At 67.4% G+C, this 55,327-nt stretch carries 68 protein-coding genes and 2 pseudogenes (1 of these 70 running past the window's edge); 64 read left to right on the top strand and 6 right to left on the bottom strand.

Translation table 11 applies throughout. The features are described from left to right. The 63 genes from ACIBH3_RS08885 to ACIBH3_RS08575 form a co-directional block, all read left to right on the top strand. Positions 1-554 carry the 3' end of a terminase gene (locus tag ACIBH3_RS08885; RefSeq protein WP_396311226.1) on the top strand. It extends 1,090 nt beyond the left edge of the window, so the window shows 554 of its 1,644 coding nt (coding positions 1,091-1,644); the start codon falls outside the window, past its left edge; the stop codon is at positions 552-554. A gap of 11 nt (positions 555-565) precedes the next feature. Continuing rightward, complete coding sequence (locus ACIBH3_RS08880; RefSeq protein WP_396311225.1) at positions 566-2,002, top strand: phage portal protein; 1,437 nt, start codon at positions 566-568, stop codon at positions 2,000-2,002. Between the two features lie 25 nt (positions 2,003-2,027). Further along, entirely contained in the window at positions 2,028-2,804 is a 777-nt protein-coding gene (locus ACIBH3_RS08875) for a hypothetical protein (RefSeq protein ID WP_396311224.1), read from the top strand. A gap of 46 nt (positions 2,805-2,850) precedes the next feature. Further along, a complete protein-coding gene (locus ACIBH3_RS08870; protein WP_396311223.1) occupies positions 2,851-3,483 on the top strand; it encodes a hypothetical protein in 633 nt (210 codons plus the stop codon). 9 nt (positions 3,484-3,492) lie between these two features. Further along, a complete protein-coding gene (locus tag ACIBH3_RS08865; protein WP_396311222.1) occupies positions 3,493-3,882 on the top strand; it encodes a head decoration protein in 390 nt (129 codons plus the stop codon). A 16-nt stretch (positions 3,883-3,898) separates the two neighbouring features. Next, on the top strand, positions 3,899-4,939 hold the full coding sequence (locus ACIBH3_RS08860; protein WP_396311221.1) for a major capsid protein: 1,041 nt from the start codon (positions 3,899-3,901) through the stop codon (positions 4,937-4,939). 210 nt (positions 4,940-5,149) lie between these two features. After that, entirely contained in the window at positions 5,150-5,530 is a 381-nt protein-coding gene (locus ACIBH3_RS08855) for a hypothetical protein (protein ID WP_396311220.1), read from the top strand. Then, entirely contained in the window at positions 5,527-5,868 is a 342-nt protein-coding gene (locus tag ACIBH3_RS08850; RefSeq protein ID WP_396311219.1) for a hypothetical protein, read from the top strand. The genes ACIBH3_RS08855 and ACIBH3_RS08850 overlap by 4 nt, the downstream gene beginning before the upstream one ends. Continuing rightward, on the top strand, positions 5,868-6,215 hold the full coding sequence (locus ACIBH3_RS08845; RefSeq protein ID WP_396311218.1) for a hypothetical protein: 348 nt from the start codon (positions 5,868-5,870) through the stop codon (positions 6,213-6,215). Before ACIBH3_RS08850 ends, ACIBH3_RS08845 begins: the two co-directional genes overlap by 1 nt. A gap of 158 nt (positions 6,216-6,373) precedes the next feature. Then, positions 6,374-6,595, top strand: a complete 222-nt coding sequence (locus ACIBH3_RS08840) for a hypothetical protein (protein ID WP_396311217.1) — start codon at positions 6,374-6,376, stop codon at positions 6,593-6,595. 70 nt (positions 6,596-6,665) lie between these two features. After that, positions 6,666-7,244, top strand: coding sequence for a phage tail protein (locus ACIBH3_RS08835; RefSeq protein ID WP_396311216.1), 579 nt, complete (start codon positions 6,666-6,668; stop codon positions 7,242-7,244). 102 nt (positions 7,245-7,346) lie between these two features. Beyond that, positions 7,347-7,667, top strand: a complete 321-nt coding sequence (locus tag ACIBH3_RS08830) for a hypothetical protein (RefSeq protein WP_396311215.1) — start codon at positions 7,347-7,349, stop codon at positions 7,665-7,667. Between the two features lie 400 nt (positions 7,668-8,067). Next, complete coding sequence (locus tag ACIBH3_RS08825; protein ID WP_396311214.1) at positions 8,068-12,369, top strand: hypothetical protein; 4,302 nt, start codon at positions 8,068-8,070, stop codon at positions 12,367-12,369. After that, positions 12,369-14,582, top strand: coding sequence for a hypothetical protein (locus ACIBH3_RS08820; RefSeq protein ID WP_396311213.1), 2,214 nt, complete (start codon positions 12,369-12,371; stop codon positions 14,580-14,582). The genes ACIBH3_RS08825 and ACIBH3_RS08820 overlap by 1 nt, the downstream gene beginning before the upstream one ends. A gap of 62 nt (positions 14,583-14,644) precedes the next feature. After that, positions 14,645-15,694 carry a DUF5047 domain-containing protein gene (locus ACIBH3_RS08815; RefSeq protein ID WP_396311212.1) on the top strand — a complete coding sequence of 350 codons (1,050 nt, stop codon included), beginning with the start codon at positions 14,645-14,647 and terminating at the stop codon, positions 15,692-15,694. After that, positions 15,691-15,933: a hypothetical protein gene (locus ACIBH3_RS08810; RefSeq protein ID WP_396311211.1), complete on the top strand. Its 243-nt coding sequence runs from the start codon at positions 15,691-15,693 to the stop codon at positions 15,931-15,933. Before ACIBH3_RS08815 ends, ACIBH3_RS08810 begins: the two co-directional genes overlap by 4 nt. Positions 15,934-15,979: 46 nt before the next feature. Continuing rightward, positions 15,980-16,648, top strand: coding sequence for a hypothetical protein (locus ACIBH3_RS08805; protein WP_396311210.1), 669 nt, complete (start codon positions 15,980-15,982; stop codon positions 16,646-16,648). Positions 16,649-16,727: 79 nt separating this feature from the next. Continuing rightward, on the top strand, positions 16,728-18,089 hold the full coding sequence (locus ACIBH3_RS08800) for a peptidoglycan-binding protein (protein ID WP_396311209.1): 1,362 nt from the start codon (positions 16,728-16,730) through the stop codon (positions 18,087-18,089). Continuing rightward, the gene (locus tag ACIBH3_RS08795; protein ID WP_396311208.1) at positions 18,086-18,370 is read left to right on the top strand and encodes a hypothetical protein; all 285 of its coding nucleotides are present in this window, start codon (positions 18,086-18,088) and stop codon (positions 18,368-18,370) included. The genes ACIBH3_RS08800 and ACIBH3_RS08795 overlap by 4 nt, the downstream gene beginning before the upstream one ends. Positions 18,371-18,431: 61 nt before the next feature. Then, positions 18,432-19,025, top strand: a complete 594-nt coding sequence (locus ACIBH3_RS08790) for a hypothetical protein (protein ID WP_396311207.1) — start codon at positions 18,432-18,434, stop codon at positions 19,023-19,025. A gap of 10 nt (positions 19,026-19,035) precedes the next feature. Further along, the gene (locus tag ACIBH3_RS08785; RefSeq protein ID WP_396311206.1) at positions 19,036-19,296 is read left to right on the top strand and encodes a hypothetical protein; all 261 of its coding nucleotides are present in this window, start codon (positions 19,036-19,038) and stop codon (positions 19,294-19,296) included. Between the two features lie 826 nt (positions 19,297-20,122). After that, the gene (locus tag ACIBH3_RS08780) at positions 20,123-20,845 is read left to right on the top strand and encodes a hypothetical protein (RefSeq protein ID WP_396311205.1); all 723 of its coding nucleotides are present in this window, start codon (positions 20,123-20,125) and stop codon (positions 20,843-20,845) included. Positions 20,846-21,104: 259 nt separating this feature from the next. Continuing rightward, positions 21,105-21,902 (top strand): PD-(D/E)XK nuclease family protein, encoded by a 798-nt coding sequence (locus ACIBH3_RS08775; RefSeq protein WP_396311204.1) that lies wholly within the window; start codon positions 21,105-21,107, stop codon positions 21,900-21,902. Continuing rightward, entirely contained in the window at positions 21,899-22,363 is a 465-nt protein-coding gene (locus ACIBH3_RS08770) for a hypothetical protein (protein WP_396311203.1), read from the top strand. The genes ACIBH3_RS08775 and ACIBH3_RS08770 overlap by 4 nt, the downstream gene beginning before the upstream one ends. Continuing rightward, entirely contained in the window at positions 22,360-22,614 is a 255-nt protein-coding gene (locus ACIBH3_RS08765; RefSeq protein WP_396311202.1) for a hypothetical protein, read from the top strand. Before ACIBH3_RS08770 ends, ACIBH3_RS08765 begins: the two co-directional genes overlap by 4 nt. Positions 22,615-22,896: 282 nt before the next feature. Then, positions 22,897-23,859: a phosphoadenosine phosphosulfate reductase family protein gene (locus ACIBH3_RS08760; protein WP_396311201.1), complete on the top strand. Its 963-nt coding sequence runs from the start codon at positions 22,897-22,899 to the stop codon at positions 23,857-23,859. A gap of 114 nt (positions 23,860-23,973) precedes the next feature. Beyond that, positions 23,974-24,156 carry a hypothetical protein gene (locus ACIBH3_RS08755; protein ID WP_396311200.1) on the top strand — a complete coding sequence of 61 codons (183 nt, stop codon included), beginning with the start codon at positions 23,974-23,976 and terminating at the stop codon, positions 24,154-24,156. Then, positions 24,153-24,332: a hypothetical protein gene (locus tag ACIBH3_RS08750; protein ID WP_396311199.1), complete on the top strand. Its 180-nt coding sequence runs from the start codon at positions 24,153-24,155 to the stop codon at positions 24,330-24,332. Before ACIBH3_RS08755 ends, ACIBH3_RS08750 begins: the two co-directional genes overlap by 4 nt. Continuing rightward, the gene (locus tag ACIBH3_RS08745) at positions 24,329-24,562 is read left to right on the top strand and encodes a hypothetical protein (RefSeq protein WP_396311198.1); all 234 of its coding nucleotides are present in this window, start codon (positions 24,329-24,331) and stop codon (positions 24,560-24,562) included. Before ACIBH3_RS08750 ends, ACIBH3_RS08745 begins: the two co-directional genes overlap by 4 nt. 47 nt (positions 24,563-24,609) lie before the next feature. Next, entirely contained in the window at positions 24,610-24,978 is a 369-nt protein-coding gene (locus ACIBH3_RS08740) for a hypothetical protein (RefSeq protein ID WP_396311197.1), read from the top strand. A gap of 1 nt (position 24,979) precedes the next feature. Beyond that, a complete protein-coding gene (locus tag ACIBH3_RS08735; protein ID WP_396311196.1) occupies positions 24,980-25,135 on the top strand; it encodes a hypothetical protein in 156 nt (51 codons plus the stop codon). Further along, positions 25,132-25,710: a hypothetical protein gene (locus ACIBH3_RS08730; RefSeq protein ID WP_396311195.1), complete on the top strand. Its 579-nt coding sequence runs from the start codon at positions 25,132-25,134 to the stop codon at positions 25,708-25,710. Before ACIBH3_RS08735 ends, ACIBH3_RS08730 begins: the two co-directional genes overlap by 4 nt. A 903-nt stretch (positions 25,711-26,613) precedes the next feature. Further along, positions 26,614-27,360 (top strand): hypothetical protein, encoded by a 747-nt coding sequence (locus tag ACIBH3_RS08725; RefSeq protein WP_396311194.1) that lies wholly within the window; start codon positions 26,614-26,616, stop codon positions 27,358-27,360. A gap of 91 nt (positions 27,361-27,451) precedes the next feature. Then, the gene (locus ACIBH3_RS08720) at positions 27,452-27,733 is read left to right on the top strand and encodes a hypothetical protein (RefSeq protein WP_396311193.1); all 282 of its coding nucleotides are present in this window, start codon (positions 27,452-27,454) and stop codon (positions 27,731-27,733) included. A gap of 72 nt (positions 27,734-27,805) precedes the next feature. Beyond that, entirely contained in the window at positions 27,806-28,537 is a 732-nt protein-coding gene (locus ACIBH3_RS08715) for a phiSA1p31-related protein (RefSeq protein ID WP_396311192.1), read from the top strand. Positions 28,538-28,711: 174 nt separating this feature from the next. Further along, positions 28,712-28,843, top strand: coding sequence for a hypothetical protein (locus tag ACIBH3_RS08710; RefSeq protein WP_396311191.1), 132 nt, complete (start codon positions 28,712-28,714; stop codon positions 28,841-28,843). Next, complete coding sequence (locus tag ACIBH3_RS08705) at positions 28,837-29,055, top strand: hypothetical protein (protein ID WP_396311190.1); 219 nt, start codon at positions 28,837-28,839, stop codon at positions 29,053-29,055. Before ACIBH3_RS08710 ends, ACIBH3_RS08705 begins: the two co-directional genes overlap by 7 nt. Next, positions 29,055-29,309 (top strand): hypothetical protein, encoded by a 255-nt coding sequence (locus ACIBH3_RS08700; protein ID WP_396311189.1) that lies wholly within the window; start codon positions 29,055-29,057, stop codon positions 29,307-29,309. Before ACIBH3_RS08705 ends, ACIBH3_RS08700 begins: the two co-directional genes overlap by 1 nt. Before the next feature lie 35 nt (positions 29,310-29,344). Beyond that, a complete protein-coding gene (locus ACIBH3_RS08695) occupies positions 29,345-29,533 on the top strand; it encodes a hypothetical protein (RefSeq protein WP_396311188.1) in 189 nt (62 codons plus the stop codon). After that, positions 29,530-29,847: a hypothetical protein gene (locus ACIBH3_RS08690; RefSeq protein ID WP_396311187.1), complete on the top strand. Its 318-nt coding sequence runs from the start codon at positions 29,530-29,532 to the stop codon at positions 29,845-29,847. Before ACIBH3_RS08695 ends, ACIBH3_RS08690 begins: the two co-directional genes overlap by 4 nt. After that, complete coding sequence (locus tag ACIBH3_RS08685) at positions 29,840-30,247, top strand: hypothetical protein (protein ID WP_396311186.1); 408 nt, start codon at positions 29,840-29,842, stop codon at positions 30,245-30,247. The genes ACIBH3_RS08690 and ACIBH3_RS08685 overlap by 8 nt, the downstream gene beginning before the upstream one ends. Before the next feature lie 3 nt (positions 30,248-30,250). Beyond that, positions 30,251-30,457 carry a hypothetical protein gene (locus ACIBH3_RS08680; protein WP_396311185.1) on the top strand — a complete coding sequence of 69 codons (207 nt, stop codon included), beginning with the start codon at positions 30,251-30,253 and terminating at the stop codon, positions 30,455-30,457. A gap of 81 nt (positions 30,458-30,538) precedes the next feature. Beyond that, complete coding sequence (locus ACIBH3_RS08675) at positions 30,539-33,022, top strand: phage/plasmid primase, P4 family (protein ID WP_396311184.1); 2,484 nt, start codon at positions 30,539-30,541, stop codon at positions 33,020-33,022. Then, positions 33,019-34,944 carry a DNA polymerase gene (locus tag ACIBH3_RS08670; RefSeq protein ID WP_396311183.1) on the top strand — a complete coding sequence of 642 codons (1,926 nt, stop codon included), beginning with the start codon at positions 33,019-33,021 and terminating at the stop codon, positions 34,942-34,944. Before ACIBH3_RS08675 ends, ACIBH3_RS08670 begins: the two co-directional genes overlap by 4 nt. Next, positions 34,941-35,360 carry an HNH endonuclease gene (locus ACIBH3_RS08665; RefSeq protein ID WP_396311182.1) on the top strand — a complete coding sequence of 140 codons (420 nt, stop codon included), beginning with the start codon at positions 34,941-34,943 and terminating at the stop codon, positions 35,358-35,360. The genes ACIBH3_RS08670 and ACIBH3_RS08665 overlap by 4 nt, the downstream gene beginning before the upstream one ends. A gap of 582 nt (positions 35,361-35,942) precedes the next feature. Continuing rightward, a complete protein-coding gene (locus tag ACIBH3_RS08660; RefSeq protein ID WP_396311181.1) occupies positions 35,943-36,242 on the top strand; it encodes a hypothetical protein in 300 nt (99 codons plus the stop codon). 206 nt (positions 36,243-36,448) lie between these two features. Further along, positions 36,449-37,204 carry a hypothetical protein gene (locus ACIBH3_RS08655; protein ID WP_396311180.1) on the top strand — a complete coding sequence of 252 codons (756 nt, stop codon included), beginning with the start codon at positions 36,449-36,451 and terminating at the stop codon, positions 37,202-37,204. 47 nt (positions 37,205-37,251) lie between these two features. After that, positions 37,252-37,398: a hypothetical protein gene (locus ACIBH3_RS08650; protein WP_396311179.1), complete on the top strand. Its 147-nt coding sequence runs from the start codon at positions 37,252-37,254 to the stop codon at positions 37,396-37,398. A 65-nt stretch (positions 37,399-37,463) separates the two neighbouring features. Continuing rightward, complete coding sequence (locus ACIBH3_RS08645) at positions 37,464-38,045, top strand: hypothetical protein (protein ID WP_396311178.1); 582 nt, start codon at positions 37,464-37,466, stop codon at positions 38,043-38,045. A 68-nt stretch (positions 38,046-38,113) separates the two neighbouring features. After that, positions 38,114-38,293 (top strand): hypothetical protein, encoded by a 180-nt coding sequence (locus ACIBH3_RS08640; protein WP_396311177.1) that lies wholly within the window; start codon positions 38,114-38,116, stop codon positions 38,291-38,293. Between the two features lie 80 nt (positions 38,294-38,373). Beyond that, positions 38,374-39,060: a hypothetical protein gene (locus tag ACIBH3_RS08635; protein WP_396311176.1), complete on the top strand. Its 687-nt coding sequence runs from the start codon at positions 38,374-38,376 to the stop codon at positions 39,058-39,060. Positions 39,061-39,122: 62 nt separating this feature from the next. After that, positions 39,123-39,257, top strand: coding sequence for a hypothetical protein (locus ACIBH3_RS08630; RefSeq protein WP_396311175.1), 135 nt, complete (start codon positions 39,123-39,125; stop codon positions 39,255-39,257). Positions 39,258-39,298: 41 nt separating this feature from the next. Further along, a complete protein-coding gene (locus tag ACIBH3_RS08625; RefSeq protein ID WP_396311174.1) occupies positions 39,299-40,828 on the top strand; it encodes a hypothetical protein in 1,530 nt (509 codons plus the stop codon). Between the two features lie 148 nt (positions 40,829-40,976). Beyond that, positions 40,977-41,738 (top strand): hypothetical protein, encoded by a 762-nt coding sequence (locus ACIBH3_RS08620; protein WP_396311173.1) that lies wholly within the window; start codon positions 40,977-40,979, stop codon positions 41,736-41,738. A 70-nt stretch (positions 41,739-41,808) separates the two neighbouring features. Next, positions 41,809-42,249: a hypothetical protein gene (locus ACIBH3_RS08615; protein ID WP_396311172.1), complete on the top strand. Its 441-nt coding sequence runs from the start codon at positions 41,809-41,811 to the stop codon at positions 42,247-42,249. After that, positions 42,246-42,509: a hypothetical protein gene (locus tag ACIBH3_RS08610; protein WP_396311171.1), complete on the top strand. Its 264-nt coding sequence runs from the start codon at positions 42,246-42,248 to the stop codon at positions 42,507-42,509. Before ACIBH3_RS08615 ends, ACIBH3_RS08610 begins: the two co-directional genes overlap by 4 nt. After that, positions 42,506-42,730 carry a hypothetical protein gene (locus ACIBH3_RS08605; RefSeq protein ID WP_396311170.1) on the top strand — a complete coding sequence of 75 codons (225 nt, stop codon included), beginning with the start codon at positions 42,506-42,508 and terminating at the stop codon, positions 42,728-42,730. Before ACIBH3_RS08610 ends, ACIBH3_RS08605 begins: the two co-directional genes overlap by 4 nt. Beyond that, complete coding sequence (locus tag ACIBH3_RS08600) at positions 42,730-43,464, top strand: hypothetical protein (protein ID WP_396311169.1); 735 nt, start codon at positions 42,730-42,732, stop codon at positions 43,462-43,464. The genes ACIBH3_RS08605 and ACIBH3_RS08600 overlap by 1 nt, the downstream gene beginning before the upstream one ends. A 438-nt stretch (positions 43,465-43,902) precedes the next feature. Then, positions 43,903-44,976, top strand: a complete 1,074-nt coding sequence (locus ACIBH3_RS08595) for a hypothetical protein (protein WP_396311168.1) — start codon at positions 43,903-43,905, stop codon at positions 44,974-44,976. Between the two features lie 21 nt (positions 44,977-44,997). Continuing rightward, complete coding sequence (locus tag ACIBH3_RS08590; protein ID WP_396311167.1) at positions 44,998-46,212, top strand: helix-turn-helix domain-containing protein; 1,215 nt, start codon at positions 44,998-45,000, stop codon at positions 46,210-46,212. Positions 46,213-46,296: 84 nt separating this feature from the next. Beyond that, positions 46,297-46,620 (top strand): hypothetical protein, encoded by a 324-nt coding sequence (locus ACIBH3_RS08585; RefSeq protein WP_396311166.1) that lies wholly within the window; start codon positions 46,297-46,299, stop codon positions 46,618-46,620. Positions 46,621-46,810: 190 nt separating this feature from the next. Continuing rightward, entirely contained in the window at positions 46,811-47,005 is a 195-nt protein-coding gene (locus ACIBH3_RS08580) for a hypothetical protein (protein WP_396311165.1), read from the top strand. 437 nt (positions 47,006-47,442) lie between these two features. Continuing rightward, positions 47,443-47,646, top strand: a complete 204-nt coding sequence (locus tag ACIBH3_RS08575; protein WP_396311164.1) for a DUF397 domain-containing protein — start codon at positions 47,443-47,445, stop codon at positions 47,644-47,646. Positions 47,647-47,948: 302 nt separating this feature from the next. Here ACIBH3_RS08575 and ACIBH3_RS08570 read toward each other — a convergent pair whose 3' ends face one another. Further along, positions 47,949-49,001: a hypothetical protein gene (locus ACIBH3_RS08570; RefSeq protein ID WP_396311163.1), complete on the bottom strand. Its 1,053-nt coding sequence runs from the start codon at positions 48,999-49,001 to the stop codon at positions 47,949-47,951. 236 nt (positions 49,002-49,237) lie between these two features. Here ACIBH3_RS08570 and ACIBH3_RS08565 point away from each other — a divergent pair, with 236 nt between their 5' ends. Further along, positions 49,238-49,516 carry a hypothetical protein gene (locus ACIBH3_RS08565; RefSeq protein ID WP_396311162.1) on the top strand — a complete coding sequence of 93 codons (279 nt, stop codon included), beginning with the start codon at positions 49,238-49,240 and terminating at the stop codon, positions 49,514-49,516. 69 nt (positions 49,517-49,585) lie between these two features. On the opposite strand, the pseudogene ACIBH3_RS08560 reads toward ACIBH3_RS08565, so the two are convergent. From ACIBH3_RS08560 to ACIBH3_RS08540, 5 genes and pseudogenes are all read right to left on the bottom strand, one after another. Further along, positions 49,586-50,083: pseudogene (locus tag ACIBH3_RS08560) on the bottom strand (endonuclease/exonuclease/phosphatase family protein); the annotation flags it as partial. 233 nt (positions 50,084-50,316) lie between these two features. Further along, on the bottom strand, positions 50,317-52,422 hold the full coding sequence (locus ACIBH3_RS08555; RefSeq protein ID WP_396311161.1) for an MMPL family transporter: 2,106 nt from the start codon (positions 52,420-52,422) through the stop codon (positions 50,317-50,319). A gap of 157 nt (positions 52,423-52,579) precedes the next feature. Further along, the gene (locus ACIBH3_RS08550; protein ID WP_396311160.1) at positions 52,580-53,503 is read right to left on the bottom strand and encodes a deoxyribonuclease IV; all 924 of its coding nucleotides are present in this window, start codon (positions 53,501-53,503) and stop codon (positions 52,580-52,582) included. Positions 53,504-53,648: 145 nt separating this feature from the next. Beyond that, positions 53,649-54,731: a glycosyltransferase gene (locus ACIBH3_RS08545; protein WP_396311159.1), complete on the bottom strand. Its 1,083-nt coding sequence runs from the start codon at positions 54,729-54,731 to the stop codon at positions 53,649-53,651. A 181-nt stretch (positions 54,732-54,912) separates the two neighbouring features. After that, positions 54,913-55,327: pseudogene (locus ACIBH3_RS08540) on the bottom strand (hypothetical protein); the annotation flags it as partial.

Raw genomic sequence — 55,327 nt, 5'->3', positions numbered from 1 at the left:
TGCTCGGCGTCTGGGAGAAGCCCGAAGGGCCAGAGGGCGAGGGCTGGCAGGTTGACCGCGAAGCCGTCGACGGTGCCGTGGCACAGGCATTCGCCCGCTATGAGGTCTGTGGGTTCTACTGCGACCCGCCGCACTGGCAGGACTACGTGGACCGGTGGACGGCTGACTTCGGCACCGATCTCCGCGTACGCGCCACGCAGGCCCGCCCGCTGGAGTGGTGGACGAACCGCCCGACGGCGATGGAACAGGCGTTGAACCGCTTCCGTGAGGCCGTGGAGGACAAGGGGCTCACCCACGCATCGGCGCTGAATACCGACGACACGGTTGCCTCTCCTGCATTCCGTCTCGGAGCCACCCTGACGCGGCACGTGTTGAATGCGCGACGCCGCCTGATGGGCCGTAACGCAATGGGCATCGGTAAGGAACACGCGAAATCGCCGAAGAAGATCGACGCCGCAATGGCGGCTGTCCTCGCCTACGAAGCCCGCGCTGACGCTGTCGCGCTCGGCGTGACGAAGCGAAAGAAGAGATCCGGCCGGCTTGTCGCATTCTGAAAGGGGGCCGCATGGCCGTTGATACAAGCGTGCCGCTTTCCCCCGGATGGTGGTTGGCGAGGCTTGGAAACAAGATTCTCAGCGAGCGGGACGAGCTGGACCGCCTCTGGAAGTACGCGATCGGCGAGCCAGATCTCCCGCACGTTCCCGGCGTCGCTGCGGGTGAAGCACGGGAATGGATGAAGGTAGCCCGCGCCAACTGGGCTGGTCTCGTCATTGACGCGCCGGCGGAGCGTATGGGCGTCGACGGATTTCGATTCGGCCAGAAGACCGCGGACACGGATGCCAACCGCATCTGGCAAGAGAACCATATGGACGCAGATTCCGATCTCGTCCACTATGGGGCCCTCTCTCAGCGGCGCGCCTTCGTGCTCGTGGAGAAGGGCGACAATGGCCGGCCCGTGCTGACGCACGAGACGCCACGGCAGATGGCGGTAGAGCATGTGCCCGGAAACCCGAGGAAGCTTGCGGCCGGGCTGAAGCTCTGGCGGGACGACTGGACGGGGCGTACCCGGGCCACACTGTGGCTGCCGGACAGCATCCACTACTACGCGACCGCGAGCGACAGCCCGGTGTTCCCTCAGCGGATCGGCTCGACGCTGCGACAGTGGGAACCCTTCGCGATTCCTGACGATCCTGACGGGCGGGCGGATAACCTGCTCGGCGCCATCCCGATCGGCGTGTTCACCAACCGGCGTAACCGGCGTGTTGAAGGATTCGCGGAGCACGAGGACGTCATCGCGATTCAGGACCGCATCAATCTCTCGCTGATCAACCTTATTGCTGCGATGCGCTACGGAGCCTTCCGGCAGAGGTTCGCGAGTGGCCTCCAGGTGGACGAGGACCCGGTCACAGGGGCGAAGATCCAGCCGTTCCAGCTGGACATCAAGTCGCTGTGGATCACCGACGACCATGAGGTGAAGTTTGGCGAGTTCGCCGCGACGGACCTCGTCCCGTACGTCAGGGCTGTGGAGAGCGCAGTCCAGGATCTCGCTGCGATCTCCCGCACACCGCCGCACTATCTGCTGGGTCAGGTCGTCAACGTCTCCGGCGACGCCCTGAAGGCTGCGGAAACCGGCCTCGTGTCGAAGGTGCGCGACCGTCAGCGAAACTTCGGCGAGAGCTGGGAATCCGTCATGCGGATGTCCTTCAAGCTCGTCGGAGACGAGACGCGCGCGAACGCCTTCGACGCCGAGACCGTGTGGAGGGACCCCGAGTCGCGGAGCATCTCCGAGTTGGCCGACGCAGCCGTGAAGAAGGCGTCCGCTGGCGTGCCGTGGCGTCAGCGCATGGAGGACATGGGCTACACGCCGCAGGAGATCGACCGCATGGAGGTTGACCGCGCGCAAGATGCGCTGCTCACCCCTCAGCCCTCGCAGCCGACTCCGCTTCCGACCGGGCAGCCGGGGCAGGACCAAGGGCCGGTGATCAGCCGTGCCGCCGCGTGACCCGAGCGCCCGCTACAACGCGCAGGTGTCGGCAACGTGGGCGAGCGTACTGGGCAGGCTGGCCGGTCAGTGGACGGGGCTGCGTTCATGGCGAGACGGCGATGTAGCCCGCTTCCAGCGCACAGCGCTACCTCTGGTGCTGGCTGGCCAACGGAACATCGCCAGCCTGACGGCCAGCTACCTGGAGCAGCTATACCGAGACGTCGCGGACGCTGTATCCCCGCGAGTCGCGCTCGACCTGGACGAGGTCACGGGAGCAGCTGCTCGAAACGGCGCGGACCCGGCCGACGTGTACAAGCGCCCGTTCAGGATCGTGTGGAAGACCCTGGCCGACGGAGGGCCGTTCGACGTTGCGCAGCAGCGTGGGGCTGACCGGCTGGAGATCATCGCGAAGACCGATCTTCAGCTGGCTCGCACGCACGCGACCCGGGCCGTCCTGGAGCAGCAGCCGGCCGTAACGTACTACGTCCGTGAGCTGCGCGGGGAGTTCGACTGTGCCCTGTGCCTGATCGCGTCGACGCAGAGGTACCGCAAAGAGAAGCTGATGCCGATTCACCCGGGCTGCGACTGCGGAGTGAAGACGGTCAAGGCGGACTTTGACCCCGGCCAGGTCGTGGACGAGGCGAAGTTGGAGGCGATCCACTCCGCCGTTCAGGCTGCACTGGGCCAGTCGGACCGGGGCGCCCGCGCGGTGGACTACCGCAAGATCATCATTGCCAACGACCACGGCGAGATCGGCCCCGTTCTGGGGTTCAAGGGCCAGCGGTTCACCGGCCCCGCAGACGTCCGCCTGCCTACCTAGCCCGCCAGGGGCGCACACCACCGATCCCGACAGGGGAGTTACTGCCATGCCACGACGCACGCTGAACCGCTCCGCGATCTCGTCCCTGATCGCGTCGCAGCCCTGGACGCTCTTCGACAACGACCCGACGGCGGGCGGAGGCGGTGGTGGCAACCCTGTCGGCGCCAACGGCTTCCCGGAGTCGACCCCTGTCGCGGAGATGGCCGCAGAGCATCAGGTGGCGTACTGGCGCTACCACGCACGCAAGCACGAGGCGGCTGTGAAGGCAGCCCCGGACGCTGCGGAGCTGGAGCGACTCCGCGCAGCAGACGCGGAGCTGGCCACTCGCAAGGCGTCGGAGCTGTCCGACGTGGAGCGCGTCCAGGCGGAGAAGCTCGCGGCCGAGACTGCTGCCGCAACGGCGAAGGCTGACGCCGACGCTGCCCGGCGCGAGGCGCTGCTACTGCGCGTGGCGATGGAGAAGCAGCTCACCACGGCACAGGCTGCGCGGCTCCAGGGCTCTACGAAGGAGGAGCTGGAGGCGGACGCGGACACGCTGAAGGCGATGTTCGCCCCCGCCGGCGGGGCTGGCACTCCGCCCCCGCGCGTGGGTGGCCCGCAGGGCGGCGACGTGAAGCGCCCGACCACCGCACAGGCAGGCGCGGAGCTGTTCCGCAGCATGCACCCGAAGCGTTCCTAGGAGGAACGAGTGGATCTCACTCTTCGCACGGAGACCTTCCAGCAGGACGACCCGTCCTGGCTGGGTAGCGCGCACGGCACTGACGCCCCGCGCTCGATCACCCTGGACACCACGAAGTTCACGGCGAACACGCACTACCCCAACGGCTACTTCCCGTCGGGTCTGGCTCTCGGCATCGTCACTGCGACCGGCAAGTTCGGCCCCTACGACGACGCTGCGTCCGACGGCCGGCAGACCCTCGTAGGGTTCCTGCTGACGACCCGCCGGGCCCCGCACACCACGGGCGCTCCCATCGTCGCGGCGATGCTCGATCACGGGAAGGTCGTGGCATCCCGCCTCCCCATCGCCGTCGACGCCAACGGTAAGGCCGACGTGGCCGGCCGTATCCAGTTCCTCTGAGGAAGGGCCGCCCTAGATGCTGCTCAACACCGACTTTGTGGACCCCGCGGTCCTCACCGGCTACGTCCGGGCGGCTGAAGCCGACCGTTCGGAGAATCAGTTCTCCCTGGATCGGTTCCTGCCGAACAGCTTCGTCGACGACCTGGAGTTCCGGTTCAACCGGGGCGGGGAGGGCCTGACGGAGGCTGCAACCTACCGGGCGTACGACGCTGAGTCTCCGATCGGTGGCCGGGCCGGCGTCTCCCGCGTGACTGGTGAGCTGCCTCCCCTGTCGCGGAAGATCCGCCTCACCGAGTACGACCGGATCCGTCAGCGCGCGCTCGACCGCCAGGGCGACGAGATGACCCGCGCTCTCCTGCGTGACGGCGTGCGGATGACTCGCTCGATCGGCGCCCGCATGGAGCTCGCGCGCGGAGACGCGCTGGTGAACGGGAAGGTCAGCATCGCCGAGAACGGCGTGAGTGCTTCTGTCGACTTCGGCCGCAACGCCGCGCACTCCGTCACAGCTGCCACCGTGTGGTCAGACCCGGCCGCGCACATCCTGACCGACCTGCGGACGTGGCGGGAGACGTACAAGGACACGAACGATGGCGACGAGCCTGGGGCGGCGCTGACGTCTCAGAAGGTGTTCAACACCATGCTGCTGAACAGCGACTTCCGTGCGCTGCTGGCGTCCCTCGTGGGCACTCCGAGCATCATCACGGAGGCCAGCGTCCGGCAGGTGCTAGCGGCTCACGGCCTGCCACCGATCTACATCTACGACGCGAAGGTGCGGGTCGGCGGTGTCGCCACGCGCATCATTCCTGAGGATCGGTTCCTGTTCCTGCCGGCTCCCGCGAGCGGCCCGGACGGTACCGATCTGGGCGCGACCCTGTGGGGTACCACGGTGGAGGCGACCGACTCCCGGTACGGCCTCGCAGGCACCTCCGACGCTCCGGGCGTCGTCGCTGGCGTGTACGAGACCGAAGACCCGAAGACTCTGTGGACGAAGGCCGGCGCGATCGGCCTGCCCATCCTGGCGAACCCTGACCTCAGCTTCGTCGCGGACGTTCTCTGATGGCGCGGCTGAACACGCACGTCCACGTCATCGACGAGGCGAGCCGGACTCACGTGTTCGGCCCCGCCGACGATGTCCCTGAATGGGCCGTCCCCCTGATCACCAACCCGAAGGCGTGGCGCTCGGCGCCGGCCGTCGAGCCTGTGCCCGTTCCTGAGTTCCCGAAGGCGGTCAAGCGGACGGCTCCGCGAGCCCGGAAGGCGGCTACGGATGGTGCTGTTCACGGCGCCTGAGTTGGGCGTCTACCTGCGTCGGACGATCACGAGTGATGAGTACGGGCTCGTTCACGACCTGACAGAAGACGCAATCCGAGGTGAGGTGGGCAGTCGACTGGCCGACCCGCCCCAGGCCGGGATCAAGAGCCTGGCCCTGGCAGCCGCCGGCCGCGCGCTGACGAACCCCGCGGGTCTGCGATCCGCAACCGCTGGCGCCATGGCTGAGACCTACCGGGACGGCCCGACGGGGGTGGAGCTGACGGACTCCGAGCTCCGCCGTCTTCGTCGTGCGGTGGGCGCGTCGACAGGCGCCGGCATGCTGGACATCAGCCCGCCCTGTTCGGCTCCGCATATCGATATGCGGGAGGCGCTGTGATCGGGGTGTTCATGACGGACACCGTAGATCGTCTGAGACCTGGCGTTCCTACGCAGGACGCCTACGGGAACGCCATTCCGGGGGTGGATGACGAGCTGGAAATCACCGGTGTGGCCGTTCTCCCTCCAGCTGGCCAGACAGCCCCCTCCGTGGAGCTGACGGACGCGCGGGATCAGGTAGTGATCGTCCGCGTGCTGTTCGCGCCTGGTGGCGCCGACATTCGCGCCACTGACCGCATCCGCCACGCAGGACGGCTCTACGAGGTCCACGGGGAGCCGTCGCCGTATCGGGGACAACTAGCCCACGTGGAGGCGAACTTGAAGGCGGTGAGCGGCTGATGGGCAGCACCTATACCGGCCGTTACAACGGCATCGGTCGGCTGCTACAGAATCCTGCCGTGCGGCAGGCAACCGCGAGGGCGGCGCGGAGGATGAAAGGAATCGCAGAGGGGCTGTCCCCGGTCGGCGATCCTGCGACGGACCGGCACTCGGGCGAGTACAAGAACAGTTTCGCTGTGGTGCCGGTGACCGTGAACGTTCCATTTCGCGGTAAGCCCCGCCTTCGTGCCGGCTCGCGCCTCGTGAACACCGCTGGCCACGCGAAGGACGTCGAATACGGCAACGGCAAGGTTCAGCGGTACGCCGTCCTCCGACGGACCATCGACGCCGCGAAGGCAAGCCCGTGACGGCCGTGGACGTGGAAGCGGTGCTGACGCTCTGGCTGCGGACGACAACTGGTGCACGCACCTGTACCGAGCTTCCGCCCGCGTTTGAGACGTCGCTCCCGGTTGTCCAGGTAGCCACGGTCGGTGGCGCCGGAGCCCAATTCAGCGGATCCCCGCGGGTGGACATCGATGTCTACGCAGGCACATACGCCGCTGCCCGCACCCTTGCGCTGGCCATCACGGAGGCGCTGAAGAAGTGGCGCGGCGACGCGGAGCCCGGAGCGATCGTCACCGACGTGCGCATTGACTCGCTCCCGGGCCAGCGCCCCTACGCGAATCCCGCCGTCCGACGCATCGGCGCCACGGTGACGGTGACTCTCCACCCGGCATCACACGCCTGACCAACAGACCATCTAGGTACCGTAGTTCGGACGAGCTGCGGGCCTTTCGCATGCCCTGGGAGGGCTCGTGATGGATACCCGCAATGCGGATCTGACTTTCGGCGCAACTGACTACCTCGTGTACGTCGCAGCACTCAACACCGCCAGCCCGACCGGGTTTGCCGACCCGTCTACCGCGTGGCAGTGCATGGGGTGGATCACTACGTCCGGCGGCACGTTCAAGATCGCGGACGAGAAGAAGGACATTCAGGCGGCCGGCTCCCTGGAGCCAATCCGGACCCTGATGACCCGCTCGACGAAGACGATGCAGGCGACCTTCCAGGAAGCGATCAACCCCCTGGTGCGCGCGCTCTACGACAACGTCCCGGTGGCCACGCTGGAGCCAACCGCGGGAGTCGTCTCCTACGAACTCCCAGACAAGCCTGACGATCTCCGCTACGCGTTTCTGTTCGACACGGTCGACGGGGACAAGCGAAACCGCTTCTACATGCCGAACGGCATGGTGACGGAGCGCGGGGACGAGCAGCCGCAGACGGATGACGTGTGGGCCGTCCAGATGACGTTCACCTTCTACAGGGGCGCGGCCGGCAGTGCCGTGAAGCGGTCGATCGGCTACGGCTCCGTCGACGTTTCCGGGTTCTTCTCGTAACCCGCACGAAGACCAGCGGGGTCCGTATCTGCGCGGGTCCGGGCCCCGCTTCACCTTGCTTTCCCGACCCGCGCATTCCACTGATTTAGGAGACCCGCGCGCATGACTGACATTACCCCGGACGTGGCTCAGGAGATCGAAGCAACCGCGGACTACATCACGGTGGAGCTGGACGGCACACTGCTGCGCGTCCGCCCCGTCGGCCACTGGCGGCCCTCGTACCTTCGAGCCCTGCGAACGGCGGATTTCGACACCTGGGCGGCTCTCGCGCTGCACCCGGAGGACGTCGACGTGTTCATGGAGATCGACGCGACGATGGACGAGATCGCCGACTTCACAACCCGCGCCATGAGCGCCGCGGGTGAGGCCCCGGGAAAGTCGCCTACGCCCTCGCGGTCCTCACGGACCACGCGGAGGCGCTAGAGGCGGATCTCGCGTGGCGCGGTATTGATCTGCTCGACGTGTACCGGGGTCGGCTGTCCCTGCGGAAACTCCGGGTGTTGATCGAGCATCTACCACCCGAGAGTGCGACGAAGACAGCGATGCGCAACGCGGCCCCGCCGGAACTGCTGGCGAGGGCGGGGAAGGACGCCCGTCCCGATCTCGCACCGTGGACCGGTGCGGAGTTGCTGCTCGCGTCCATCCTGGACGCCATTCGGGTACAGACAGCCGTAGCGATCGGAGCCGCTGGTGGCAAGCCCAACATGCCAGAGCCGACACCCCGCCCTGGCATCCCACCGAAGAGCAGCAACGCCCGTCGCCTGACGGACGAGCAGCGCCGCGCACTTGACCCGCGGCTGAGGACACAGCCGACGGAGGCGTAATGGCACTGGATATCGTCGGACAGGCCGGCGTCGATATCGTTCCGGTAGTCCCGCAATTCCACGCTAAGGCGAAGGCGGCACTGCTCCCGATCGCTGAGCGCCTCGGAGTCGAATTCGGCCGGAGGCTGGGAGAGACGATCAGTGGGACGGTCGGGGAGCACCTGACGATCTCGCTGCCTGCCGCTATCCAGCGCTCCGGCCGGCAGGCGACGGTGTCCGCGGCCCGTGAGGGTGAGCAGACTGGCGGTGCGTTCGCACGGTCCATGAGGGCGAGGCTGGAAGTCGCTTTCCGAGCAATGCCGAAGCTGGACATTGAGCTGTCGTCCACGCGCGCTGACGCGGATCTCGCCTACCTCCGCGTCCGTATCGAGCAGCTGTCCGGCAAGCGAATCGGCATCGATGTCTCGGTGGACGAGGCAGCCGCTGAGGTGGCGAGCCTGGATGCTGAGCTCCGACGCCTGGGCGCCGAACACCCGAACCCGGCGGTGCGGGTGGACACGGCCACGGCTCGCGCGGCGCTCGCGGAAGTGCAAGCGGAGATCGCAGCGATCGACGCGCAGGATCCGCGAGTGCGTGTCCACGTCGACACGTCCGGCGCGTCGTCCGCCGTCCTGACGCTGGCAATCCAAATCGCGTCCCTCGCCACGATCGCAGCGCTGCCCGTCGTCACGGCCGGTTTCGGTGCGATCCTTGCGGCTACGACGGCAGCTACCGCAGGAGTCGGCGCGTTTGGCCTCGCTGCCGTCCCCGCAATCAAGGGCGTTGCGGCAGCCCTTCAGGCACGGACGGCAGCGCAGGAGCAGTCGACGACCGCCACGTCTGCCGGCGCCAACGCCGACGTCACCGCACAGCAGCGCGCACTGTCTCTCGCTGGGGCGCAGCAGTCGCTAGCGTCAGCGAAGCGCTCCGCAGCGCAGCAGATCGAGTCTGCAAACCGCGGGATCGCGCAGGCTGAGCAGGTGCTGACGGACGCCATGGCTCGCGCGGCGGACGAGCAGACGAACGCGGCCCGCCAGGTGGCCGACGCTGAGCGCACGCTAGCGGACGCACAGAGGGCGGAGAAGCAGGCGCAGTCCGACCTGACAGACGCGCGCAAGACCGCGACTCAGCAGCTTGCGGACCTGAACAACAAGCTGGCTGACGGGGCCCTGGACGAGCGTGCCGCAGCTCTGCGCGTTGCGCAGGCGGAGCAGAACCTCCAGGCCGTTCGCTTGGCGGGCGGGGGTGCAACGCAGCTCCAGCGCGATGAGGCGCAACTCACCTATGATCAGGCGCTTCAGGCGCAGCGCGAGCAGCGCGAGTCGTACGCGCGACTGCAAGAGGACGCGAAGGCAGCTGCTGCCGCCGGCGTGGACGGCGCTGACGTCGTGGTCCAGGCGCAGGACAAGCTGACGAAGGCGCAGCGCACCACGGCGGATCAGGCGCGCGCTGTTGCGGATGCGCAGGCGGCTGCCGCGAAGGTTGCAGTAACGTCGGCTCGCTCCGTTGCCGACGCGCACACGAAGGTCGCGGACGCGCAAAAAGCCGTAGCAACTGCGCAGGTGTCGGCTGCGGAGTCCGTAGCGTCCGCGCAGCGCGGTGTGCAACAGGCAATGCTGACGTCGGAGAAGACGACTGCTACGGCTGCAACTGCTGCGGACAAGTACCAGGACGCGCTTGCCAAGCTGTCCCCGCCGGCGCGTGCACTCTTCGATGCTATCGCTGGTCCGCGTGGCCTGAACCACGCGTTTACCGAGTGGTCCAACAGTGTGGCACCTGACGTTCTGCCGATCCTCGTGCGTGGGGTGGATGCGGCAAAGGGGACGCTTCCTGGCCTGACGCCACTTGCCGAGAGCGCCGCTCGGGCCATTGGCACGCTGATGGACAAAGCGTCCGCGCAGCTCAAGTCGCCGTTTTGGGTGGGTTTCAAGGCGGACATCCGGGAGACGGCCGAGCCGGCAATTGTCGGTCTCGGTGTTGCGTTCGGGAACCTCATCAAGGGAATGGCGGGCATTGTAGACGCCTTCCTGCCGCACATGGACGGCATCAATAGGAAGATGGAGTCCATAACGGGCCGCTTCGCAAACTGGGGAGCTGGCCTAAAGGGCAGCCCAGAGTTTGCCGGCTTCCTGGACTATGTGGTACGGGTAGGGCCGACCCTCGCAGAAATGCTGGGGAATGTGGGTGGCGCGTTCCTGGACGTAAGCGAGGCGCTGTCTCCGCTGACTGGACCATTCCTAAAGGGATTCGGATGGCTGGCTGAGACGATCTCAAAGATCGCGACGGACTATCCGATTCTCATTCAGGCAATCTGGATCGGTGTGACGGCATTCAAGGCTGCCCGACTGATCGCACTTGGTGCAGCTGCCGGGATCTTGGCATATAACGCCGCAACGGCCATTGCCACCGCGGAGACCGGCCTGTTTTCGGCAGCCGTCCAGTCGACGGGAATTGTTCCGATCATCGAAGCGATCGTTCTGGCGATTGCCGCGCTGGTGGTTGGCGTGATCTACGCCTATAACCACTGGACGTGGTTCCGGGTGGCTGTCAATGCCACGTGGGAGGCAATCAAGATCGCGGCGCTGTTCGTCTGGAATGAGGTACTGAAGCCCGCGTTTGACGGAATCTGGATAGCGATCCAGGCCGTAGGTGCGGCTGCGATGTGGCTGTGGGATAACGCGATCGGCCCTGCATTCCGGTTCATCTGGGAAGCGGCGAAGATCCTATTCACCATCGTCGTTACAGTCGTCGTCGCCGCTATTCTCCTAGCTTTCACCGTTCTCGGGGCACTCGCCGGATGGCTCTGGCGTGACGGGCTGAAGCCGGCATTTGAAGGAATCGGGACCATCGCGGTCTGGCTGTGGAAGGCGGTACTTTCGCCAGTCGTCGACAGCGTGGTTTCTGCGTTCAAGACGCTCGGCGACCTGGGGATCTGGCTGTGGCGAAATGCCATTCTGCCCGCCCTGGAGGGCATCGGGGCCGCTGCTTCGTGGCTCTGGAAGAACGCGATCAAGCCTGCGTTTGACGGTATCGCGTCGGCTGCGGGCTGGCTTTGGGAGCATGCTCTCAAGCCGGCATTCAACGCGATCAGTGAGGCGCTGACACCGGTCGGAAACGCCTTCAGCTCGGCGGTTGACTTCATCACAAAGGCGTGGGATAAACTCTACGACATCACGAAGAAGCCGATCAACTTCCTGATTCAGACGGTGTACACCGACGGAATCAAGGCTGTATGGGACAAGGTCGCCGACTTCGTTCACCTACCGCATCTTCCTGACGGCCCGAAGCTGCTCGCGGCAGGCGGTACCGTCGGGAATGGATGGGGCCCCGCCGTCCCGATGAGGACGAACCGCCCGACGGCGATCGTCGGCGAGGGAAACCCGAACTACCCGGAATACGTGATCCCGACGGATCCGAAATACCGGGCCCGCTCGCTGGCACTTCTTCAGGCTGCCGGTAGTCAGATGCTCGCCGGAGGCGGAATCATCGGTGACATCTGGGGCGGCATCACTGACGCCGCAGGTGCCGCATGGGACTGGACGAAGAATGGCGCCGACTTCCTGACGAATCCCGCCAAGATCTGGGAGACGCTGACGAATCCCGTTCGCGACCTGTTCGCGCAGATCGGCGACTCGACGATGGCCAAGACCGTCATTGGCGTCCCGACTCAGATGCTGACGGGCCTGAAGGACAAGGTCGTCAGCTTCCTGGGCGGCGGAGGGTCGGCGCCGGCCGGTAATGGCGGCTCCGGTGTGCAGCAGTGGGCACCAACGGTTCTCCAGGCGCTTGCCGTTCTCGGGCAGCCGGCGTCCTGGCTGGACACGGTCCTGCGACGGATGAACCAGGAATCCGGCGGCGATCCACGGGCCATCAATCTGTGGGACTCCAACGCCGCACAGGGATACGACATGGCGTCGAAGGGGCTCATGCAGACCATCGGCCCGACGTTCCGCGCCTATGCCGGGCCGTTTCTGGACCGTGGCATCTGGGACCCCCTGGCGAACACCTACGCCGGCCTGAACTACGCGGTTCACCGGTACGGCTCCCTCTCGGCGCTGAACCGCCCCGGAGGGTACGACGACGGGGGCTACCTCCCCATGGGGACGAGCCTCGTCTACAACCACACGGGTCGGCCGGAGCCTGTGTTCACGTCCGGCCAGTGGGACGCAATCCGACAGTCAGGTCTGAGCGGTGGAGGCCCTGGCGACGTGGAGGTTCACGTCTACGTCGGTGATCGCGAAATTACGGACATCGTCCGCACGGAGGTCTACACGGCCAACGCCGCAACGGCGAGTGCACTCACCGCAGGGAGGCGAATCTAGTGAGCGTCAGTTCCAACCTACTGGCGGCAAACGTCTCCAGCATTGAGACGGACGCCACCGGGTGGACGGCAGGGACGAACACGACGCTGGCGCAGAGCTCGACGAAGTTCTACGCCGGCTCGAAGTCGCTCGCCATGACCCGGACGACGTCCTCCGGCGCAGCCTCTGCCACGACCGCATCCCGGGTCGCAGTGACGGCCGGCACCGTCTACACCGCCTACGCGTATTACGCGCTCGTGGTGGCGGCTGCCGGCCGGACTGCGACGGTTCGTGTGGACTGGTGGGCAGCATCGAGCGGTGGGACGGCGATCTCCTCCGTAACGTCGCCCACCGCGACGCTGGCGAACAGCACTGCGTGGAACACGCCACCCCCGATCCTCATCGGAACGGCACCAGTCGGTGCGACCTTCGCCAGCGTGACCCTGACGGTTAGCGGCATGTCGACATCGGAAGTCGTCTGCGTCGACGCCATCGCACTGGGGCCACCTGCGCTGCTGGCCGGCAACTTGCTGCCTTACGCTGCGCAGTCCGTGGAGCAGGACGCCACGTCGTGGGGCGCCTGGTTCGGTTGCACGCTGACCCGCTCCGCCACCGCCTGCCAGGAAGGCTGGTGGAGCCTCCAGGCCACCTCCACCGGGACCGGGAACACCGACATCGGCGGGCCGTCGGTGACGATCTCACCCGGCAGCACGTATCTCGCATACGCGTGGGTGCTGCCGTCGACGGCTGGCCTGACGGTGAGCGCCGAGATTCGGTGGCAGGACGCGTCGTCCGTGGCGATCGGCACTCCTCAGACGGTCTCGTGGCCGGCCCTGCCGACGGGGACGTGGACGCGCTGCGCGGTCTCGGGAGTCGCTCCTGCGGGGGCTGCGAAGGCCATCCTGGTCATGCACCCGCAGGCCACGTCCGCCGGGCAAACGTGGCTGCTCGACCAGATGTTCATCGGATCGGTGACGGTCGAAGCCGGCAATCTGCTGGACTACGGCCGGTACGGCATGGAAACCGGGATCTCCGGGTGGACGGTCTCCGGCGGTACAGCCGTTATGAGCTCCGCGCAGGCTGCGGAAGGGGCGATGTCCCTGGCGCTCACCTGCGCCGGTCCTGGGGAGGCGGTCGTCAGTCTGGCGACGCCGGTCCCGGTCACGGCAGGCCAGGCGTACCGGTTCCGGCCGGTCCTGATGCCGCCCGTGTCCACGGCGGAGTACGTCGTCCGGCTCGCGTGGCTGGACTCGGGCGGGCAGACGATCCGGCTGACGTCCGCCACCTACGTCGCCAGCGCGGGCGCCACCTACACCTCAGACCTGGCACCTGTGGGGGCCGTCTCCGTCCGCCCCTCGTTCGTCCGCATCGGCGCGACGGCGGGTGAGGTCTGGTACCTGGACAAGATGTACCTCGGGGCGGGCGGTCTCGCTGCCCGCGTGGAGCAGATCGTAGGCGGCTACGGAGTGCGCATCTTCGTCCAGGGGCTCACGACGGACGGAAGGACGAAATGGGGGCTTTGGCGGATCGGCCCTGACGGATCCCAGACGCCCGTGCGCGGCTATACCGGGGACCTCACGAGCACCACGATCACGAGCGATCTGGCGGTGGCGGAAGACTACGAGGCGCCACTAGGCGTCGCGGTCTCCTACTACGCCAAGGTGTGGACCATTGGCACGGACTGGATCGCCTACACGTCCGACCAGCTGACGGTGCCCGCGCTTGGAGAGCTGACGGTACTGCTGAAAGACCCGGTGATCCCGGCACGGAACCTCGCGCTGGTCGTCACCACCCTGCCGACGTGGAAGCGCTCTGCCCGCCAGGGAGTCCACGCAATCCGCGGACGAGCACGGCCAGTGATCCTGACGGACGTCCGCGCAGCACGCGCAGGCTCCCTCACCCTGAGCACCGCAACGGAAGCGGAGCGGGACGCCCTTTGGTGGCTACTCGACTCCGGACACACACTGCTTGCACAGTGGCCGTCCACCTGGAGCGAGCCGGACACCTACCTCCAGGTCGGCGACGCTGAGGAGACCCGGCTCAGCGACTACGCCCCGCAGCCAGACCGCGGATGGACGCTCGAACTGACGGAGGTAGACCGCCCGGTAGGCGCACTCGTCGGCTCCGCCGGCCGCACCTGGCAGACCGTCAAGGACGGCAACGCCACATGGTTCGACGTCATGGCGCACGCCACCACCTGGCTGGACGTGCTCACCGGAGTGGGAGGCAGCTGATGTACGCAGTGTCCGCGGCGTTCCTCGCTGCGCTTTCCACACCACACCAGGTAGTAACCCGCGTGGACGCCTACTACGCCGGCTCTCCGACCGTCACTGACCTGCCGATCACCGGTGGGTCGGTGACGGTGGACCGGGGTAGCAAGATCCGCCGGGCCTTGTCGCTGACGCTTGCGGATCCTGCCTACCTGCCGTGGGGCGCCACAGATCCGCTCGCGGTGTACGGGCAGCAGCTCGTGGTGTCGCGTGGCATCCGATTCCCCGACGGCACAACGGAGTTGGCGCCTCTCGGCACGTTCAGGATCGACGAGCCGTCCGGTGACGTCGACCTAGGCCCGGTCACGCTGACGGGGAAGACGTTGGAAGCAGCCATCCAGGACGACCGCTTTACGGCGCCCACGTCGACGTCCGGCTACGCGACCACCGTGGCAGCCATCACGGCGCTGATTCAGGAGACGCTGCCGACTGCGACCATCCTCAACTCGACTGTCGGCGCGCGAAATCCAGCCTGCGCAACCGTTGTGTGGGACGCGCAGGCCGACCGGTGGGACGCGGTAACGCAGCTGGCGACCAGCATGCACGCGGAGATCTACGTGGACGTGCTGGGGCGGTTCGTCGTGGCTGACATTCCGGATCTGTCAACAGCTGCTCCGGTCTGGGATGTCGCGGAGGGACCGACGGGAAACCTGATCGCCGCGAGCCGCAAAATGGCCCGAGCAGGCGTCTACAACGGCGTGATTGTCTCGGGCGAGAACAGTGCGAGCGGCACCCCGCCCGTCAGCGGATCGGCGTACGACACGGATCCCACCAGCCCGACGATGTGGGGCGGCCCCTACGGCCGGGTCCCGCGCTTCTACTCCTCCGGGCTGCTGACGTCCGCACCCGCCTGCACTGATGCCGCCACATCGATGCTCCGCGACGCGATCGCACCGAATGTGCAGACGTCCTTGTCCTCCCTCCCGAACCCTGCCCTGGAAGCGGGGGACTGCATCCGGCTGACGTACGCCGGCGGGCGGCAGGATCTCGTCCTCGTGCAGGCCCTCACTGTCCCGCTGGACGTCGAAGGCGACTTCCCGATCACGCTGCGGGGGAGCAAGGAAGACACGCCATGAGCGATCTCGCGGAAGCGATTCAGCGTGCCTCGGAGAGCGCAGTTCTTCAGCTGGGGACGACGTGGATCCTGGCCACCGTGACCGCAACCGGGACCGGGGTCGTCTCTATCTCAACGGCTACCGGAACGGTGGCGAACGTCCGACGACTCAAGGCGTATTCCTCCCCGACGGTCGGAGAGACCGTCGTGGTAACGAGGAACGCAGATGGCAACTGGGTCGTCCTCGGCGCACTCGCTTGATATCTGACGCACCGACAATTCCCGCTACTTGGCGGGCGGAGGACGCATGCCCGGAACCGATACGTACCAGCAGGGTTACCCGATCCCGCTGCTTTCGGACTCTCCGAACATTGAGGGGTTCGTACCGACGATCAACGCCCTCGCGCCGCGGACCAACATGCGGTTTGCGAGTGCCGCTGCACGTAACGCCGCGATCCCGTCCCCCGTGGCCGGTATGGAATGCTGGCTGATCACGGAGGGACGGAAAGAGATCCACGACGGCACCACCTGGAGGCCGTACGCGCCTATCACGGGCTACGCCGACCACGTACCGGCCTGGTCCACGGCCAGCGCCCCGGGGCCTGCTCTCGGGAACGGGATCCTGACGTCCAGGTGGACACGCTGGGGTACCCGCACGATCCACTGGTACGGGGCGCTGACATGGGGGTCAACGACGTTCGCGGGCACCGGAATCTCGTTCCTCACTCCGCCCGTTCCAGTGGCGAGCCTTGGGTCAGGTCTCGTTCCGAACGGCATCGCTGACTACGTGGTGCCGGGCGCGAACAACTACATCGGCGAGGTCAGCCTGAACCCGGCGGACGCAGGTGGGGCGACGTTCGTAGTCAAGTCCTCCGTCAGTTCGCAGGAGTTCGGCTATGTAACCAACACGTTCCCGCTTACTCATGCCGCAGGTCACATCCTGCGATGGAACATCACGTACGAGGCAGCGTCCTAACCGGCTGCCCGCCGTAGCTATCTCTTCGGCCCCACGCCGCTTGGCGGAGGGGATTTCTTCATGCCCTGGGGAGGAATTCATGCCAGAACTCTGGATGCCCGGCGCCGAGCGCCACGACGTCGGCGACCACGCGCCCACCGACGGTGGCCCTGCCAAAGCCATCGCCCACATCACGTGGGACAAGAACGCGACGGCCGGTAGCCCGCAGGACTGGGAGCCATGGGAGGATCTCGTCTCCTACTTCACCGGCTCCGGGAAGGCGTCGGCGCCACACATCGTGTGGGATCCGTTTACGGGTCGGATAGCGCAGCTGGTCCCGGCGGACTCCAGGTCGAAGAGCGTCGTTGACAGCGCGGGCGGGACCCGGACCAACCGCGCCGGTGCGGTGGTCATCCAGGTGGAGGCAGTGTTCTTCCCCTACTGCCGATACAACGGCAAGGTGTACCCGCGTCTGACCGACACGCCCTGCGCGGGATGGGACCGGCTGCACGCCTGGATTGCGTCGTGGGGCGTGGCGGACGAGTGGCCGATGGGCCGGCCGGTGGACTTCACCTCCCGCCGTGATGAGCATACGTGGGAGACCCGCGGCGGCTGGTACGCCCACGCGCACGTCCCCGAGAACGACCACCAGGACCCGGGCAGCTGGCCGGAATTCGGGGCGGCACCTACTCCGACCGTGCCGACGTCGTCGACGAGCGTTGTCGTCAAGGCCGGGCAGACTCTCGGCGCGATCGCAGCTGCTGCGGGTGTCGGACTGTCGGTGATCCTCGGGCTGAACCCGCAGGTGAAGAACCCTGACGTCGTCCACCCGGGCGACACCATCACGGTTCCCGCTGCACCGGGGGTGACTCCTGCGCCTACTCCAGCCCCGACACCAGCCCCAACCCCTGCTCCAACTCCCGCACCGACGACCAGCACCGCCTTCCCGGGCGCAAGCCGCTTCGGACCGGGCGCGAGCAACGCGGACGTCACGCAGCTGGGGCAGATGCTCGTGTCCCGCGGCGCCTCCCGCTTCTACACCGTCGGCCCCGGGCCGGTCTGGGGTGACGCGGATCGCAAGGCGGTTGCCGCGTTCCAGGCTGCGCAGGGCTGGACGGGGGCGGACGCGGACGGCATCCCCGGCGCCACCACGTGGGCCTACCTCGTCGGCGGCAAGGGTAAGGACATCCCGTCCGCGTCCACGTCGGCTCCCGCGCCGAGCGCGGCGCCGTTCCCCGGTGACCGCTACTTCCACGCCGGCGCCGTGAACGGCTATGTGACGCAGGTGGGGAAGGCGCTCGTCCGCCACGGCTACGGCTCGTACTACAGGAGTGGCCCTGGACCTACCTGGACGGAGGCGGACCGTCGGGCTGTCGCAGCGTTCCAGCGGGCGCAGGGATGGAGCGGCACGAGCGCTGACGGCTACCCGGGCCCGGAGACCTGGCGGAGGCTGATGCGTTGAGCCCAGAGATCATCGTCGCCGTAATCGGGGCGGTGGGTGTGCTCGGCGCCGCCACCGTCCCGGCGCTGGTTCAGTTCCGCCGAGCTGCGGAGGCAGAAGGAGTCGCCACCCGAGAGTCGGTGGCGGTGCTCGGCGCAGCCCTCGTCCAGCGCATTGACGGCGTGCGGGACGAGCTCCGTTCTGACGTCGCCGAGCTGCGGGAATCCGTCACTGACGTTCGCGCCTGGCAGGCGGGCCACGACGCGGAGCACATGCTCATGCGACGCCGCCCGGAAGCGTAGGCAAACGGGACAGCCAGATTCCTCAGTAACCCCCCCGCGTCATCGTCGACAGGGGAGAACCATGAACATCGGGATCATCGGACGGGCCCGGAGCGGTAAGGACACGGCGGGCGGCTGGCTGGTGGAGCAGCGTGGCTACCAGCGCGTCGCGCTTGCGGACCCGCTGAAGGATGCGGCGTGGCGTGTCGACCCGATCACCCACGCGGGGTTCTTCGCTGAGCAGCGCCGACTGTCGGACATCATCGCTGGCCCCGGAGACTGGGAACGAGCGAAGGAGACGACGCCGGAGGTCCGCCGCTTCCTCCAGGAACTGGGCGCCGCCATCCGCTCCATTGATCGGGACTTCTGGCTCCGTGCCGCGCTGACGACGGCCGACGCCGCCAACGAGGCCGGCCGCAACGTCTGCATCACTGACGTCCGCTACCCCAACGAGGCCGACGCGCTCCGCGACCGTGGCTGGCATCTCCTCTACGTCGACCGCCCCGGCATCCCGCACCTGGACCACGAGTCCGAAGGCGCACTGGCGGCGGAGGACGCGGACTACACGATCGTCAACGCGGGCTCCGTTGCGGTCTACCTCGCGGCTGTGGAGCTGTTCCACAGCCGTGTACTCGATGCCGAATCTGCCCGGCACTACGGCCGGGCTCACGCCTAAAGGAGATCCCTTGACGAACCTCTTTACCCGGCTGAAGCTGATGGCTCAGACCGTTGCCCTGAACGCTCTGGCGATGCTGCGGACGGTACTCGCGACGGAGCCCGTCCGCGTGCGGGCGGCGATCATGTCCGTGTGCTCCGCGCTCGCGGTGTTCGTCCCAGCCCTGGCCAATGCCTCTGTGGCCGGCCAGGTCGCAGGCGTCGTCCTGTTCGTCCTGCCGATCGTGCTGGGCGAGTCTGCCCGCGCGAGGGTCAGTCCCGCCGCGAACTGACGAACATGCCAAAGGGCCCTCATTCTCCATATTGGAGGATGGGGGTCCTTTTTGCGTTAGAGCGCTTTCGGCCACGCATTAGCGCGCTCGTTGTCCTGTGCGACACAATCACGGTACTGTCACGCCATGACACCGCCACCCTCTGTCCCTACTCTGTCCGCCGTGCTGGTGGACGCATGGGATGCTATCCGTGCATTTCACCCGCAGCTACCTGTAGCCGTGGTAGCGGTAAGTAATGAGCATCCCGCGGGAGACCACAGCTCTGAGCGGTGGAAAGACGGCGAGCCGCTACAGATCGTGGTCAGCAGGGACTACCTGGAGGAAGGTGCAGAGGCAACGCTCGTAGCGGTGCTGCACGAGGCTGCTCACGTGCTCAACTGGGTCGAAGGTACAGCGGACGTCAGCCGCCGGGGGCGATACCACTCCCGGGCTTTCGTGGCAGCTGCGGAGCGCGTCGGCCTGGCATGGCCCGACGGTCAGCCGGCCAATGCCGGTACGGGCTTTCGTGACGTTGTGCTCTCTGAAAGAGCACGGCACCATCCGGGTGCGGGCCCTCTGCTGGGCCACCTGGAGACAGCGATTGCGACGCTACTGCCAACACTGGCTCCCCGACGGCCAGTACAGCAGCCCGGATCGCGCATCGCCCTCTCGTGCGGGTGCCCGCGCAAGATCTGGCTTTCACCGTCGACGCTGGCCGCTGGAGCCATCATCTGCGGAGTCTGTCACGAGGATTTCACCGCAGACAGCACCAGCTGAGCATCTCGTAGGCTACTCGCCAGGGTTGGAGTTCACTCTCCCTTGGTAGGCTGCCGTCCCCATCCACACCATGGAGGCCATCCTTATGCCGGAGGCCAACCTCCCTGCACGTCGCGAGCCGCTTGCCATCGCCCGCCGCACCGGCATTCCGGAGCCGCTGGAGCTGGCCGACGTCAGGGATCTCACCGTCACGGACCTAGCTGACCGTGGCGTCCACCTCGTGCGCGCCTACGCACAGCTGGAGCACGCTGGTACCACCGTGCTGAAAAGCTTGGCTGCCGTCCTCGTGTCCATCCGCCTGTCGATGGACGACCCCAACGGATCGTCGTACGAGTACACGCAGCTGGCAGCGCAGATCTACTTGGATGCTGGCATCGCGCCGGAGCCGCAGAGTCGGGTGAAAGCGAACGTCAGATACCACATCTCCGAGCTGCTCCGTGAGGTTCTCAGCCCCAAAGAGCTGACGGCACTGGGGCTGCACGAGAAATCGGCGCGCAACCGGATGGCTGATCGACGCAGCGTGAATACTGCCATCGTGGCGTCTGCCCGCGCTGCGGAAACCGCAGATCAGCTCCAGTCGACGGACGGAGACGCGGAAGCCCCCGTCAGCCGGCTCGTAGCCGATCATCTGAAGCTGGCGACCACCGTCACTCGGATCATCGACGGTATGCAGCCTGACGTGATCCGCAAAGAGATGACCCCCGCGCAGCGCCGGGTGCTGGACGAGCGGTACGCGCAGGCGATCGCGCAGCTCCAGGGCCTCCGCAAGGTGATCCGGACCGTGGGCAAGTAGCAACCCATCGTCACCTCGCGTCACATCCTGTCCCCGTCGTCCCTCCGGCGGGGCTTCAGTGTGTTCAGACTGGCCAAAAGTGCCCAACCAACCCCCTCTTTCTACTTCTCTCTAACGCGGGATAGAGAGAAAGGGAAAAGGCCAAAACTCTGACCAGTCTGGCCGATGAGGGCGGACGACGAAGATCCCACTGACGAGGGCAAACGGATCGCGCCGATTCCTCAGTAACTCCTCTGCACCCACCAGCAGAGGAGACAGCATGACTGTAGGCACCATCAGGCGGAGCGGGGCCCGCTTCTATATCGATCCAGAGGACGGGGACAGGAAGCTCCCTGGGGTGACGTCGATCCTGTCCATGCTTCCGAAGGACTTCCTTCGGTACTGGGCGGCAAAGCTGGTCGCCGAGACGGCCGTGAACCGCTGGGAGTACGTTCACGGGCTGATCCAGGACGACCCCGACGGCATGGTGGACTACCTGAAGCGCGCCCCGGACCGCTTCACACGGCAGGCTGCCAGCACTGGTACAGAGGCGCACGACCTGTTTGAGCGTCTCGCTCGCGGAGAGCGGGTGGGGCGCGTCAGCCTGGACATGACGCAGTACGCGCGCCACTTCGCGGAGTTCCTCCAGTCGCAGCAACCGGAGTTCATCCACCTGGAGGAGACCGTCTGGAGTGACACCCACGGTTACGCCGGCTCGTTCGACGCCATCGCCCGCATCGACGGAGAGGTGGTGATCCTTGACTGGAAGACCACGCGCTCAGGCGTGCATGAGGATGTTGCGCTTCAGCTGAAGGCCTACGCCATGGCGGACCGCATCATCCTCGCGGCTGACGGATCGTCCGTTCCGGTGCCGACCATCGACGCAGCAGCCGTCCTCCACGTCAGGCCGGAGGGCGCGAAGCTGGTCCCGGCCGACTGCTCCGACGATCTGTTCGACTTCTTCTGTGCGCTGATCAAGGTTTTCGACTGGGAGACCGGCCGGAAGCGCCGCGTGATCGGCAAGCCCGTGTGGTCCACCGGCGTCGCGGAGACCGGCACGGAGAGGCGGGCAGGGTGAGCCTGCGCTACGACGCAGAGTTGGAGCGGCTCCGGCGAGTAGAGGCGACATGCGCCGGCCTGCGCGAAGACCTCGCGGAAGCAGAGACGCGGGCGGAGTGGCATGCCGCTCGGGCGGACCGTGAGTCGCATCGTGCTGACGCCATCCTTGCCGAGCTGAAGGCGCTCACGTCATCGCGGGGGCGCAGGGTCCTTCCCGTCTGGCCGACCGGGCCTGTCTCTGCTGAAGAGTTCCAGGCTGCCGTCTACGCGGAGAACGAGTGCGGAGGGGACGCCCGCGGCGTTATTGCTGACGTCGCCTGTGCCCTTGGCGTCGACATCCACGCCGGCCCGGGAAGTTGCTGGGACCTGGACCACATGCGCCGCGGGGTGGAGGCCGCGCGGGCGCTGACTGCGGATGGTCCGCTGAAGGAGACCATCGTCCGCCAGGCGCTGCGGATCACCGAACTGGAGAGCAAGTGAGCGACTTCGACGAGATGGTGAAGGGGATCAAGATCCACGCAGCACCGAAGGCCACGGATCCGCAGGCCGAAGCGTTCGGGAAGGCCTGCGCCACGCTCGCTCTGGCGCTGCCGTTCATCCCGCTCCGCGCCTGGCTGTTCATGCTCGGCGTGGGGGCTGCGCATGGGGCGGTGGAGGCCGTCCCGACGCTCGGGTTCGGTTCGGCGTTGCTCGTGCTGCTGGGCGTCAGTGCCGTGCGGGGCGCGAAGTAATGGCGTCCTCCGGCGGAACGTGCCCGCTCTGCCGGAAGTACTCGTCCATCCGCAGGGACGGGCGGCAGTACGTACATCGTGGTGACGTCGCGGTGCTGATCGGCGCGGGCTACACGCGCTGCCGGGCCTCCGGCCTGACGTACGAGGAAGCTCAAGAGCTCCGCCAGAAGCGGGACGAGGCACGACGTCAGCGTGGCCTCAGCTAGTCCTTCACGCACCACCTGAGCCCCCGGTCGCTTCGGCGCCGGGGGCTTTCGGCGTAGGAGGAGAGAGGAGTTGGTCATGGCTGACGTAGAGATGATCTCGTTTCCCCGGTCCAGTGCCGCAGTGCGGGCTCTGAAGCTGAGCCCTGATGAGGTTGCCCGCCTGACGCGTCGTGAGCGTGAGATTCGGGTTCGAGAGCTGCTGGGCTTGTCACACTGGATTGTGGACCGGGCTTTGGACCGCTACTTCACTAAGCACAGGCTTGCTGGGATGGCGGTCATGTACTCGGGAGGGAATGATTCCACAACGCTGGCGCACATCTTCCGTCACCGTGCGGACTTTGCTGTCCACGCCAACACGGGCATCGGCGTGGAGCAGACCCGCATCTTCGTGCGCACCACGTGCGCGGAGTGGGGTCTCCCGCTCGTGGAGAAGTCGCCGCGAGAGTCCGACTCTTACCGTGCTCAGGTGCTGGCGCACGGGTTCCCCGGGCCCGGACAGCACTTCAAGATGTTCCAGCGGCTGAAGGAGCGGTGTCTGGAGCAGGCCCGCAGCGACGTGGTGCATTACCCATACCGCGAACGGATCCTCTTTCTCGGCGGCCGGCGACGCAGCGAGTCCGCTCGGAGGGTAGCCATCACCACATGGGACCGCAACCGGTCGATGTGCTACGCGTCGCCGCTCACCCTCTGGACGAAGCCGGACCTCAATACTTACCGGCTCCTGGCCGGTGACGTGCCAGTGAATGAGGTCAGCGACCTCATCCACATGTCGGGAGAGTGCCTGTGCGGGAGCTTCGCAGAGAAGGGTGAGCTTGAGATGGTCGGCATGTTCTTCCCGGAGGTGTGCGAGCAGATCGAAGCACTGGAGGCGGAGATTGTCGGTCGCGAGGACATCCCAGAGATCCGGCGCAAGTGGGGATGGGGTGCCTACCGGCGGGACCTGGAGGCGCTGAAGCGGCGAGGAGCCTTCAAGTCCGGCGCCATGTGCACGTCGTGCGACGCGCGGGCGACTGGAGGGCAGATCGTTGCGGCTGCGTGAGTCGTCGCTGAATGGAGGTGAACCCGTGAGGAAGACGAAGCAGGCGCGTCCTGGCCGCCGGCTCGGCGTGAGCTGCCAGGCAGACGCGCGAAGGATGTGGGAGAGGGGTGCGCGGTGATCAAGTCCATTGGCGGGAAGCTCTTTCGCGTCTACAACCACGGTGAAGACGTCGCACTCGACTGGACGGACCCGTACGGCGCCGACGGGGACGCACTGTTGACACCGGCCGATGCGAAGTCACTCGGTGAGTGGCTGATCCGGGCGGCTGTCCTGGCGAAGTCGGGGGCTGACAAATGAGCTACGTCGACCCCCACGGGCTGAAGACCCGGGCTGTTGCGTTTGCGGTTCGCGCCGGCCACACGGACGAGATGGCGCTTCGGTTCCTGGAGACGCTCTGCGAGCGCGGGCAGCTTGGTCTGTCGAGTAAGTACGGCCCCGTGCTGGCAGAGCTGATGGGAGCGGAGGACGAGTGACCCGGCGCACCGTAGCCGAAGAGCGGGCGTCGATCCATGGCGATCTCGACCGCTGGTACGGCGCAGAGTACGACAGCCTCTCGGAGCTGCTGGACGACTTGCTCCAGGCCCACGCACATGAGCTGGCGGAGAAGATCCGTGCGGAGGCTGACGAACTGGACGGCTGGCCGCAGACGCAGCACGACATGCGTAGGGCGGCTGCACTGATCGACCCGGAGGTGGCGGAGTGAACTACTTCCCGTCTGGCCCTCCGCCGACCCCGCTCGAATCGGCGGATATGCACCTTCGCGCGGCCGTCGCTGCCGGCGGACACCTGGAGCACTGGCAGCAGGACGAGTTGGTGGATCGGTTCCGTACCGAGCTGCTGAAGGACGCTGCTCGCCGGATCCGTGCGAACTGCAACGGCCGTGGCGCTGACCTCCCGGACGCGGAGGACGCTGCCGACTTCATCGACCCGGAGGGCACCCGAGCGAGTACTGACGAGCTCCCCGACCTGGCAACCGGTGACGCGCAGGCGGAGTACGTCGCGCAGCGCGCAGAGATCATCGACACCGCCCGCGCACTGGTCGCCAAGCACACGTGGGACGAGCCGTATGACGTCAGCGACATCATCCGGGTGGCGGAGTTCCTGGCAGAGGGGATCTGAGATGGCAAAGATCAAGGAAATTGGCACCGTCACGGTAGAGCTGACCGTTGCAGAGCTGGACATCGTTCGTCGGGCGCTGCATCTCGTAGAGATGGACGACGACCGGCCTGCGCGCGATTTGCTCGCGGACCTGTCGCAGATGCCGGGTGGCGCATGAGGCGCGACCGCACGGACCTCTACTGCGTCAGGTGCTCCCGGCGGAAGGCGCGGGAGGAGTTCCGTGAGATGCCCTGGCACGGACGGGCTGCCGCATGCAGGTTCTGCGAGGACGCGGATCGCTACCTGGCGTTCACGGCCCGGCAGTCCTGGCAGCTCCAGCAGGAGCGGGAGAAGAACCGCGCGCTCCGCCGTGCACGAGGCACTGGCACCGTGGCCGTTTACCGTGCGGAGGTTCGACGGCTTCAGGACTACATCGAGCACCGCGAGTACCTTCATGCGTGGCCGTCCGATCGCGAGATCCCCGCTGACGTCGACCGGGAGGTGAAACGGCAGACGGCCGGCCTGGAGATGTCCCTTCGGGCCGTGATTGGTCAGCTCCGTGCCGGCGCTGTTCGAAGGGCTACGCGCAACGCGGAGGTGAACGCCCGCCTGACGGCTATCGAGTCCATCGCCTGCGCCCTGGAGGACGCGCTCAACGGTGACTCGTGGTACGCCGCGCACGCGATCCGACGCCTGGCGGCCGGGGACATCACACCTGACGAGGCATTGAGGGTGTTGTGCGCCTTACCGTAGGCAGGGGTGGAGGCTGGCAGTGCGTCCAGGCCTCCACCCCGGCAGCTTACTTAGTCGCCGTGCGGCTCGGAGCGCCGTTCGCGCCAACCGCGCACAAGCGATTCCCAGGCTTCGTCAGCGGCGGCTACCGCCTTAAAGACCTGGGGTAGCACGTAGTGGCCGAGGAAATCTACGACGCCAGCTGCGGCAAGAATCCACAGGATCACGGCACTGATCAAGATCGATTAGCCCTTCCCGGTGATGGCCGGACTGGGCGTGGGCAGGCTCAGTCCGACCACGAAACGTGGTCTGAACTGAGCTCCTGCCGACGATCGGAGACTCAGCGGAGGGCGGTGTGCCCCCGGCAACTTGGGTACTTGAAAGTAGGTACGTCTATGCATGTACACATGGGGTGCCTGCGGGTATGCGGTGACGTTCGGCAGTCGGAGGCTGAACGGCTCACGGCAGTGACCCTGTCTCGGCTGGCTGATATCTACTATCGCCTGAGGAGACGCGGCTTCAGGGCCCAAGCTACCGAGCCCGCGTGGTGCGCTGCAACTCAATTTCCGCACGCGGCACGGTCATGAGCCCCCGCACGCGCTGGTCCTGCGTCTGGCTGACGTGGGCCGGCTTCTTCGCCGTGGCGGAGACGGCTGCCCTTCGATCCCGCCACCCGGACGCGCCCCTGTCGAGCCACCTCCGGACGGTCCTCGGGATCCGTCGGCGGCCCCTCCACGCCCGCGCGGGACAGGTCGCATTCCTGGGCGGTGCGCTGTGGCTGTACGCCCACCTGTACGGCCCTCAGGCCCCGCATATCGATGTGCGGGACTGACGACGCAGGGCAAACAGAACGGCTGAATTCCCCAGTAACTCCCTTGCACCACCGGGGAGGAGGACACGGCCTCCCGTACAGAGTGCACGCAAATGCAGCCGACGAGAGGCAGACACATGGCAGGACTGCGAATCTTCGAAACCGACCCCGACGCCCGACCTGCGCCACGCGCATCCTTCGCGGATGATGTCGTGGGTCGCTTCCGCTCCGGGCGCATGGTCGGTCGGCGGCCGGAGTCCCTGAACGAGTGGCGGATCACCACCGGCGATCCGGTCGTGGCTGCGCGCGTCGCGGAGCTCTTCGGCGGTGAGCCGACGGAGTGGGACACCGACGCGGAGGACTCCACGGAGATCCTGACGGAGGCCGCATCGGTCAGCATCATCATCGACAGCGCGGACGCCCTGACCAGCGACATGCGGCTCTACGGATCCGTCGGCAGCGAGCCGATTCACTGGTGCGACGGCGTGGAGTTCCTGGACGACGAACAGAAGGGACAGCCCTGCGGCTGCCCGGCGCTGCTCGTGGACCGCAAGTTGCTCGCCAAGAGCGGCAAGGGGCCGAAGCCGAACCTGGGGATCAAGTTCCGCCTGGCCGACGATCCCGACCTCGGCATCTTCCGAGCCCGCTTCGGCGCCTGGGACCTGGCGAAGGTCTGGCACGAGATCCTCCAGGCGCTCGACGACGTCGGCGGACCAGCCCGTGCCCGACTCTCCCTGGAAACCGTCGAGTTCACGATCAAGACCGGACCGAAGAAGGGGACGCAGGTCGCCTACAACAAGCCGGTGATCAAGGTCCTGGGCGCCTACTCCGCTCCGGAAGCCCTGCCGGCTGCCGCATAGCGGCACACAGACGCGCCCGGTCCCGCCGAGTAGAGGACGGCAGGGCCGGGCGCTTCCACATCGTACTGAAGAAGCAGACAGAGGAGAGAGCATGGGCCGCAAGCTCACCGACTTCACCGGCCAGGACATCCGCGTGGGATCCGTCGGGGTCTACCCGTCCCGTCAGGGCAACACCGTCCGCAACTCTGAGGGCATCGTCCGGGAGATCCACAACATCAAGGACTCCAAGGGGCGAAGCTACCCGGAGCTGGTCGTCCAGCCGACGGGCCGGGACTCCGGGCACATTCAGCGGAAGACGCGGAAGATCGTGGAGATCGCCGCGGAGCACTTCGCCGTGACCGGCTACAACGTGCCGACCTCACCGCCAGCCTGACCAACCCCGAACCGAGCCCCCGCGCATCGACGACGCGGGGGTTCTGCCATGCACGGACACAGAGGAGAGACAGTGGCGGAGCAGACGTTCGCAGCAGGCGACAAGGTGGAGTGGGGGTCCCGTGACCTGCGGTACGTGATCGACGCCGGCCCGTTCAAGGGTCACCGCGGGCCGTACTTCATCGTCCACGCGGAGGGCGCCGAGAGGCAGTACACGGCGAACGCGGCAGACCTGACTGTCCTCCCCGCCTTCGAGATTGGCGCCCGCGTCGTCCACGACGGCGAGCCGTGCACCGTGACGGCCGGCCCGTTCGTGGACAAGTACGACCCGGCCCGGTCGTGGTACGTCGTGGAGAACGCGGACGGCTCGCACGAGACGAGCAGCGTCAACTATCTGACGGCCGCCCCGGCGGACGAGCCGATCAAGGCCGATGACCGGGTGCGGGTGCTGGAGGACCACCCGTCGGGCTCGCAGCTCTCGGCGGGTGACGTCGTCACCGTCACTGCCGTCTACCACGCTGGCACGGCGCATGAGTACTACGGCACGGCCCGCGCGGACGGCGGATGGTACGTGAAGGCGTCGGAGGTCGAGCGGGCGGACGACTCCAACACCTTCACGCACGACGGCGTGACGTACGACCTGGACGCTGAGTACTGCGACGGGGACGGCGACCACTGGCAGTTCAGTGCGGACACGCTGCACAGCGACGGCACGCCGCTTATGGGGATGAACGGTATGACCGCCTGGAGTCACAGCTCGTTGCAGTACGTCCTGACCTCGTACGGTCCCCTTCGCAAGGTCTGACGTGACCCTCACCATTTGGCCTGACGCTGCCCCCGCACTGGGCGACGTTCGGGCTTTGGGCGTAGGAGACCTGATCGTCCTTCGTGCCGGCTGCACCGGTCGGAAGGACTGGAGCCGCTACCAGGACGCGATCGGCTCTGCCGTGGCGCGCGGAGCGGAAGTGAAGTGGTGCCTGTGAACAGCTTGCTCATCTACATCATCGGCGCCCTGTGGGCTGCCGGCTGCATCGCCCTCGCGGTGCTGCTGCTCGCCGTGCTAATCGAGCTGGCGAGCCGCCTGAAGGAGAGGAAGAACAAGCCGTGCTGACTGCAATCGTGGACAACCCGAACAGCTACTACCCGAAGTTCCCGCGCGTGATCGAAGAGGAGACACCGGAGCTGCTGCACCGGGCGATCCGTCGATGCGTCTCCGGGCTGCTCGCGGCACATGGTGCGGACGGCGCCGCACAGACCACAGTGCACATGGTGACCGAGACTACCGACGTCACCGGGCGCTACGTTCTGGCGGTGGAGGCCTGATGAAGGACTCGTTTGGCATCGACGTGGAGGTGGGGGACTACATCCTCTCCGCCTCCACGAGTGGCGGCACGGTCAAGGTGGGGCGCGTCATTCAGGGGCGCCACGGCCTCATGATGGCCGTTGAGACCGCCGCTCAGTGGGGCAAGCGGCAGGAGCAGCCCCAGAAGACTGGGCAGTTCGGCTACAACACGGTGATCCTCCGCAAGGCTGACGGGTCCGTGCCTGCGCACGTGAGCGGGCCGGAGGACGCGTGACGGCCCTCCGCCCCGACGCGAAGTACCTGTATCGCGTGCAGGTTCAGGACTCGTGCACCGACCTTTCGCGCCCGTTCCAGCGCGAGCCGTACAAGGCCGGCCACGTCTTCGGCCCATACGACAACGTGGCGCAGGCGAAGGCGCAGCAGACCGTGGTGGAGCGCGCCGGCGGGTACGCATCCATCGACGTCGTCTACCTGGAGTGGGGAGAGTGGTGCGAGTGAGCGACGCAACAGAGAGCGTCCTGCGGGACATTGCCGCGGAACGAGCTGCCCAAGACGCGCTGTTCGGGCAGCAGGATTTCCCCGACGGTACCGGTGAGCCGTTCCGCCGGGGCGTCGCCGACCGCTACCGCCAGGCCTGTGACGCCGCCTTCGCGGAGGGGCGCGGCACCTTTCGGGATGTCTTCCTGGAAGAGGTCTTCGAAGCCATGGCGGAGAACGACCCGGAGCGCCTGCGCGCGGAGCTCGTCCAGGCCGTCGCCGTGGGTGTGAAGTGGATCGAAGCCATCGACCGGCGCGGAGCTGCCCATGGCTAATCCGTCGAAGCGCGTCGGGACCGAGTGGGAGTCCGCCGTCCGCGCCTACCTCCGTGAGCACCACAACCCGGAGACCCGGCGCAACGTCCAGATTGGCCGCGCAGACATCGGAGATCTGGACGGCTACTACCTCCACGCGGCGGAGTGCAAGGACGAGCAACGCATCACGCTCGCCGAGTACATCGCACAGGCCAACCGCGAGGCGATCAACGCCCGGCAGCCGTACGGCTGCGCCGTGGTGAAGCGGCGACGGGCGAACGTCTCGGCTGGCTACGTCGTGCGCGACCTGGCGACCGACGTCCGCCTGGTCAGTCGGCTCCGAGACGCGGAGCAGACGCTCCAGGACATCGCGCCGACCGTGTACGCGGACCACATCGCCCGGCATGGAGAGGGGCACTGACCTGTGCGACAGGCAACGATCAACTTCACCGCGTCGCTGGTCGTCAACGAGGACGGGGACGAGTGGGAAGGCGATGATATGTCCCCCTCCGACCTCTCCAGCTGGGTGGCGCACGCTCTCGCTCGCGGCGACAAGCATGCGAGCGGCTACACCGCATACGGCGCCGTCGTGACGTCGGTGGAGTACGCGGACGTCGACCGCGAGGACTGACCGCACAGCACTGACCAACTCATTGGGGCGCTCTCTTCGGAGGGCGCCCCGCTTTGCAATGCCCGGAGGAGAGGAGACCATATGCGACTGTCGGACCTACTGGGGCGGTTGGGGAACGTCACGGAGGACCATGACGGCTATCTCGCCTACTGCCCGGTGCATGCGGACCGCCGGACGCCGAGCCTGAAGCTCACGCGCAAGGAAGACGGAAAGCTGCTGCTTGTGTGCCGCGCCGGCTGCCCGAAGGACGCGATCCTCCAGGCGCTCGGGCTCAGCGTCTCCGATCTCTTCGACGTCGACCCCGGTACGGCTGTGAAGACGGTGTCCGCGGCACCACCCGAGGCGATCGGGCCGGGCGAGATCGCAGGACTGAGGATGTTCGTCGACGAGACGGCAGCTGTCCTGACGGCGTCCCCCAGAGCTGTCGCCTACTTGGCCGATCGATTCGGCATCTCCACAGAGCTGGCGGAGGATCTGCGCGTCGGCTACGCGGCCCCGGGCGACCGTCCGCAGCCGTGGTTGAGCCGCGGGTTCACCCGCTACCCGAGGATCACCGTTCCGCTGGTCGGGTTCGATGGGATCACGCGCGGACTCCAGGGCCGTGACCTGAGCGGTAAGTGCCCGGCCCGCTGGGTGAGCCTGGCGAACCTCCCGGGGAAGGTGTGGGCAAAGTACGGGTTCCTGAGTGCAGGCGCAGGCTATGACACCGTGCTGGTCTGCGAGGGCCCCGGGGACGGACTGACGTCGGTTGGCTGTGGGTACGACGCGGTGATCATTCGGGGCGCCGGCCTCGCTCGAAACCCGGAGCTGATCCGGGAGCTTGCAGCCGGTCTCCGCGGACGCGACGTCGTTTACGCGGGCGACCCGGACCGGGCTGGCCGGTCCTTCACAGACGAGCTGGCCCGTGCGCTGCTCGCCGAAGGGATCCACGGTCGGCGGCTCGCTTTTCCCCACGACGGGAAAGACCTGACGGCGTGGCGCGAGGGCGACCCGGAGGCATTTCCCGCAGCTCTCCACCGAGCCGTGCGCCAAGCGGAGGCCGTGGAAGCAGAGCAGCCGCGAGCCACCTCGGTGAGTGCTCCCGTGCCTGACGTCCAGGACGACGCGGACACGGCCCTCAGTCTGATGTCGTCCACCGCGCGGGAGGCTTTCGACTCCACTGACGTTGGCTTGGCCGTTCGCCTTCGTGACTACATGCGGGAGCAAGGCGGAGGGGTCCGGTACGCCTCCGGGCTCGGCTTCCTCGTCTGGGACGGCACCATCTGGACAAGCGGAACGGACGCTGTCCGGCGGTCCCTCCACCGCATGGGCGCGGAGATGATCGCGGAGGGCAGCGACTTCGAGCGCCGGTTGGCGCTGAAGGCGCTGACCAACAGGCACATCGACGGGATTCTGAAGGAACTTCCGTCTGTCCCCGGCGTGCCTGCGCAGGCGTCGGAGTTCGACGCAGACCCCGAGCTTCTGAGCGTCGGGAACGGGACGGTGAACCTGAGGACAGGAGAGCTGCGTCCGCACGATCCGCGCGACATGATCACGCGCCGGTTGGACGTCGCGTACCGGTCGGATGCGGAGGCACCACGGTGGGCGCAGTTCCTGATGGAGGTGTTCCCGAACCACCCGGACCTGCCCGGCTACAACCAACGGTTGGTCGGCTACGGGATCACCGGGTCGACGCGGGAGCAGTGTTTCGTGTTCCACTACGGTGAGGGAGCGAACGGCAAATCGGTCTACATGGACGTTCTGAGTGACGTCTTCCGCGGCATCACGTCCGCGACCGAATTCAGCACCTTCGAGCAGCGCACGGCCGTCGGGCAGGCCAGTCCGGAGCTGGCTCGACTGCGCGGGGCGCGCCTCGTCCACGCGTCGGAGACAGAGAAGTACGCCCGACTCGCCGAGAGCCTGATCAAGCAGCTGACCGGCGGCGACCCGGTCACCGTGCGCTTCCTCCACCAGAATCCTTTCACCTACACGCCGGCGTTCCTGCTTCAGGTAGCGGGCAACTACAAGCCCGCGATCCTGTCGCAGGACCACGGCATCTGGCGCCGCGTGAAGCTGATCCCGTGGGAAGCGAAGTTCCGCGGTGCGGCCGCAGATCACTCACTTCCCGGGAAGCTGAAGGCGGAGGCGGAGGGCATCCTCGCGTGGGCCGTCCGCGGTGCGCAGGAGTGGTACGCGCACGGGCTGAACGAACCGGCCACGGTCGTCAGCGCCACGGCCGACTTCCGCGAGTCGGAGGACAGGCTCGCCGAGTTCATCGCTGCCTGCCTCGTCCAAGAGTCGGGCGCCCGCGTTGCTCCGATGCAGCTCCGCCGTGTCTACGCGGATTGGTGCGAGGAAGCCGGCCTGACGCGTAAGGAAACGCTCTCAGGCTGGGCGATCGGCGTGGAGATGGAGAGCCGCGGATTCCTGAAGCGCAAGTCAGGCGGGCGCTGGGGATTCGACGGGATCCGCCTTGCCACGGACGTGGAGAAGCGCCGCGCGGAGGACGCAGACAGCGAGGTCAACATCACCTCGCCGGGCGCCAGTTCAGACATCTTCGGCCAGCCAAGGGAGGCCATTGCGTGAAGCACTTCCCCCACACAGTGGCGGGGGAGGCGGTCAGCGTCCAGGTTCCGGAAGACTCCCGGGACCTGGACGCTTTTCGTCTCTGGGTCCGCGACAGGGTGTCCACGGGTGAGATCGTCGCGTGCGACACGGAGACGACCGGCCTGGACACGTTCTCGCCGACGTTCCGCCTTCGTGCCGTCCAGTTCGGGACCGCCTACGAGGCGTGGGTACTTCCCGTGGAGATCTCCGCAGAGATGCTGGAGGCGGCCCGTTGGGCGCTCCGGATCCTCCAGCGCCTCACGATCCACAATGCGCCCTACGATCTGCTGGTTCTCGACCGCCACGCCGGCATCCCGCTGGAGCTACTCGGGCCGCGGGTGATCGACACCCGGGTATTGGCCCACCTCTGCGACCCCCGCCAACCCCAAGAGGGTGGCGTGGGATTGGCGTTGAAGGCCCTGTGTGCGGAATACGTCGACCCGACGGCGCCGGACACGCAGGGCGACCTGACGGCCATCTTCAACGGCATGGGGATGACGAAGTCGAACGGCTTCGCCAAGATCCACATCTGGCACGAGACCTACCTTCTCTACGCCGGCCTTGACGTCATCCTTGGCTCGCGGATCCTGCCGGTCCTTCAGCGCCGTCTGACAAAGTACGGGGTCAGCGGACGACTGGTCGACTTTGAGCACCGCGTCATGCGGCTGTGCGCCACGATGGAGCGGCGCGGCATGCGGGTTGACCAGGACTACGTACGGGGGCTCGTCAGCAGGCTGGAGGACGAAGCTGGGATCCACTCCGCCCGTGCGCTGAGGTACGGCGTCACGAGCGTTAACGCCACGGCACAGGTGTCTGCCGCACTGCTCGGCATGGGCGAGAAGCTGACACAGCGCACGCCTTCTGGGGCGCTGAAGGTGGACAAGGCCATCCTATTGGACCTGGCCGACCTTGACGATCAGTGGCAGCCCCGCGAGACGCGCACGCCCAACCCGCTCGCGGACGCCGTGCTCCGGAGCAAGAGGGCCGGTAAGTGGCGGACGAGCTACGGCATCGCCCTCCGGGACGGCCTGGACTCCGAAGGCCGGAGCCACTGCAAGATCAACAGTCTTCAGGCCCGGACCGCCCGCATGTCCATCTCGAATCCCCCGCTCCAGCAACTGCCGTCGGGAGACTGGACGATCCGCCGTGCACTCATGGCTGACCCTGGCCACCGGATCATCTCCGTCGACTACTCCGCCGTGGAGATGCGCATCCTGGCCAGTCTGGCGGACGAGACGCAGATGAAGCGGGCCATCGCGGAGGGTAGAGACCTCCACGACTTCACGGCGGAGCTGATCTGGGGTCCCGGCTTCACCAAACGACACAGGAAGATGGGCAAGGGCGTGGGCTTCGGCAAGGTCTACGGAGGCGGGGCTACGACGCTGAGCCGTCAGACCGGTGCTCCGCTTGCGGAAGTACAAGCAGCGATCGCCGCATACGACCGGGTCTACCCGGGGATCAAACGGTACTCCCGCAGGGTCCAGCGCGAGGCGCGAGCGGCCGGTTATGTGGTGTGGACGCCGTCCGGCCGGCGGTTGCCGCTGGATCGGGACCGTGTGTACGCCGCCACTAACTACGCCGTCCAATCGACGGCTCGGGACGTTCTCTGTCAGGCGCTGTTGGACCTGGAGGACGCAGGCCTGGCGGACTACATGCTTCTCCCCGTCCATGACGAACTCGTAGCTCAGGCACCGGAGGTGGAGGCTGAAGAGATCGCGCGTGAGATCGGACGGATCATGGCCATGGACTTCGCGGGCGTCCAGCTCGACACCGATCCGGACGTGGGTGGGGCGTCTTGGGGCAGTCTCTACATGAAACAGGCCGGCGTCATGACCGACCACGACAGCTGGTACGCCGCTCACCCCGATGCGGCGCACGCGGCAGAGCTGGCGCGAGCATGACGCGAGGGGCGGGGGAGTCGGCATCCCCAGACCGTAGCGCCGCCCATCGACAAAGGGAACGTGCTTTCGAATCCAGTCGCCGGAATGTCGCCCGGTCGCCGCGCCGGGCGGTATGGATAGTGCCTGCGGTCCGCCCCGTCAACCCTCCGACCGGCCTGGACATTCAGGCTCTCCTCTGCGTGTGGGAGGAGATGGACTGGTTTGGATGTTTCTACTGTGACGGTCCATTGGCGGACCTTCAGTTGGATCACGTAGTACCACTGGCGCGCGGGGGCGCTGACGAAGCATCGAACCTCGTCCCCGCGTGCGCAGCTTGCAACGGCGCGAAATCTGACCAGCCAGCCTCCATATTCACGGCCGGATTCGCACACTCCAGCGTTGCAGTACGCGTCGGTAGTGTGACGCTGAGCCTGTGACCTGCGGTAACACTGCCGCGACACGCCGGAAGCCGATCGTCAACTTTTCCGATCAATGTAACGATCAGGTTAACGCCGCGTGCGGACGAATGTGCTGGTCATGAGCTGTGCAACACAAGTGAACCATTGAGGTTTAGATCCGAAAATGCGTACAAAGCGGGGCAAATCCACCCAATGGCATGTTCAAAGCTGAACGAGTTTCCGTTGTACGAGAGGCGCCCATGACCTACAGTCCATCACACGTCACTCCAGCTCAGCGGGTGGAGGCGCTGGCGGGAGTGCTGCTGCACGACCTGGCTGAGGTGCGCCATTTGGCTGATCTCTGCGACGCCGTGGCCGACCAGCGCGGGCAGCGTCCGCCGGCCGACCCCGACCACACCGGTCGACGCGGGAGCGCCGGCCCCGGACGTCCCACCGAGGACATAGCGCTAGATGACGCGCGACTGGTCGTCACTGACGAGCTAGCCACGGCCATACAGCACATCACGATCGCGGCTGCGCACGTCAAGGGCGTAGTGGCGGCACTGGATCGGGCTCTCTCCGGATGGGAGGGGGAGCCTACCGCACAAAAGGGGGCCGCAGGTGCAGCAGTTGGCGACGCGGAGGCTGATTGCAACGAGTGTGGTGTACCTGACCGGACCAATGGAAACAGCGGCCGACCGACAATATCTGGCATGGGTGGCACAGCAGCTGCACGTGCCGATCGCGGACCGGGAAGTGCGCTGGCTCTGGGGGACTGACGGGCTGCTCGTCGTAGCTGGCTGGGAGGACTCGATAGACGCGCGCCACGACGTCGACGTGGCAACAAAGTCCGATTTGATCGTTCACTGTCTGACGGACCACAGAGCCACCGGAACCCCGCCTATCGAGCGGAGCGCCTGACTGAGGGGCCCTCGCACGGAGAGATCCGGCGGGGGCCCTCTGCATTTCCCCTCCCGCGTGAGTGCTGACCGTACTGGTCACTGCCGCGGGAGCGCATGGCCCGAGGCGCGCTCATTCATGTGATCCACGTCACATCTAGAGGGGCAAACGGATGCCTCGGATTCCCCAGTAACCACGGCACACCCTCCAGGCACCGGGAGCGCCTCATGGCTAACGTGATCATCTCCGCCGACCGCATCGAGTCCGCGAAGACCGGCGACCAGGACGCAATGTGGGGCATCGTCACGGACCTGGAGCCCATGCTCATGAGCATCGTCCGTACCGTCACGGCCGGCCAGGCGTTGCCGGAGGACGTCGAAGACCTGATGCAAGAGGCGCGATTCGCGCTGATCACTTGCGTGGCCTCTTTCACCACGGACGGGCCCGGTCAGCTCCAGACGAAGGCGTGGTCCGCGGTCCGCAACGCGGTGACGTCCGCCTGGACGAGGACGGCCGCTTTCACCGTGGAGCCGAGCACCCTTCTGATCGTCCGCCGCGCTCTCGCCCGTGCCGGCGGCGACGTTGACGAGGCGTACGCACTCGCCCTCGCGCAGGCCGGGTCCTTGACGCGCGCAACCTTCAGCGCCGCCCGGGAGGCGCTCAGTCCGATGGAGAGCCTGGACCGTCCCGTAGACGGTGACGAGCCCGGCGGCACCACCCTGGCCGACACCATCCCCGACGTGGAGACCGTGAGCGGCGCGGCCGTCACGCGGGATCTTGCGGAGTACGCCCTGTCGTCCATCACGGCCCGTCGCGCGCTTGTTCTGCGTGCTACCTACGGCGTCGGGATGCCGCCCATGGAAGACCGCGAGATCGGCGGGCACCTCGGCAACGTCGGCCCCACCCGCGTCCGCCGCATCCGGTGGGACGGGATCCGGCAGGCGCGCACTGCTCTCGGCGTCGCCGTGCCCGCAGCCGCGTGAAACGTCCACGTATACCAAACGACCCTCCCCGACGAAAGGCACGCCTGATGCGCAACTTCCCTTCCCTGGACGCCTACGACATGGCCGGCGTCCGTGCGGACGAGGCCTCTGACCTGGACGAAGACAGCCGCGCTGCCTGGGACGACTACCACGATGCGGACCGTCGGGACGACGTGGAGAGCCTGCTCCGGTAGCCCCGCATATCGATATGCGGGGGTCCGTCGACCGGCAGGCCTGAAGAACTGACAGAGGAGAGATCTTGACCGTCATCCGCACCACTGACACGGACAACCCGGCACGCGAGGTTCGGGTGGAACCCTCCGTCTCCTACGAGCGCGGGGCGTACATCTGCACGGGCGGACACGCCCACCTCACGCCGGACGAGACCCGGCAGCTACGGGACGAGCTGACGGTGATCCTCGGCGAGGTCACTGCTCCCGCGTCGATCAAGGTCGGCGACCGGGTGGTGGTCGTCGCAGAGGAACCGGACGGCGAGTCCAGCCGCCTGGACGGCAAGACTGGGCTGGTCGTCAAGGTCGACATCAGCGGGCAGGACCGCTACCCGTACCTCGTGGCGGACATCGACGGAGTCTCGTCCGGCGTCTGGTGCCACTCCGTCCGCCTGATCGACGAGCCCGACGAGGATCCTGAACTGGCCGACCACATCGCCGTCTCCGCCGCACAGGACGCTGCGGACGCAGCCGATGTCGCCCGTCGCCACGGCGCTGCCGTGAAGGCGCGGGAACTGCTGATCGGCAGCGCCAGCCCGTTCGCCAGCGCCGTCCCGGCGGAAGAGCGCATCATCCGCCTGGCTGAGTGGCTGCTCGGCGAGAGCGCCTGATCAACCCCCATGGGGCCCCTGCGAGTAGAGGCGCAGGGGCCCTTTGCCGTTTCTGAAGGGAGCCATCCATGGCCGTTCGAGTGCAGCGCGGTGCAGGCGTCGTCGTCATCAGCATCGGAGGATGCCGGGACGAGCTGACCCCCACAGAGGCCCGAGCAGTCGCCCGCCGGCTGATGGAGGCGGTACGGGACGTGGAGCGCCAGCGCCCGACGTCGGGGGACGGGTGGGAGATGGGCGAGCTGTACTGACCGTGGCAGCTACTTGTGTTGTGCAACACAAGTGTGAGACGGTAGGGCTACGCGAAGGACTCACGCAGGGGAGATCGTCAGTGAACCGTTTTGCAATCCGCGCCTTCAACGCCAAGGGCTGTGTTCTCCGGCTGGCTCCCGGGGCGGAGGGGGCGGACCACCTGGAGGTCGCCAGTGCGCGAGAGGCGCGCAAGGTCACGAAGACCGTGAAGTCGGGGCGCCGTTACGATTTCGACACGGAACGTTACATCGTCAACCGAATCGCGAAGTTCGAGCTGTTCCAGGTGAACGCTGACGGCAGCTGGCATCCGACGCCGGAGACGGTCGAGCGACCGGCGAAGGAGGTTGCGAAGGTGCAAACCGGTGCGGCCACTGCCACCGAGAAGGCCAAGACGGCAGCCCTTCAGGCTGTGGTTGCCGCCCGCGAGGCTGGCCGCGCAATCACGCGGGAGTTCGTCGACGTGATCCTGAGCCGCGACGCGGGCACCGTCTGGGGTGACGCCAACGTCCGCACCGTCCGCATGTGGGTTCGCAAGCTGGCCATCCTCTCCACGGACGTCGTGGCGCTGACGGACCGCGAAGAGTACTGGACGTACCGGGCTCGCTTCTACAACATGACGGGCGACGAGCTGGCCACGCTCGGCGAGCAGATCTACGAGGACCAGACCGACCCGCGCGGCTGGAACAAGAACTTCGTCAACGCGCTGTCCAACGCGCGCAGCTTCCGGGGCATGAACCGCGTGGCCCGTCGTCGGCTCGCAGCATGATGGGCAGGGTGCAGTGCGACGGCGGGAACCGCGGGCATTGCTGCTGTCGTGCCGTCTGGGCCGTGACCCTGGTTGGCGATCCGGAGGCCATGGCGTCGTTCGCTTGTGGGCAGCACCTGCACTTCGCGGCGTCGGAGATCACCGGCGGTGAGCAGGCGGAGTTGCAGCTCCGCCGGATTGTGACTGACGAGCGATGAAGTTCACTTGCACCTACCCCGGGCGCTACTACGCGCGTGGCGTGACGTACTCCTACATCGTCCAGCGTGAAGGGCGGGGCTGGACGCTCCGGGTCTACTGGCTGGACGACTTGAACGGCCCGCGCCACACGGACACCGGGGACACCCGCCGTGACGTTGTCAACGTCGCCGAAGAGTTCGAAGCGCTGGGCGACGACTACCAGCCGTCGAAGCACGGCGCACGTGGGCGCCTTACGGAGGCTATCCGCCGGGCGTACGGCGCTCCGCAGGCTGATTACCCGCTCGACCCTGCGAGTAGAGGACGCGGGGCCGGCGCCGAAGCACTGAAGAAGCAGAGACGACACAGGAGAAGCAGAGAGATGACGCAGGAACAGACCTACCAGCCGGCCGCGTTCAACGCCTTCGAGATCGGTGACGGCATCCGCTTCGTCACCAACGACAACGGCTACGGCGGCGTCGGCGAGATCACCCGCACCGGAACCGTGGTCAAGGTGACCGAGAAGACGATCACCATCGACTGCGAGTCGAACAGTCTCGGCAAGCGGGCCGTCATCCGACGGGCCGACTGGTCGCACCGATGCCCGACGAAGGGCATGCCCAAGCCGGGGTACCGCGTCGAGATCGACCGCTTCGTGCGTACCCCGCGCGGAGGAACCGAGCGGCGCGACATGATCAGCATCTTCAGCGAGTCCGGCAGCGTCCCGACGCAGGCGGCGAACCTGCCGTTCGACGGGGACAGGGACCTTGTGGCGGAGCTGCGCGGCATGGGGTGGGAGGTGATCGGGGAGCTGGCGGAGGCGGCCGGTCCGCGTTTCTTGATTGGGCGCGTCCACCGGATCGTTCAGTCGGCAGCGGGGCCCGTCTCCGTCTCCACCATCACCACGGAGGCCGGCGTCCCGGAGGCGGACGTCCTGGCCCTCGCGGACCAGCTGGCCGACATTGACGGCTCTGAGAACGTCGTCGCCTCCGACACGGGCGGGCGTGTCGCGCTCACGCTCTCCGCGGCTGCCGTGATCCGTCAGCAGCTCGGCGTCCAGCCGGAGGAGTGGGTGACGTTGAGCAGTGCAGGCAGCGGGTATCACCGGGCCGTCAGTCTGACGGACGCTGCGTGCGGAGCGACGATTTGGGGGCGGGCGGTTTCGCTGCCGCGTCCCATGGTCAAGCGCTCCGATATTCCGGCTGGGGCCGACGTCTGCATGGTGTGCGCACCGTCGCCCGGCCCCATGGGGGATCCGCAGTGCACCGCCACGTTCACCCCGCCCGGGGCATCGAAGGCGCTCGCTTGCGTCCTGGCGCCGCACCCGGAGACACCCGCGCACGAGTCCACCCCGATTGGCTCCCCGGGCCGTCCGTGGCACTGGCGCGACGGCACCCCCGGCTCAACCCTCCCCGTCCACCGCTTCTGTGAGGCGCGGGACCTGGAGGAGGGGGACACGATCGAGCACCACGGCAAGAGTTGGACGGTCGCGTCCGTGTGGTGGATCGGGCGAGGCTGCACCATCTACAGCACGCGGGGCGGGGAAATCCTGACGGACCCGGGCCGCAAGTTCGAGGCTCGCAGGCAGGGCTAGTCACGCGAGACGTCTGCGGGGCGTCGCTGGGAGTAGAGGACCCGGCGGCGCCCCGGCCCCGCATATCGATATGCGGGGCACTTGTGTTGTGCAACACAAGTGTGGGACAGTGGAGCTACGCGAAGGATTCACGCAGAGGAGTGCAGCAATGGCGAAGCCCACCGTAAGCAAGGACGGCAAGTACCGGATTGACCTGCGGGTGACCTTTCGCGCCACCACCGGAGACCTGGCGAATGCCCTTGCCTCCGCGCTCCGCCACAGTGACGAGCTGCCGAAGCTGACCGTCAGGCAGATTCGGGACATGGTCCGGGACGAGATGTACGCGCGGGGCGTCTTCACTGAGGGCTGGGCCGACGGGTTTGGTATCACCGAGACGAACGAGCGGTTCGCCTGGGCTGAGGCTCAGGTCCGTCGCGCCTACCCGGAGCTGGCGAAGGCTGAGGCCTCGCTCTCGGCGCCGCTCCCGACAGTGCGTCCGCGCTGCGATCACCACCACGTCTCCGCCGAGCCCGCCGTAACAACCGTCCCGGCCTGTGCGCCCGGGGTCGAGTACGGAGTGTTCGGTGATGAGGGCTCGCTCGTGGTCTACGACTGCGCAATGAGCGCCGCAAACCACGCCGCACACTTCGCTGCGGAGGACCAGGACACCGACACGGAATACGTCGTCCGTCAGGTCTGCTCGGAGCACCCCGACGAGGCGTACGGCGCGTGCCAGGAGTGCAACGCGGACGAGCCGGAGGAGTCCCACGACGAGCCGGCACCGTGCTACGCAGGCCTGGACGTCAGCGTCATGGCCAACCGCCAGTTGGCCGACCCGGAGACCGTTGCGGAGATCTACGCAGCCCGCTGCACCGAGTGCAAAGGCTCCGGCTGCCATTGGTGCTACTGGACTGGCCAAAAGGACAGCTGACCGCACCACCCGCCGGGTCCTGCGAGTAGAGGACGCAGGGCCCGGCCACCCGACCCAGAACGGAGTAGCCATGATCTGCCAGAGCGTTGCACTGAAGTACAAGCCGTGCCCGCAGATGCCCGGCGGCACCGAGCTGGACAAGATGATCCCGTGCCGCAACGAGGCCACCACGACGCGATGGATCAGCCGCGGGACGGTCCGCCAGAAGCTTCAGCACTACTGCATCCCGTGCGCCGCGCGCTCCGACGCCTTCATTCAGAAGCTCCGCGATGGCCTGGAGCGCACGTACGCGGAGCGCGGGGAAGAGCCGATCGTCTACCACCAGGGCGTCCGGGTACGCGTGGTCACGAACGACGCGTGGAACGGGCGCGTGGGTACGGTCGTTGGCCTCCCGTCGCGTCACTGGGGCAATGAGTACTCCGTCCACCTGGACGGGAAGCCCTTCGGCAAGCCTGACGAGTTCCATTCAACTGAACTGACCTTCCACGTAGGGGAGATGATGGACGCATGAGCGACGATCTCTCCGCCACGCCGTGGGCCGCAACCCGTGACGCGTCTTGGTACGCACGCCCCGACGTCCGCTCCGTCAAGGCGGTCCATATGAACGGCCGGCAGGTGCGCGAGGGCGTCATGTCCGCGTGTGGTCGGTCGCTGCTGGACGACGGATCGCACTGGACTCCCGATGACGTCCCCGCCGCTCTGCGCTGCCAGAGCAACGGATGCCGTCAGGCATGGCCCACCAACGAGCACACCGAAGAGGAGAGAGCATGACGCCCACCATCGCCGTCGGCGACCGCATCTCGTCCACGGTGGCGTTCGGCGCCGCATGGGAGGGAGCGCTCACGCTGCCCGTCGGGTCGCTCGGCACCGTCACCGAACTGCCGATCGGCGCCGTATGGGGGTACGCCGTTGTCTTCGACGCTGACCCCGACCAGATGCCGCTGTCCGTCGATGTCGACGAGATGGAGCCCTTCGGGGCTGAGGAGAACTGATGACCCCCGCCCCCTGGCACCTCCGGATGGTTCGCAAGCACGGCCAGAGCGCCGTTCTCTACGCCGCACTGGCACTCTCCGCCCCGGGGGAGTTCTCCCTCGCGATCCTCGCGGGTTGGGACTGGCGCGTGGCGTGGCTCATGCCGGCCGTCATGTCGATGTACGCCGCGATTGGCGCGCGCATCGCGAAGGAGAGCAAGGATGTCGCGCGCAAGTTGCGTGCGCAGCCCGGTGAAGCGGACGCAAAGCGGAAGGCGGGTCGTGCGACGCGCGGCGCACTGTACGCGCTGTTCGGCGCAACTGCCGCGCAGATCACGGAGCACATCCTCACGACGGGCGCGAAGGGCCCAACCGCGTACGTCGTGATCGTCGTCTCCGCGGTGCCGCCCCTCGTTGCGGCGCACGTGCTACACATCGACCCGCCGGAGGACGCGGAGCCCGCGGCAGACGCGGCGCCCCTCCAGGAGCTAGACGAGCCGGCCCCCGCGCCTGCGTGGAAGCCGGAGATCAACAAGGTGCCGGCCGCACGCGCGGTGCTCCCGCGCAAGGGGCTGCCGAAGGCCCGCCCCAACGAGTGGCTGACGATCCCGGAGGCCGCCAAACGAGCAGGGGTTGCCGCGTCCACGCTGTACCGTCGGCGGGTCTCCTCCACGAACCCTCTGAGGGTGCGCGAGGAAGGCGGCAGGCAGCTCGTCCTGTGGTCCGACGTCGCACCAGTGAACGCGCTGATCTGAGTCAACCCGCGGGGCCCTCGTTCACTCGAACGGGGGGCCTTTGCGTTTCTGGTTGCTGGCTGTCAGCGCCCTGTGGCAGAGTCGCGCTCGTCGGACCGGGGCAGCTCGGTAGGACATGGCAGCAGCCCTTCCGGGGTCGCTGAGAATCGCAACAAACTTCCCCGAGCAACCGGGGATGGACCTGGAGCGTCAAACTCTGCGGTCGTGTTCCTCGCGTAAGCGGGGGTCAGCCGTGCGGAGTTTGGGAAGCGGCCGCAAGGCCGGCAACACCTCCCCGCGTAAGCGGGGGTTCGGCCCCGTCGTCCTCGCGGATGGTGGGGCTTTCGCATGCCGCCACGCTTGTGTTGCACAACACAAAGCCCTAGGATCGCGAGCACGTAGAACCCCGGCGGTGCGCTAACACCCCGGGGTCTGGCATCGAGAGCTTAGGGGCTCCCAGTGCGCATCCATCGTATCAAGCACGCCCGCTACTTCACCGTGCTGGGCAACGGCACCCTGCGGAAACACGAGCTGTCGTTCTGCGCTCGCGGACTGCTGGGCTATCTCCTCTCCCTCCCCGACGCCTCCCGGGAGGACGTCCGGACGCTGGCCGCGAAGTCGCGTGAGGGCCGTACGGCCATCTCCAACGCTCTCCGGGAACTGGAGAGCGCCGGCCACTACGTCCGCGACACCGCCCGCGACCCGCTCACGGGTCAGGTGCGGACGACGGTCGACGTCTACGAGGTCCCGGTGATGGGCAAAGCGCAGCACACGGTGCCGCCGCTTCCCGTATCCCCGGCCGCCGGTCGCCCTGGAGCTGGAGAGGCAGCCGTCGGGAAGCCGGGAAGCCCTCCCTTGGAGGTAAGGACGACAGCTAAGGACGTGGGAAAGGGACCGTCCGTCCCTCCGTCCAACGACGCGCCGGAGCCGGAGTTCTGGGACGAGCCCGGAGACGTCGACTCGACGGAGGCCGCGGAGGCGCATGCGACGTTCTCCACGCTGCTCGGCGGGACGGATGGAGTAGTTGTTGCGGAGGTGCCCAATGAGCCGTCAGCGCCCCGCCAGAGCCCGCCTGCGGCGGCTCCGCGAACTGCCCGCCCGACGCGGACGACAGAGGGCGTGGAACTGCTGCTCGAACTCGGGCGTCGCGAGCCGCAGATGGCCTTGTCCGGGCAGCCCCTGATGGACCAGGGCGCCATGGTGGAGGGTCTGCTCGCGGCTGGCTGGACGCGGGGCGCGCTCATGAGCATCGTCTCCGCTCCGCTCCCGTCGAAGATCCGGACGAGCGTGGCGGCTGTCCTCGCGCGACGAATCGCGCTGATCCCCGTCAACCCCCCGACGCAGGCGGCGACGGCAGTCACCCCGAAGCAGCCCGCAGCACCCCGCAGCACCCGCGTGTGCGACGACTGCAAGACGCCCCTGAGCACGTTGGGACGCTGCGGGCCCTGCGACGGTCCGGCTTCCTCCCCGCGGGCCGTAGAACGGGCGCCCCTGCCCGCTGGCGGGTGGCGTGAGCGGGTCGGGTTGGTGTGAGGAAGGGCATACGGTGACCGCATGGCTAACGAGCATCTGGGAGACCGGCTGGCCCGCCTGCGGCGCCTGGCGGGGCTCACTCAGGAAGGACTGGCAGAGAAGTCCGGCGTGTCGTCCGACGTGGTGAAGAAGCTTGAGCAGAAGCGCAAGCATTCCGCTCGGCTGCCGACTCTTCATGCGTTGGCCAAGGGACTGGGCGTGGAGATCACGTCGTTGCTCGGCGACCCGCCTGCCATACCGTCCACGGGCGACGCGGAGCCGCCGGAGCTGATCGCCGTCCGCCGGGCCATCATGCCCCCACTGTTCGCGCCACCCGTCGCTCCGGACGGGGCAGATGCACTGTCCCTTCCCTTGCTCCGCGCGGAGATTGCCGACGCTTGGACGCTCTACCACAACGCCGACTTCGGCAGAGTGATGGAGTTGCTGCCTGGCATCATTGCCGATGCACGGCTGACAGCTGCCGTGGGTGCGGGAAGGGCAAGGCTGGAGGGTCAGCACGCACTGGGGAAGTCGTTGCAGCTCGGAGGCCATCTGGCCATTCGTCTGGGCAAAACCGATCTTGGTCTTTCCAGTCTTGAGCGGGCAATTGCGGCGGCTGACGCGGCAGAGGACCCACTCTTGACGGCGATGGTCAGCAACTCGGTGGCGTGGGCGTACCAGCGACAGAACCGGTTGGAGGACGCACAGGGGTTGGCGCTGCACGTGGCGGACGGGATCGAGCGTGAGCATGTGACGACCGGCGAAGGCTTGCGGGTATGGGGCGGCCTGATCATGTCTGCGGCCACCAGCACGGCTCGTAGCGGCGACTACGAGGGCGCGTCAGAGATGATGCTGACGGCGGAAGATGCGACCGGCCGACTGTCCGGGATGCTGGCGCCCGCTGACGGCCGCATGGTGAGTGTCTTCAATCGGTCGTCGGTGCGGATCGAGCGTGTGCGCCTGGCGGTTCAACACGCGAGGCCAGAGGAAGCGTTGGGGCTCGCCCGTGGGATGCGGCTCAGTGCCGACACCCCGCCCTCGTGGCGTACTTGGCTGCTACTGGACGTAGCACGTGCCTATGCGGACATCGGGGATGCTGCGGGGGCTGTGGCGACCCTGGAGAAGCTACAGCGGGTGGCACCTGGGTGGATGCGGCATCACACCCTCGCGGTAGCGGTCGTGGCTGACTTGTGGTCCGGTACCGCTCGTCCGCCCGGATTGCGAAAGCTAGCACGAATCCTTGGCGTGGCTGACTAACGCTCAGAACTGGGACGTTCCATCCCTGTTGGCGTCCCCGTCGTCGCGGCACGATCTCCGTACAACAACGGAGAGGAGCGGCGGATGTCGTTGGCAGAGCTGGACGCGGAGCACGATCGGCTGATTACCGTGCACGAGCAGATGGCGGCAAGGGCCGCCGACGCTCTGGTGGACGCTCTCCGCCTTGCAGGGCTGCCCCCGCTTGTCTCCCTCTCCCCGGACTGCGCGACGGGTCTGGCGAACGGTGGACACGTCCAACTCGGCGGAGCCAACGCGCAGACCGTGATGGCGATCGCACAGTTCATCCGTGACCACGCGGTGTGCACCAGACGGATTCTGCCGGGCACCGCGGACGAGACCGACGAGTCCCGGGTGATCTCCGGGCACGTCGTGCGAGCCCTGCCGTGAAGGGGCCGATCAGGCTGCATGGATACGGCGTCCGATGGGATTCGGGCACCGGGGTCTACCGCGTGGCGAACGAACAGAGTGGCCAGTGGCTGAGGCTTCCTGACGGCCAGCCCCGCGGATGGCGCACCTTCAGCGAGGCGTGGGAGCAATGGCGTGTTTTTGAGCGCCCCTCGCTTGTGGGGGACGTCCGGTGAACCCGCTGGAGTCGTGGTGGGCCTTCCCCGACGACAAACCGGACGAGGTGGAAGCGATCCGCGAGCGCCGGCCCACGCTCACCCCGGAGGAACACGTGGACCGCCCGCTACCGCCTGAGGACCGCAAGCGGCGGGCATCGCTGCTGGAGCGCATCCGCGAGATCAATCGTCAGGCGCGGACGCGCTGGTAGCCCAGAACTCCCATCCCGGCCGCCGGTATGTGGTCACCATGGTCGGGATGGGTTGCACCACCAGAGAGGTACATCTATGAGCCACACACCCCCGCCAGGCGCGAAGGGCCCGAGCTGGCCCGGGGGCAGGCGCGGCACGCGAGGTCCGACGCGCAAGCCCGGACATCCCGTAGCCCCGCCGTTCCCCGACGACATGGCGGAGGCCGACGAGGAAGGGCCCGCGATGGCCCCGCAGAAGGAACCGAGCAGCAACCCGACGGGTGTCGGGGGAGCACCGCCCCCGCCGCCTCCGTCCGGCAATCCCAACCCGCCGGCCGAACCGCCGAAGTAGCGCGGTACTCAACTCCCGGCCTCCAGGGTCGGGGCAGCCTCTCGCTTCCGCTGTGCGCTGTTCACGGGGGCGAGGGACCCCATCCAGTACGACGAAAGGACAAGCAATGACCGCACGTCCTGAGTTCGAGTTCGTCACCCTCGCCTGCCGAGACAAGCGGATCGGCAACTGTCCGCAGGTGGCCGACAACATCCCCGGCGTGGTCGCCCTGCGCGACTCCGCGCGGCCGGATGAGGTGGTGACCTTCGCGTCAGCCGATTGGGTGGCGCTGGTCGCGGAGACGGCCAGGGGGATGGGCCTCACGGCCTAGGTTTGGCCCATGAACTGCCCACTGTGCCGCCACGAAATCGCGTTCGATCCTGAGAGCAACGCGGGGTTCTGCTTCCGCTGTGACGAGTGGGTCAGTTCGACGGGGCCACTACCGTGCCCAGGGCCTGAGCCTGAGAGGCCCCGGGCGACCCGGCAGCCGTACCGGCCCCGGGATCACCACTAGACCGCCCTGCCGTCAACGTCCCCCACGGGGCGGCAGGGCCACAGACGCCCCTCCCTGACGTCGCGCGCAGCGCTGGGGAGCGGTGCAGAGCAGAGCCCCCGCAACGACGCTTGGCGGTGTCATGGCGGGGGCTCTGTGCTGCCGGATGGAGGAGCGGTGGGTGTAGTGGATGTGACCCCCGAAGGGCGTGCCGCATCCACTGGTTGTAGTACTGGTAGGACCCTCCAGGAGATAACGGTAACTTGCCCCGGAAATGTAATCTCGGGGGCGGTCTCCTGAATTGACTCCTGGCGCTCCTCGCATACTTTCTCTTGGCCGGTTGCGTGGTGAAATGTGATCTGCAGCCTCTCCAGTGCCTCCCCAGTAAGCACGAATTTATGAACCTGTGTGATATAGCGAATCCTAAACGGTAAGAGATTTCCGGTTGGATATAGGGCAGAGTCTCGTCGAACCACAAATGTCTGATTCTGCGGGACCACGGGAGCTTGATGATTTAGCTGCTCCATGGCGACGCGGAGCCATTCCTGGACAGGGTCATCTGAAGATACGATTTCATGAAGCTTGCCTTCTCCCACCCTTACTTGTCGATCGAGAGTCGGGATCAGGAATTCTAGCGACATGTGCCGTGATTCATGGTGCTCGTCTGCCGGCTCAATCCACAGGTACGGCTTGAATGTATATCCGTCTGGGTTTGTACTGTACCCGTTCGCATCAGTATGTATGTCTACTTTCAAATGCTGCTGCATGTCGCAATGTGCTTGGTCGCACCAGGAGAAGTTTACCGTCCAGGTAACGCGCCGCAGGTATTCTGCGCGGCTGGCGAGCTCTTCTACCTTTTCGCGAATGTTGCGCGGGATGCTCCTTGCTTTAGTGACCCAGAAGTATTCAGGTCCGAGTTCTCCGATCAAGTGCTTCTTGAGGTACGGATCAACAACTAAGCCAATCACTGCCGCAATTAGTGCAGCCTCGCAGAGGCTTCCAATGATCTTCAGTAGATCGTAGCCGCCCTGCGTTGTGGCATGTTCTGCCTGATATTCGCTTAGTGCAATGCCGAGCCCACCCGCAAGCGCGAGAAGAATTAAGCTCCACTGAAAGTGACTCCATTTCCAGAAGTGAAACCATCGGCGCTTCGTGCGGGATGTCTCTTGAGGTCCAATTTCCTCCATGGTCATAGTTACTCCTCCTTGTTGCACGGTCGGGTTGTCGGGATGTGGCTAAAGGTCTCTCTTTGTGTGCGATTTCCCGTTAATGCCGGTGATCCTATGTATCTATCTGAACTGCGACAGACAGCAGGTGCAACTCGGGCTTGCTGAGACAGCGGGGGCCGTCCAACAGTGGCACCGGCTGAGTGGCACAAGCCCTCCGCCGCCGGCATGCACCACTCACCAGCCTGGTGGAGGATCAGAACATGGCGAGTGTGATCATCCTGTTGGAACGGGAGCCCTCTGACGACCCCGGGATCGGTCCGGACGTCGTCGACGTCGCCCTGGAGGTTCGCTGGGTACACGCCGCGCCGGCCGATCCAGACATCCCCGAAGACCCCGGCCCGCGGACGCTGTGCGGGCTCGACACGGATGCGATGCAGCACGAGCCGTACCGGCCGACGGGCCCCGGCCAGCCGTGGTACCCGCCGTTGCTCCACGATCGGCGTTGCCGGGAGTGCGAGGCCGTCCTCCGCAGCATCTGACGGGGTTAGCTATCTCGCCACGGGGGAACCCGCAGGTCCGCTAAGGTGAGGGGGTGTCCACTCCACTCACGCATCCTTGAATATGAATTGCTCGCGGTGCAGGATCGGCCACTTGCTGAGCAGTGTCACCCCGCCGTCCTCGGGCGTGGTGGAGCTGTAGCTGCCGCCGGTGGCGTCCCAGCCGTCGGTCGAGCGGCCGACCACCGGCGTGTGGTACGGGTAGGCGGCCGAGGCCTGCGAGGTGAGCAGGTCGGAGGCGGCGTTGTCGAAGGCCTCCTGGAGCACGACCACGGCGTGGCCCTGGAAGAAGTCCGCCGCGGCGATGGCTCTGGCCCGGTGGTCCTGGCCCCAGTTCGGGTACAGGTTCTTGCTCATCAGGAAGACGTTGTACGTCAGCACGTCGAGCCCGGGGACGGCTGCCGGTGCGGCCGCCGCGGGTGCGGCCGCACCGGCCGTCGGGGTGGCGGCGTGTGCGGCGGGAGCGGCGGCCAGCGGGGCGAGCAGCGCGGCGGCCGCCGCACAGGCGGCGGCGAGGCGCGCGCTACGACGGGGGGTTGGCAGTGGCATCGAGGGCTCCGCGAGAGATGTCCTGGCCCCGTCAATCGACGGGTGCGCGCAGTCAACTCCGCCCGGGCCACACCCGACAAGACAACGGACGATCAGTGCGTGAACTCGGCCGGAACTGCATGGTGACAACCCGTCTCACACCATCCGGAGCCGCTCACCCCGCTCGCCGTGCCGTCCGGAGCCCGTGTCAGGTCAGGTTCGAGCCCGGCGGCGGGTCACCCCCGCTCCCCGCGTCAGGTCACGTCCGAGGACACGTCCCGGGGCGCGTCGCGCGGCGCGTGGATCCGGGCGAGGGCGCTCGGCCACCACATGTGCCGGTCCAGATCCATGGTCAGAGCCGTGACCAGCACCGACCGTACGACCAGGGTGTCCAGCAGGACGCCGAGCGCCACCGCGAACCCGATCTCGGCGAAGCCGACCACCGGCAGCGTGCCCAGGACGGCGAAGGTGCTGGCGAGGATCAGTCCGGCCGAGGTGATCACGCCGCCGGTCGCGGCGAGGCCGGCCACCGCGCCGGCCGCGGTGCCCCGGTGGGTGGCCTCCTCGCGCACCCGGGTCATCAGGAAGATGTTGTAGTCGATGCCCAGCGCGACCAGGAACACGAAGACGAACAGCGGGAAGGCGTTGTCCTCACCGTCGAAGTGGAAGACGTGCTCGAAGAAGAACGCGCTGATGCCGAGCGCGGCGGCGTACGACAGCACCACCGTCAGGACCAGCACCACCGGCGCCGTCACGGCCCGCAGCAGCAGCGCCAGGATCACCAGGACGACGCCCAGCACCAGCGGGATGATCGCCCGGTTGTCGCTGGCGGCGGCCCGCCCGGCGTCCAGGATCACCGCCGTGCTGCCGCCGACCTGGGCGTCCGCACCGGGCACGGCGTGGACGGCCGCGCGGAGCCGGTCGACGGTGTCCTTGGCCGCCTGGCTGTCCGGCGGATCCGCCAGGATCGCCTGGAACAGCGCCCGGTCCCCGTGTGTCGTGGGCGGGGTCGTGCCGGAGATCCCGGGAGTGGTCCCGGTGGTCTCCCGGACGACGGCGGCCGAGTCCGCGGCGCTGATCACCGTCAGCGGGGCGCCCGTACCGCCGGGGAAGTGCTGGACCAGGACCTCCTGGCCGCTCACCGAATCCGGCTTGCCGGTGAACGTCCCCGCGGTGGACAGACCGGTGGCGTTGAGCGAGACCAGGCCGATGCAGCACACGCCCAGCGCCAGCGCCGTCACGATCCACACCTTGCGCGGCTGCCGGCCGATCCAGGCGCCGATGTGCGCCCAGCGCCCGGTCTGCGTCGGCTCCGGCGTCCCGTACGCGGGGCGGACCGGCCAGAACACCCAGCGGCCGCAGATCACCAGCAGTGCGGGCAACAGGGTGAGCATCGCCGCCAGGGCCACCAGGACGCCGATCGCGCACACCGGGCCGAGGCCGCGGGTGGAGTTCATCTCGGCGATCAGCAGGCAGAGCATCGAGGCGACCACCGTCGCCGAGCTGGCCAGGATCGCCGGGCCGGCCCGGTGCAGGGCGAAGGCCATCGCCTCGTGCCGGTCCTGGTGCCGGCGCAGCTCCTCGCGGTAGCGCGCGGTGAGCAGCAGCGCGTAGTCGGTGCCGGCGCCCAGCACCAGTACGATCAGGATGCCCGCGCTCTGCGCGTTCACCGTCAGGCCGGCGTGTTTGGCCAGCAGGTAGATCAGTGCCTGCGAGGCGACCAGCGCCACGGCCGCGGAGAGCAGCGGCAGCATCCAGAGCACCGGGCTGCGGTAGGTCAGCAGCAGCAGGATGATCACCACGCTGATCGTCGCGAACAGCAGGGTGCCGTCGATCCCGGCGAACGCCTCCGCCTGGTCCGCCCCGATCCCGGCCGGGCCGGTCACATGGGTGATCATGCCCAGGCTGTCGGTGGAGGCGATCTCGCGCATGCTGTCCACGGCCGGGCGCAGGTCGTTCCAGCCGTTGGAGCCGATGTCCACCGGCGCGATGGTCTGCATCGCCTGTCCGTCCGCGGACAGCTGCGGCCCGACCACCTTGCCCACCACGTGGGGGAGGGCGGCGAAGGCTGCGGCGTCCTTGGTGGCCTCAGCCCGGTCGGCCTCGGTGATCCCGCTGGGCCGCAGGTAGACCACCACGGCCTGCGCGGTGTCCACCGGCTGGAAGCTCCGCTGCTCGACCAGCACCTGGGTGGACTCCGCGCTGCCCGGCAGCCAGCTGGAGGCCTCGTTGTCCTCCGCGTCCATCAGTTTGCCCGCCAGCGGTCCGGCCGCCACGGCCAGCACCACCCACAGCAGCAGGACGATCCACTTGCTGCGGCGGCCGCAGGGCACCGCGGCCAGTCTTCGCATCGGACTCATCGGGTGACCCCTCGTGGGCGGCTGGCTGCCCGCGGCGGGGAATCGGTGCCGCGGGCAGGGTTGCATGCGGAAGGATCCGCCGGGGCGAGTGATCACCGGGGCGCGATCCTCGTCCCAGCCTGCCATCACACTCCGGGCCCGGCAGCCCGAGCGGGGCTCAGGAGGACGCCTCCCGCAGCTCCTTCAGCACCGCGATGTCCATCGCATGGCCCGTGCCGTCACCGCCGTGCTTGCGGTCCGGGGTCTCCACGATCAGCGGCACACCCTCGGTCGCGGGGTGCGCGAACAGATCCCGGAAGGGCTGCGCGCCGATCAGACCGGCGCCGATGTTGGCGTGCCGGTCCTTGCGGGCGCCCACCGCGTCCTCCGAGTCGTTGGCGTGGATCAGCCGCAGCCGGCCGGGGCCGGCTGCGGCCGTCAGGGTGTCCAGCGCCTCCTTCACCCCGCCCGGCGCAGCCAGGTCGTGCCCGGCCGCGAAGGCGTGGCAGGTGTCCAGGCACACCCCGACCCTGGGGTGGCCGTCGAGCGCGGCCACGTACTCGGCGAGGTCCTCCATCCGGGAGCAGAGCGAGCGGCCCTGCCCGGCGGTGGGCTCCAGCAGTAGCCAGGGCGCGTCGTCCCCGAGCCGGTCCAGTTCGTCAAGCAGCGGCCGTACGTCCGCCCGGACCTGCGCCATCGCCTCGGCCCGCCGGGAACCGCCGTCCGGCGCGGTGCCCACCGCGGAACCGGTGTGCAGCACCACGCCGAGCGCCCCGATCGCGTGCCCGCGCCGCAGCGAGTGCCGCAGCGACTCGGCGGAGCGCTCCCTGGTCGCCGCGCTGTCCGAGCCGAAGTTGATCAGGTACGGCGCGTGCACGTACGCCGGGATGCCGCCTTCGGCGCAGGCGGTACGGAACTCCTCGTCCTGCGCGGGGTTGCCCGGGGGAGTGGCCCACCCCCGCGGGTTGGCCACGAAGACCTGGACCGTCTCGGCGCCCACCCGCCGCGCGTACGCCAGGCCCGTCCCGGCCAGCCCGCGCGCGGCGACCGGCACATGGGCGCCGACGCGGTTGCGGGCGGCGGGCGGCGGGGTGGCGGTCATGTCCCCGAGCATGCCAGAACGGCCGAACCCGCTGCTCACACGGGGTGGCCGGCGGACGGGCACGAGTGGGCTCCGGACCCCGGCCTGGTGAGGTACCTGAAACCTGAACCATGAACGGACGCGAACCCCGGGACGAACCGTTCTGTCAGCTACTCGTACATACTGCGGGACGTTGGTCGTCCGGCACTGAGGCGAGGCCGCGAACGGCGAAGCCGCGATTGGCCAGGGTCTGGCGGCGGTAGAGGTCGGGGAGGTCCGGCATGGCGAGGAGGCGGTCGCAGGCCCGGAGAGAAGCCTTCAGGTCGCCGGTCCAGTACGCGGTGATCGAGAACTCGAACAGCAAGCCCCAGCGGTACACCCAGGGCTGGATGAACAGCAGGTCGTCCGGTTCGTCCCTGTCCAGCGTCGCACAGACGAGGGCGTGCGCGGCTTGGTGGCGGCCCATCGTCCGCAGGCGGGAGACCAGCTCGTAGCAGGCCTCCAGGCGCTGCGGGCGTACCTCCCACGCGCGAGCCAGTGTGTCCATGGCCCCCGGCCAGTCGGCGTCCTCTGCCTTGAGGACGCCGGCTTGCAACAGCGCGTAGTACACCTCCTCGGCCCAGCCGCCCATGCGGGCGCGCTGCTCGTAGAAGGCGATCGCTTCTTCCGTCCGTCCCATGTCGCGCAGAGTCTGCGCGAGATAGAAGACGGTCCGCGCGTTGCCGGGATCCCGCCGCAACTCCGCAGTGAGCAAACGCGCGTCGCGCTCGAACTTGTCGCCTCGCGACCCGCCGTCCGCGAAGTCCTGGATCACGAGAGAATCGAGGTTCGCCTGCCCCGTCACCTGATCTGTTGTCAGGAATTCGTGAGTGACACCCTCGTAGCGCCAGGGGACGTCGCCCCGGACGAGGCGCTTGATGCGGTACGACGTGGAGCCCTCGTGGCGCAGCATGTACGCGTCGGCGGTCAGCGCGGGCAGGGCGGAGTTCTGGCGAATCACCAGGTCGGCGTCGAGCAGGAGCAGGTAGTCGGCTTTGCCCCGCGCGCGCTTGATGTTCGCGGTGCGGTTGTGGCCGAAGTCGACCCAGGGCTCTTCGCAGAGTTCGCCGGGAATGCCGTCGAGCGCCGAGCGGATCAGCTGTTGGGTGCCGTCGGTGGAGCCGGTATCGGAGATCACCCAGGTATCCACCAGGTCTGCCACGGAGGCAAGGCAGCGCTCGATGACCTTCGCCTCGTTCTTGACGATCATGCACAGGCAGATCGACGGCCTCATGTTGTCACCGGTCCCGGTTCTGGTCTGTCAGCAGCTTTGTCGTAGGCGGTCGAGTACGCAGCCTCGTTGTACGGGAAGGGCCGACCCCGGCCACGAAGCGCGGTGGCTTCAGGCCAAGGCCGGCCGACTCAACGGATGTCCGCGTCGTACCTCCGCGTCAGGGGGCGCATTCCGCGACAGCCGTTACCGTGCCGGAGAGAACACCGACGGGAACGAAGGCCGTCACGTTCCACTGATTGAGGTTGACGGAATCCCTGCTCGAGTCGGTGACCTGTAGCACACTGGCACCGCTGAGGGTGTATCCACCGCCGAGCAGAACGGTTCCGGTCGGGCAGGTCGCGGTAGCAGTGACCGGGCCGAGCAGAGGCTGCGCAGTCGCGGGGGTGCCCACGATCTGCTGGGTGGTGGTCGGCCCCGCTGGGCCGGTGGCGCCGGTGGGACCCGTCGGGCCCGTTGCGCCGGTGGGGCCGGTGGGGCCGGTTGCGCCGGTGGCGCCCGTCGGGCCGGTGGGGCCGGTCGGGCCTGTCGCGCCGGTGGCGCCGGTGGCGCCGTCAGTTCCTGCCGCGCCGGTG

The organism is Kitasatospora sp. NPDC050543 (assembly GCF_044457565.1).
Classification (GTDB): Bacteria; Actinomycetota; Actinomycetes; order Streptomycetales; family Streptomycetaceae; genus Kitasatospora.
The sequence above is the reverse complement of the archived record's forward strand: the minus strand, read 5'-3'. Positions and strand labels throughout refer to the sequence as shown.

What these genes read in the sequence shown, in the direction of transcription:
- ACIBH3_RS08880 (WP_396311225.1), top strand. Translation starts at nt 566, where the DNA reads ATGGCCGTTGATACAAGCGTGCCGCTTTCCCCCGGATGGTGGTTGGCG.
- ACIBH3_RS08870 (WP_396311223.1), top strand. Translation starts at nt 2,851, where the DNA reads ATGCCACGACGCACGCTGAACCGCTCCGCGATCTCGTCCCTGATCGCG.
- ACIBH3_RS08860 (WP_396311221.1), top strand. Translation starts at nt 3,899, where the DNA reads ATGCTGCTCAACACCGACTTTGTGGACCCCGCGGTCCTCACCGGCTAC.
- ACIBH3_RS08855 (WP_396311220.1), top strand. Translation starts at nt 5,150, where the DNA reads ATGGTGCTGTTCACGGCGCCTGAGTTGGGCGTCTACCTGCGTCGGACG.
- ACIBH3_RS08845 (WP_396311218.1), top strand. Translation starts at nt 5,868, where the DNA reads ATGGGCAGCACCTATACCGGCCGTTACAACGGCATCGGTCGGCTGCTA.
- ACIBH3_RS08835 (WP_396311216.1), top strand. Translation starts at nt 6,666, where the DNA reads ATGGATACCCGCAATGCGGATCTGACTTTCGGCGCAACTGACTACCTC.
- ACIBH3_RS08830 (WP_396311215.1), top strand. Translation starts at nt 7,347, where the DNA reads ATGACTGACATTACCCCGGACGTGGCTCAGGAGATCGAAGCAACCGCG.
- ACIBH3_RS08825 (WP_396311214.1), top strand. Translation starts at nt 8,068, where the DNA reads ATGGCACTGGATATCGTCGGACAGGCCGGCGTCGATATCGTTCCGGTA.
- ACIBH3_RS08810 (WP_396311211.1), top strand. Translation starts at nt 15,691, where the DNA reads ATGAGCGATCTCGCGGAAGCGATTCAGCGTGCCTCGGAGAGCGCAGTT.
- ACIBH3_RS08805 (WP_396311210.1), top strand. Translation starts at nt 15,980, where the DNA reads ATGCCCGGAACCGATACGTACCAGCAGGGTTACCCGATCCCGCTGCTT.
- ACIBH3_RS08800 (WP_396311209.1), top strand. Translation starts at nt 16,728, where the DNA reads ATGCCAGAACTCTGGATGCCCGGCGCCGAGCGCCACGACGTCGGCGAC.
- ACIBH3_RS08790 (WP_396311207.1), top strand. Translation starts at nt 18,432, where the DNA reads ATGAACATCGGGATCATCGGACGGGCCCGGAGCGGTAAGGACACGGCG.
- ACIBH3_RS08780 (WP_396311205.1), top strand. Translation starts at nt 20,123, where the DNA reads ATGGAGGCCATCCTTATGCCGGAGGCCAACCTCCCTGCACGTCGCGAG.
- ACIBH3_RS08775 (WP_396311204.1), top strand. Translation starts at nt 21,105, where the DNA reads ATGACTGTAGGCACCATCAGGCGGAGCGGGGCCCGCTTCTATATCGAT.
- ACIBH3_RS08760 (WP_396311201.1), top strand. Translation starts at nt 22,897, where the DNA reads ATGGCTGACGTAGAGATGATCTCGTTTCCCCGGTCCAGTGCCGCAGTG.
- ACIBH3_RS08750 (WP_396311199.1), top strand. Translation starts at nt 24,153, where the DNA reads ATGAGCTACGTCGACCCCCACGGGCTGAAGACCCGGGCTGTTGCGTTT.
- ACIBH3_RS08740 (WP_396311197.1), top strand. Translation starts at nt 24,610, where the DNA reads ATGCACCTTCGCGCGGCCGTCGCTGCCGGCGGACACCTGGAGCACTGG.
- ACIBH3_RS08735 (WP_396311196.1), top strand. Translation starts at nt 24,980, where the DNA reads ATGGCAAAGATCAAGGAAATTGGCACCGTCACGGTAGAGCTGACCGTT.
- ACIBH3_RS08730 (WP_396311195.1), top strand. Translation starts at nt 25,132, where the DNA reads ATGAGGCGCGACCGCACGGACCTCTACTGCGTCAGGTGCTCCCGGCGG.
- ACIBH3_RS08725 (WP_396311194.1), top strand. Translation starts at nt 26,614, where the DNA reads ATGCAGCCGACGAGAGGCAGACACATGGCAGGACTGCGAATCTTCGAA.
- ACIBH3_RS08720 (WP_396311193.1), top strand. Translation starts at nt 27,452, where the DNA reads ATGGGCCGCAAGCTCACCGACTTCACCGGCCAGGACATCCGCGTGGGA.
- ACIBH3_RS08700 (WP_396311189.1), top strand. Translation starts at nt 29,055, where the DNA reads ATGAAGGACTCGTTTGGCATCGACGTGGAGGTGGGGGACTACATCCTC.
- ACIBH3_RS08685 (WP_396311186.1), top strand. Translation starts at nt 29,840, where the DNA reads ATGGCTAATCCGTCGAAGCGCGTCGGGACCGAGTGGGAGTCCGCCGTC.
- ACIBH3_RS08675 (WP_396311184.1), top strand. Translation starts at nt 30,539, where the DNA reads ATGCGACTGTCGGACCTACTGGGGCGGTTGGGGAACGTCACGGAGGAC.
- ACIBH3_RS08665 (WP_396311182.1), top strand. Translation starts at nt 34,941, where the DNA reads ATGACGCGAGGGGCGGGGGAGTCGGCATCCCCAGACCGTAGCGCCGCC.
- ACIBH3_RS08655 (WP_396311180.1), top strand. Translation starts at nt 36,449, where the DNA reads ATGGCTAACGTGATCATCTCCGCCGACCGCATCGAGTCCGCGAAGACC.
- ACIBH3_RS08650 (WP_396311179.1), top strand. Translation starts at nt 37,252, where the DNA reads ATGCGCAACTTCCCTTCCCTGGACGCCTACGACATGGCCGGCGTCCGT.
- ACIBH3_RS08640 (WP_396311177.1), top strand. Translation starts at nt 38,114, where the DNA reads ATGGCCGTTCGAGTGCAGCGCGGTGCAGGCGTCGTCGTCATCAGCATC.
- ACIBH3_RS08620 (WP_396311173.1), top strand. Translation starts at nt 40,977, where the DNA reads ATGGCGAAGCCCACCGTAAGCAAGGACGGCAAGTACCGGATTGACCTG.
- ACIBH3_RS08615 (WP_396311172.1), top strand. Translation starts at nt 41,809, where the DNA reads ATGATCTGCCAGAGCGTTGCACTGAAGTACAAGCCGTGCCCGCAGATG.
- ACIBH3_RS08610 (WP_396311171.1), top strand. Translation starts at nt 42,246, where the DNA reads ATGAGCGACGATCTCTCCGCCACGCCGTGGGCCGCAACCCGTGACGCG.
- ACIBH3_RS08605 (WP_396311170.1), top strand. Translation starts at nt 42,506, where the DNA reads ATGACGCCCACCATCGCCGTCGGCGACCGCATCTCGTCCACGGTGGCG.
- ACIBH3_RS08600 (WP_396311169.1), top strand. Translation starts at nt 42,730, where the DNA reads ATGACCCCCGCCCCCTGGCACCTCCGGATGGTTCGCAAGCACGGCCAG.
- ACIBH3_RS08590 (WP_396311167.1), top strand. Translation starts at nt 44,998, where the DNA reads ATGGCTAACGAGCATCTGGGAGACCGGCTGGCCCGCCTGCGGCGCCTG.
- ACIBH3_RS08585 (WP_396311166.1), top strand. Translation starts at nt 46,297, where the DNA reads ATGTCGTTGGCAGAGCTGGACGCGGAGCACGATCGGCTGATTACCGTG.
- ACIBH3_RS08575 (WP_396311164.1), top strand. Translation starts at nt 47,443, where the DNA reads ATGACCGCACGTCCTGAGTTCGAGTTCGTCACCCTCGCCTGCCGAGAC.
- ACIBH3_RS08570 (WP_396311163.1), bottom strand. Translation starts at nt 49,001, where the DNA reads ATGACCATGGAGGAAATTGGACCTCAAGAGACATCCCGCACGAAGCGC.
- ACIBH3_RS08565 (WP_396311162.1), top strand. Translation starts at nt 49,238, where the DNA reads ATGGCGAGTGTGATCATCCTGTTGGAACGGGAGCCCTCTGACGACCCC.
- ACIBH3_RS08555 (WP_396311161.1), bottom strand. Translation starts at nt 52,422, where the DNA reads ATGAGTCCGATGCGAAGACTGGCCGCGGTGCCCTGCGGCCGCCGCAGC.
- ACIBH3_RS08550 (WP_396311160.1), bottom strand. Translation starts at nt 53,503, where the DNA reads ATGACCGCCACCCCGCCGCCCGCCGCCCGCAACCGCGTCGGCGCCCAT.
- ACIBH3_RS08545 (WP_396311159.1), bottom strand. Translation starts at nt 54,731, where the DNA reads ATGATCGTCAAGAACGAGGCGAAGGTCATCGAGCGCTGCCTTGCCTCC.